The 56,766-nt window shown below is 69.1% G+C and carries 53 protein-coding genes and 1 tRNA gene (2 of these 54 only partly in view); 40 read left to right on the top strand and 14 right to left on the bottom strand.

Annotated elements, in window-relative coordinates; translation table 11 throughout:
- From HDC37_RS04470 to pyk, 21 genes are all read left to right on the top strand, one after another.
- Nucleotides 1–105, top strand: the end of a protein-coding gene (locus HDC37_RS04470) for a CoA-binding protein (RefSeq protein WP_179559219.1). The gene continues 498 nt to the left of window position 1, outside the view; 105 of the gene's 603 nt are visible here — the last part of the coding sequence; its start codon lies beyond the left edge, outside the window; the stop codon is at nt 103–105.
- 83 nt (nt 106–188) lie between these two features.
- Nucleotides 189–443 (top strand): DNA-directed RNA polymerase subunit omega, encoded by a 255-nt coding sequence (gene rpoZ, locus HDC37_RS04465; protein ID WP_124293224.1) that lies wholly within the window; start codon nt 189–191, stop codon nt 441–443.
- Between the two features lie 82 nt (nt 444–525).
- Nucleotides 526–1,719 (top strand): methionine adenosyltransferase, encoded by a 1,194-nt coding sequence (gene metK, locus HDC37_RS04460; protein ID WP_179559218.1) that lies wholly within the window; start codon nt 526–528, stop codon nt 1,717–1,719.
- 31 nt (nt 1,720–1,750) lie between these two features.
- Complete coding sequence (locus HDC37_RS04455) at nt 1,751–3,736, top strand: primosomal protein N' (RefSeq protein WP_179559217.1); 1,986 nt, start codon at nt 1,751–1,753, stop codon at nt 3,734–3,736.
- An 8-nt stretch (nt 3,737–3,744) separates the two neighbouring features.
- A complete protein-coding gene (gene fmt, locus HDC37_RS04450; RefSeq protein WP_179559216.1) occupies nt 3,745–4,668 on the top strand; it encodes a methionyl-tRNA formyltransferase in 924 nt (307 codons plus the stop codon).
- Complete coding sequence (locus HDC37_RS04445; RefSeq protein ID WP_179559215.1) at nt 4,665–6,029, top strand: RsmB/NOP family class I SAM-dependent RNA methyltransferase; 1,365 nt, start codon at nt 4,665–4,667, stop codon at nt 6,027–6,029. The genes fmt and HDC37_RS04445 overlap by 4 nt, the downstream gene beginning before the upstream one ends.
- Nucleotides 6,030–6,089: 60 nt before the next feature.
- Nucleotides 6,090–6,788, top strand: a complete 699-nt coding sequence (gene rpe, locus HDC37_RS04440) for a ribulose-phosphate 3-epimerase (protein ID WP_308472087.1) — start codon at nt 6,090–6,092, stop codon at nt 6,786–6,788.
- A 13-nt stretch (nt 6,789–6,801) separates the two neighbouring features.
- A complete protein-coding gene (locus HDC37_RS04435; protein ID WP_179559214.1) occupies nt 6,802–7,395 on the top strand; it encodes a hypothetical protein in 594 nt (197 codons plus the stop codon).
- Between the two features lie 46 nt (nt 7,396–7,441).
- The gene (locus HDC37_RS04430) at nt 7,442–7,705 is read left to right on the top strand and encodes a phosphoribosyl-ATP diphosphatase (protein WP_179559213.1); all 264 of its coding nucleotides are present in this window, start codon (nt 7,442–7,444) and stop codon (nt 7,703–7,705) included.
- 42 nt (nt 7,706–7,747) lie between these two features.
- Nucleotides 7,748–8,590, top strand: coding sequence for an ATP phosphoribosyltransferase (gene hisG / locus HDC37_RS04425; protein WP_179559212.1), 843 nt, complete (start codon nt 7,748–7,750; stop codon nt 8,588–8,590).
- A 1-nt stretch (nt 8,591) separates the two neighbouring features.
- Nucleotides 8,592–9,386, top strand: coding sequence for an imidazole glycerol phosphate synthase subunit HisF (gene hisF, locus HDC37_RS04420; protein ID WP_179559211.1), 795 nt, complete (start codon nt 8,592–8,594; stop codon nt 9,384–9,386).
- Nucleotides 9,383–9,772 (top strand): phosphoribosyl-AMP cyclohydrolase, encoded by a 390-nt coding sequence (hisI, locus tag HDC37_RS04415; RefSeq protein ID WP_179559210.1) that lies wholly within the window; start codon nt 9,383–9,385, stop codon nt 9,770–9,772. Before hisF ends, hisI begins: the two co-directional genes overlap by 4 nt.
- On the top strand, nt 9,769–10,392 hold the full coding sequence (locus HDC37_RS04410; RefSeq protein ID WP_308472086.1) for a Trp biosynthesis-associated membrane protein: 624 nt from the start codon (nt 9,769–9,771) through the stop codon (nt 10,390–10,392). The genes hisI and HDC37_RS04410 overlap by 4 nt, the downstream gene beginning before the upstream one ends.
- Before the next feature lie 45 nt (nt 10,393–10,437).
- Nucleotides 10,438–10,668, top strand: a complete 231-nt coding sequence (locus HDC37_RS04405) for a DUF6704 family protein (protein ID WP_179559209.1) — start codon at nt 10,438–10,440, stop codon at nt 10,666–10,668.
- A gap of 35 nt (nt 10,669–10,703) precedes the next feature.
- Nucleotides 10,704–11,513, top strand: a complete 810-nt coding sequence (gene trpC / locus HDC37_RS04400; protein WP_179559563.1) for an indole-3-glycerol phosphate synthase TrpC — start codon at nt 10,704–10,706, stop codon at nt 11,511–11,513.
- Nucleotides 11,510–12,775 (top strand): tryptophan synthase subunit beta, encoded by a 1,266-nt coding sequence (gene trpB / locus HDC37_RS04395; RefSeq protein ID WP_179559208.1) that lies wholly within the window; start codon nt 11,510–11,512, stop codon nt 12,773–12,775. The genes trpC and trpB overlap by 4 nt, the downstream gene beginning before the upstream one ends.
- Nucleotides 12,772–13,578 carry a tryptophan synthase subunit alpha gene (gene trpA / locus HDC37_RS04390; RefSeq protein ID WP_179559207.1) on the top strand — a complete coding sequence of 269 codons (807 nt, stop codon included), beginning with the start codon at nt 12,772–12,774 and terminating at the stop codon, nt 13,576–13,578. The genes trpB and trpA overlap by 4 nt, the downstream gene beginning before the upstream one ends.
- Before the next feature lie 10 nt (nt 13,579–13,588).
- The gene (gene lgt / locus HDC37_RS04385) at nt 13,589–14,590 is read left to right on the top strand and encodes a prolipoprotein diacylglyceryl transferase (RefSeq protein ID WP_179559206.1); all 1,002 of its coding nucleotides are present in this window, start codon (nt 13,589–13,591) and stop codon (nt 14,588–14,590) included.
- A 66-nt stretch (nt 14,591–14,656) separates the two neighbouring features.
- Nucleotides 14,657–19,243, top strand: coding sequence for a glutamate synthase large subunit (gltB, locus tag HDC37_RS04380; RefSeq protein WP_374939132.1), 4,587 nt, complete (start codon nt 14,657–14,659; stop codon nt 19,241–19,243).
- On the top strand, nt 19,236–20,702 hold the full coding sequence (locus tag HDC37_RS04375) for a glutamate synthase subunit beta (RefSeq protein WP_179559205.1): 1,467 nt from the start codon (nt 19,236–19,238) through the stop codon (nt 20,700–20,702). Before gltB ends, HDC37_RS04375 begins: the two co-directional genes overlap by 8 nt.
- Before the next feature lie 51 nt (nt 20,703–20,753).
- Entirely contained in the window at nt 20,754–22,202 is a 1,449-nt protein-coding gene (gene pyk / locus HDC37_RS04370) for a pyruvate kinase (protein ID WP_179559204.1), read from the top strand.
- Between the two features lie 24 nt (nt 22,203–22,226).
- Here pyk and HDC37_RS04365 read toward each other — a convergent pair whose 3' ends face one another.
- Nucleotides 22,227–23,843, bottom strand: a complete 1,617-nt coding sequence (locus HDC37_RS04365; protein ID WP_257021315.1) for a RecQ family ATP-dependent DNA helicase — start codon at nt 23,841–23,843, stop codon at nt 22,227–22,229.
- A 162-nt stretch (nt 23,844–24,005) separates the two neighbouring features.
- Between HDC37_RS04365 and HDC37_RS04360 the strand changes: the two genes are divergently transcribed.
- Entirely contained in the window at nt 24,006–24,398 is a 393-nt protein-coding gene (locus tag HDC37_RS04360; RefSeq protein WP_179559202.1) for an SHOCT domain-containing protein, read from the top strand.
- A 22-nt stretch (nt 24,399–24,420) separates the two neighbouring features.
- Here HDC37_RS04360 and HDC37_RS04355 read toward each other — a convergent pair.
- Nucleotides 24,421–24,503: transfer RNA gene (locus tag HDC37_RS04355), tRNA-Leu, on the bottom strand.
- A gap of 90 nt (nt 24,504–24,593) precedes the next feature.
- Here HDC37_RS04355 and HDC37_RS04350 point away from each other — a divergent pair.
- Nucleotides 24,594–25,232, top strand: coding sequence for an ANTAR domain-containing response regulator (locus tag HDC37_RS04350; protein WP_179559201.1), 639 nt, complete (start codon nt 24,594–24,596; stop codon nt 25,230–25,232).
- Nucleotides 25,233–25,276: 44 nt separating this feature from the next.
- Nucleotides 25,277–26,104, top strand: a complete 828-nt coding sequence (locus tag HDC37_RS04345; protein WP_308472085.1) for a class I SAM-dependent methyltransferase — start codon at nt 25,277–25,279, stop codon at nt 26,102–26,104.
- An 8-nt stretch (nt 26,105–26,112) separates the two neighbouring features.
- Here the strand turns inward: HDC37_RS04345 and HDC37_RS04340 are convergent, their stop codons facing one another.
- On the bottom strand, nt 26,113–26,547 hold the full coding sequence (locus tag HDC37_RS04340; protein ID WP_179559199.1) for a hotdog fold thioesterase: 435 nt from the start codon (nt 26,545–26,547) through the stop codon (nt 26,113–26,115).
- Nucleotides 26,548–26,597: 50 nt separating this feature from the next.
- Between HDC37_RS04340 and polA the strand changes: the two genes are divergently transcribed.
- The 5 genes from polA to HDC37_RS04315 all read left to right on the top strand — a co-directional run bounded on the left by polA (nt 26,598) and on the right by HDC37_RS04315 (nt 34,290).
- Complete coding sequence (gene polA, locus HDC37_RS04335) at nt 26,598–29,237, top strand: DNA polymerase I (RefSeq protein WP_179559198.1); 2,640 nt, start codon at nt 26,598–26,600, stop codon at nt 29,235–29,237.
- 74 nt (nt 29,238–29,311) lie between these two features.
- Nucleotides 29,312–30,985: a DUF885 domain-containing protein gene (locus HDC37_RS04330; protein WP_179559197.1), complete on the top strand. Its 1,674-nt coding sequence runs from the start codon at nt 29,312–29,314 to the stop codon at nt 30,983–30,985.
- A gap of 94 nt (nt 30,986–31,079) precedes the next feature.
- On the top strand, nt 31,080–32,150 hold the full coding sequence (locus HDC37_RS04325) for an LLM class flavin-dependent oxidoreductase (protein WP_179559196.1): 1,071 nt from the start codon (nt 31,080–31,082) through the stop codon (nt 32,148–32,150).
- Between the two features lie 9 nt (nt 32,151–32,159).
- Complete coding sequence (locus tag HDC37_RS04320; protein WP_308472084.1) at nt 32,160–33,509, top strand: MFS transporter; 1,350 nt, start codon at nt 32,160–32,162, stop codon at nt 33,507–33,509.
- Nucleotides 33,510–33,528: 19 nt separating this feature from the next.
- A complete protein-coding gene (locus HDC37_RS04315) occupies nt 33,529–34,290 on the top strand; it encodes an SGNH/GDSL hydrolase family protein (protein ID WP_179559195.1) in 762 nt (253 codons plus the stop codon).
- Between the two features lie 27 nt (nt 34,291–34,317).
- Here the strand turns inward: HDC37_RS04315 and HDC37_RS04310 are convergent, their stop codons facing one another.
- Nucleotides 34,318–34,881 carry a dihydrofolate reductase family protein gene (locus tag HDC37_RS04310; protein ID WP_179559194.1) on the bottom strand — a complete coding sequence of 188 codons (564 nt, stop codon included), beginning with the start codon at nt 34,879–34,881 and terminating at the stop codon, nt 34,318–34,320.
- Nucleotides 34,882–35,010: 129 nt separating this feature from the next.
- On the opposite strand from HDC37_RS04310, the gene HDC37_RS04305 reads away from it, so the two are divergent.
- The 3 genes from HDC37_RS04305 (at nt 35,011) to HDC37_RS17490 (ending at nt 36,830) form a co-directional block, all read left to right on the top strand.
- Nucleotides 35,011–35,274 (top strand): DUF6458 family protein, encoded by a 264-nt coding sequence (locus HDC37_RS04305; RefSeq protein ID WP_179559193.1) that lies wholly within the window; start codon nt 35,011–35,013, stop codon nt 35,272–35,274.
- A 30-nt stretch (nt 35,275–35,304) separates the two neighbouring features.
- A complete protein-coding gene (locus HDC37_RS04300; RefSeq protein WP_179559192.1) occupies nt 35,305–36,084 on the top strand; it encodes an SDR family oxidoreductase in 780 nt (259 codons plus the stop codon).
- Nucleotides 36,085–36,236: 152 nt separating this feature from the next.
- On the top strand, nt 36,237–36,830 hold the full coding sequence (locus HDC37_RS17490; protein ID WP_179559191.1) for an HAD-IA family hydrolase: 594 nt from the start codon (nt 36,237–36,239) through the stop codon (nt 36,828–36,830).
- Nucleotides 36,831–36,843: 13 nt separating this feature from the next.
- Here HDC37_RS17490 and HDC37_RS04290 read toward each other — a convergent pair whose 3' ends face one another.
- From HDC37_RS04290 to HDC37_RS04280, 3 genes are read right to left on the bottom strand one after another with little or no spacing between them, the layout of a single operon-like run.
- Nucleotides 36,844–37,686, bottom strand: a complete 843-nt coding sequence (locus HDC37_RS04290; RefSeq protein ID WP_218869369.1) for a carbohydrate kinase family protein — start codon at nt 37,684–37,686, stop codon at nt 36,844–36,846.
- Entirely contained in the window at nt 37,686–38,621 is a 936-nt protein-coding gene (locus tag HDC37_RS04285; RefSeq protein WP_179559189.1) for a pseudouridine-5'-phosphate glycosidase, read from the bottom strand. Before HDC37_RS04285 ends, HDC37_RS04290 begins: the two co-directional genes overlap by 1 nt.
- 53 nt (nt 38,622–38,674) lie before the next feature.
- Nucleotides 38,675–38,917: a hypothetical protein gene (locus tag HDC37_RS04280; RefSeq protein WP_179559188.1), complete on the bottom strand. Its 243-nt coding sequence runs from the start codon at nt 38,915–38,917 to the stop codon at nt 38,675–38,677.
- 190 nt (nt 38,918–39,107) lie between these two features.
- On the opposite strand from HDC37_RS04280, the gene HDC37_RS04275 reads away from it, so the two are divergent.
- From HDC37_RS04275 to HDC37_RS04265, 3 genes are read left to right on the top strand one after another with little or no spacing between them, the layout of a single operon-like run.
- The gene (locus HDC37_RS04275; protein WP_179559187.1) at nt 39,108–39,950 is read left to right on the top strand and encodes a DNA-formamidopyrimidine glycosylase family protein; all 843 of its coding nucleotides are present in this window, start codon (nt 39,108–39,110) and stop codon (nt 39,948–39,950) included.
- Nucleotides 39,951–39,971: 21 nt separating this feature from the next.
- Complete coding sequence (locus tag HDC37_RS04270; protein WP_179559186.1) at nt 39,972–41,870, top strand: alpha-amylase family protein; 1,899 nt, start codon at nt 39,972–39,974, stop codon at nt 41,868–41,870.
- Between the two features lie 26 nt (nt 41,871–41,896).
- The gene (locus tag HDC37_RS04265) at nt 41,897–42,817 is read left to right on the top strand and encodes an AEC family transporter (protein WP_179559185.1); all 921 of its coding nucleotides are present in this window, start codon (nt 41,897–41,899) and stop codon (nt 42,815–42,817) included.
- Between the two features lie 10 nt (nt 42,818–42,827).
- Here the strand turns inward: HDC37_RS04265 and HDC37_RS04260 are convergent, their stop codons facing one another.
- The 3 genes from HDC37_RS04260 to HDC37_RS04250 form a co-directional block, all read right to left on the bottom strand.
- On the bottom strand, nt 42,828–43,526 hold the full coding sequence (locus HDC37_RS04260) for a coenzyme F420-0:L-glutamate ligase (RefSeq protein ID WP_179559184.1): 699 nt from the start codon (nt 43,524–43,526) through the stop codon (nt 42,828–42,830).
- A gap of 12 nt (nt 43,527–43,538) precedes the next feature.
- The gene (locus HDC37_RS04255; protein WP_179559183.1) at nt 43,539–44,894 is read right to left on the bottom strand and encodes an RNA polymerase sigma factor; all 1,356 of its coding nucleotides are present in this window, start codon (nt 44,892–44,894) and stop codon (nt 43,539–43,541) included.
- A gap of 235 nt (nt 44,895–45,129) precedes the next feature.
- On the bottom strand, nt 45,130–46,050 hold the full coding sequence (locus HDC37_RS04250; RefSeq protein ID WP_179559182.1) for a proteasome assembly chaperone family protein: 921 nt from the start codon (nt 46,048–46,050) through the stop codon (nt 45,130–45,132).
- Nucleotides 46,051–46,132: 82 nt separating this feature from the next.
- Between HDC37_RS04250 and HDC37_RS04245 the strand changes: the two genes are divergently transcribed.
- The 3 genes from HDC37_RS04245 (at nt 46,133) to sucB (ending at nt 50,926) form a co-directional block, all read left to right on the top strand.
- Nucleotides 46,133–47,602 (top strand): leucyl aminopeptidase, encoded by a 1,470-nt coding sequence (locus tag HDC37_RS04245; protein ID WP_179559181.1) that lies wholly within the window; start codon nt 46,133–46,135, stop codon nt 47,600–47,602.
- Nucleotides 47,599–48,987, top strand: coding sequence for a dihydrolipoyl dehydrogenase (gene lpdA, locus HDC37_RS04240; RefSeq protein ID WP_179559180.1), 1,389 nt, complete (start codon nt 47,599–47,601; stop codon nt 48,985–48,987). The genes HDC37_RS04245 and lpdA overlap by 4 nt, the downstream gene beginning before the upstream one ends.
- 94 nt (nt 48,988–49,081) lie before the next feature.
- On the top strand, nt 49,082–50,926 hold the full coding sequence (gene sucB, locus HDC37_RS04235) for a 2-oxoglutarate dehydrogenase, E2 component, dihydrolipoamide succinyltransferase (RefSeq protein ID WP_179559179.1): 1,845 nt from the start codon (nt 49,082–49,084) through the stop codon (nt 50,924–50,926).
- Between the two features lie 39 nt (nt 50,927–50,965).
- Here the strand turns inward: sucB and HDC37_RS04230 are convergent, their stop codons facing one another.
- Nucleotides 50,966–52,327: a hypothetical protein gene (locus tag HDC37_RS04230; RefSeq protein ID WP_179559178.1), complete on the bottom strand. Its 1,362-nt coding sequence runs from the start codon at nt 52,325–52,327 to the stop codon at nt 50,966–50,968.
- A gap of 123 nt (nt 52,328–52,450) precedes the next feature.
- Here HDC37_RS04230 and HDC37_RS04225 point away from each other — a divergent pair, with 123 nt between their 5' ends.
- Nucleotides 52,451–53,161, top strand: coding sequence for a DUF4191 domain-containing protein (locus HDC37_RS04225; RefSeq protein WP_179559177.1), 711 nt, complete (start codon nt 52,451–52,453; stop codon nt 53,159–53,161).
- A gap of 4 nt (nt 53,162–53,165) precedes the next feature.
- Here the strand turns inward: HDC37_RS04225 and HDC37_RS04220 are convergent, their stop codons facing one another.
- Nucleotides 53,166–53,558 carry an RDD family protein gene (locus tag HDC37_RS04220; RefSeq protein ID WP_124293268.1) on the bottom strand — a complete coding sequence of 131 codons (393 nt, stop codon included), beginning with the start codon at nt 53,556–53,558 and terminating at the stop codon, nt 53,166–53,168.
- A 136-nt stretch (nt 53,559–53,694) separates the two neighbouring features.
- On the opposite strand from HDC37_RS04220, the gene glnA reads away from it, so the two are divergent.
- Nucleotides 53,695–55,119, top strand: coding sequence for a type I glutamate--ammonia ligase (glnA, locus tag HDC37_RS04215; RefSeq protein WP_179559176.1), 1,425 nt, complete (start codon nt 53,695–53,697; stop codon nt 55,117–55,119).
- A 542-nt stretch (nt 55,120–55,661) separates the two neighbouring features.
- On the opposite strand, the gene istB is transcribed toward glnA, so the two are convergent.
- The gene (gene istB / locus HDC37_RS04210; protein ID WP_179559175.1) at nt 55,662–56,453 is read right to left on the bottom strand and encodes an IS21-like element helper ATPase IstB; all 792 of its coding nucleotides are present in this window, start codon (nt 56,451–56,453) and stop codon (nt 55,662–55,664) included.
- On the bottom strand, nt 56,453–56,766 hold the 3' end of the coding sequence (gene istA, locus HDC37_RS04205) for an IS21 family transposase (protein ID WP_179559174.1). 892 nt of this gene lie beyond the right edge of the window; only the last 314 of its 1,206 coding nucleotides appear in the window; its start codon lies beyond the right edge, outside the window — the gene reads right to left on this strand; its stop codon occupies nt 56,453–56,455. Before istA ends, istB begins: the two co-directional genes overlap by 1 nt.

Genomic DNA, 56,766 nt, shown 5'->3' with positions numbered 1-56,766 from the left:
AAGATCGAGCACGCGCGGTTCCACGGGGGGCTCCACCTCGCCGGATTCGACACCGGCGTGATCAGCTCACGCCGGCAACTGCTCAGCCGGCGCGCGGACCTGTAGAATGGTCGGATGGCGCGGCTCGGCCGTCCGCCTGCGCCCGACGACTTCTCCGCCGACATCCTTTCGAACCAGGAGGTTCAGCCATGGCCGGAACCAACCAGGGCATCATCGAGCCCCCCATCGACAGCCTTCTCGAGAAGGTCGACTCGAAGTACCAGCTGGTCATCTACGCCGCCCGACGTGCGCGTCAGATCAACGACTACTACTCCGACCTGCACGAGGGGAACCTCTTCGACAACGTCGGTCCGCTCGTGGACTCCACGGTCGAGGACAAGCCGCTGACGATCGCCCTTCACGAGATCAACGAAGACAAGCTGCGCCTGCGGGCCGCCGAGTAATTCGTCCTCGAGTCCCTGCCCGGGGTGGCTGTCGGCCACCCCGGGCATACTTGTGCCCGTCCCCGCGAGATCTGGAGCACCGATGACCTCCCTGCGTCTGTTCACGTCCGAGTCCGTCACCGAGGGCCATCCCGACAAGATCTGCGACCAGATCTCCGACAGCATCCTCGACGCGATCCTCGCCGAAGATCCGCACGGTCGGGTCGCCGTCGAGACGCTCGTGACGACGGGCCTCGTCCACGTGGCCGGCGAGGTCTCCACGGCTGCGTATGTGGAGATCCCGGCGATCGTGCGCGCCGTGGTCAACCGCATCGGCTACACCTCCAGCGACACCGGGTTCGACGGCGACTCGTGCGGAGTGAGCGTCTCGATCGGCGCGCAGTCCTCCGACATCGCCGCCGGGGTCGACAAGGCCTTCGAGCGGCGCGAGGGCGGATCGGTCGACCCCAACGACGAGCAGGGCGCGGGCGATCAGGGCATCATGTTCGGCTACGCCACCACCGAGACCCCGCAGCTGATGCCGATGGCGGCGTGGACCGCGCACCGGATGGCAGAACGCCTCGCCACCGCTCGACGCGACGGAAGCCTTCCCTTCCTCCGTCCCGACGGCAAGACCCAGGTCACCCTCGGCTACGACGGCGCGGTGCCGCGCACCGTCGAGTCGGTGGTGCTGTCCACACAGCACCATCCCGACATCTCCCAGAAGGCCCTCCGCGGAGCGGTGCGCGAGGAGGTCATCGAGCCGGTGCTCGAGGCCACCGGGCTCGACGCTTCGGGCGTGAAGTTCTACATCAACCCCGCAGGCCCCTTCGTCGTCGGCGGTCCCAAGGGGGACGCCGGTCTCACGGGGCGCAAGATCATCATCGACACCTACGGCGGCGCCGCCCGCCATGGCGGGGGAGCCTTCAGCGGGAAGGACCCGTCGAAGGTCGACCGCTCGGCAGCGTACGCGATGCGGTGGGTGGCCAAGAACGCCGTCGCCGCCGGGCTCGCCGACCGCCTCGAAGTGCAGGTCGCCTACGCGATCGGCAAGGCCAAGCCGGTCGGTCTGTACGTGGAGACGTTCGGTACCGGTCACGTGCCGGACGAGGTGATCACCGCCGCCATCCGCGACGTGTTCGACCTGCGCCCGCGCGCGATCATCCAGCACCTCGACCTGCTCCGTCCCATCTACGCCCAGACGGCGGCGTACGGCCACTTCGGCCGTGAGCTCGCCGACTTCACGTGGGAGCGCACCGACCGGGTCGACGACCTGCGCGCCGCCGCAGGCCTGTGAGGCCGTCCCTCCCGGGAGGGGTTCTGCGGTCATGAGCGGCGTGCGGGTGGCGCGGGTCCTCATCGATTCTCCGCTGCCGCAGCTGGATCGCCTGTTCGACTACGCCGTGCCCGCGCCTTTCACGGGCGACGTGGTGCCCGGCGTCCGCGTCAAGGTGCCGCTGCGCACCGCCGGACGGGTCGTCGACGGCTACGTCGTCGAGGTCCGTGACGAGCCGGATGCCGGTGAGCGGCCGCTCTCCGACATCGACGCGGTCGTCTCACCCGTGCCCGTCCTTCCGCAGGGGCTCTACCGGCTCGCGCGACGCGCGGCCGACCGGGCTGCCGGGTCAGCCTCCGACATCCTGCGCCTGGTGATCCCCAAGCGCATGGTGCGCGCCGAGAAGGCGTGGCTCGCGGGTGAGACGGTGCCCGCGCCGTCGGTCTCAGAGAACGCCCAGGACTGGGCGCGAGCGACGCTCGACGGCTTCCCCGGGCTCTCGGCGGCCCTGCGCGCCGCCGAGCGTCTCGCCGTCGACGCCCCGCCGCACCCGGTCGTCAGCCCGGCGGGCGAGGTCGGCGCGTGGGCGGACCTCCTGGCGGCCGCGGCGGTCGACACCCTCGCAACGGGCAGAAGCGCCGTCGTCGTCGTCCCCGATCATCGTGACCAGGCGCAGATCGAGCGCGCCCTTGCCTCCCGCGTGGATGCGGCCGTCGTCATCCGCGACGACGCGCGTCAGACGGGACCGGCCCGGTACGCCGGCTTCCTGCGGATGCTCTCCGAGGCGCCCTGCATCGTCGTCGGCAACCGATCCGCCGTCTACGCCCCGGCGCACCGGGTCGGGCTCGTGGCGGTCTGGGATGACGGCGATCCGCTCCTGGCCGAACCGCTGTCGCCCGGCGTCCACGCGCGCGATGCCGCGCTCATCCGGCAGGAGCTCGACGGCTGCGCGCTGCTGTTCGCCGGCCACACCCGTACCACCGACGTGGAACGGCTGGTGCAGCTCGGCTTCGTCCGGGAGATCCCGGCCTCACGTCGCCGCTCACCCCGGGTCGTGCTGAGCGCCACGCAGGAGGGTGAGCGCCGCGGGGTGCGTGTTCCGTCGAGTGCTTTCCGGGCCGCTCGCGAGGCCCTCACCGACGGTCCCGTCCTCGTTCAGGTCGCACGGCCCGGATACGCCCCGGTGCTGGTGTGCGCCGATTGCCGCCGGCCGGCACGGTGTCGGCACTGCGAGGGGCCGCTCCACGCGCGGAGCGTGGGCGCCGTGCCCGAGTGCTCCTGGTGCGCGCGCGAGGCGCGAGCATGGACCTGCGTGCACTGCGGCTCCGAGAAGGTGCGGCTGGCGTCATCAGGCAGTGAGCGCACCGCAGAGGAGCTCGGTCGCGCCTTCCCGGGTGTGCGCGTCGTCATCTCCGACGGCCGCCACGTGGTGGAGGACGTCGCTGCGGCTCCCGCACTCGTGATCGCCACCCGAGGCGCCGAGCCCCCGGCGGAGGGCGGATACCGCGCCGTCGTGCTTCTCGACGGCGAACGCATGCTCCTCTCCGACGATCTGCGGGTCGGCGAGGCGGCTCTTCGCTGGTGGTCGAATGCGGCCGCTCTCGCCGCCCCCGACGCCCCGGTGCACCTGGTCGGCGTGACGGGCGCCGTCGCCCGGGCGCTGGCGACCTGGTCGCACGCGGCCTACGCCCGCTCCGAACTCGCTGCGCGCGCCCCCCTTCGCATGCCGCCCGCGGTGCGGGTGGCCGCGGTCGACGGCGATGCGCCGAGTGTCGAGGCGGCGCTGGCGGCGCTCCGCGAGGCCGTGCCCGCTCTCGACGACGACAGCGTCCTGGGCCCGGCCCCGCGGGACGAGGGCGGGGTGCGGGCACTCGTGCGCTTCGATTACCGGGTGGGCGGTGACGTCGCCGAGTCCCTCCGCTCCTCCGTCGTCGCGGCTGCGCTGCGCACCCGTCGTGCCCGTGGTCGCACCCCGGCGCCCGGCGGAGCGCCGCCTACACTCAGAGTGCGGGTGGATCTGCCCGACCTCGACCTGTGAGAACCCCTATGCGTCTCGTCTTCGCCGGAACCCCCGCGCCGGCCGTGCCGTCGCTGCGCGCCCTGCACGCGTCATCCCACGACATCGTGACCGTCGTGACCCGCGACGACGCCCCCCAGGGGCGAAAGCGCGTGCTGACCCCCTCTCCGGTCGCCGCCACCGCCCTGGAGCTCGGTCTGCCGCTTCTGAAGACCCGCCGGCTGGATGACGCGGCGACGACCGCGATCGCCGGCACCGCGCCCGACCTCGGCGTCATCGTCGCCTACGGCGGTCTCGTGCGAGAGCCGCTGCTCTCTACCCCTCGCCACGGCTGGATCAACCTTCACTTCTCGCAGCTGCCGCGGTGGCGGGGTGCGGCACCCGTGCAGCACGGGCTGATCGCCGGTGACACCGAGGTCGCCGCCAGCGTCTTCCGGCTCGTGGCCGAGCTCGACGCGGGCGACGTCTTCGACGAGGTGGTCCTTCCCACCCCGGAGCATGCGACCGCGGGTGAGGTCCTCGCCCTCCTCGCCGACCGCGGAGCGACCCTCCTGTGCACGGTCGTCGACGCGATCGCCGACGGTTCGGCGACGCTCCGGCCCCAGCAGGGCGCACCGACGTTCGCGCCCAAGCTCGGCGACGCCGATGGTCGCCTCGACTGGAACGGCACGCGCGATGAGGTGATCCAGCGGTTCCGGGGAGTGACGCCCGAGCCCGGCGCCCACACGACCATCGACGGCGCGCGCGTGAAGGTGCTGGCCGCCCGGGCGGCCGCTCCCGACGCGCCCCGCCTGTCTCCGGGACGTCTCGCAACCCAGGGTCGCGCGGTCATCGTGGGGACAGCCACCGAGCCGGTCCAGCTCGACAGCGTGCAGCCCGCCGGGCGCGGCCCGATGATCGCCGCAGACTGGTTCCGCGGACTGCGACAGGGCGAGCCGGTGCTGGGCTCATGAGGGCCGTGAATCCGGCACGACTCGTGGCCTTCGAGACGATCCGCTCCGTGCACGACTCCGATGCCTACGCCAACCTGCTCCTGCCTGCCGCGATCCGCCGTGCCGGGCTCGCCGCCGCCGACGCGGGGCTGGCGACCGAGCTCACGTACGGGACCCTGCGTCGGGAGAACACCTACGACGCCGTCATCTCCCTCGCCGCCGGCCGTGCCGTCGACCTCATCGATCCGCCCGTGCTCGACGCCATCCGACTGGGGGTCCACCAGCTGCTCTCGACGCGGGTGGCCTCGCACGCCGCGGTCAACGAGTCCGTCGAGCTCGCCCTTCGGGCTGCGGGACGCAGCGCCGGGGGGTTCGCCAACGCGGTGCTCCGGCGGATCTCGCGCGACACACCGGGCGAGTGGATGACGCAGATCTCCCAGAACGCGCGCTCCGACGACGAGCGGCTGGGCCTGCTCACCTCGCACCCCGTCTGGGTGGTCCGCGCCTTCCGACGGGCGCTGGCCGCCGAGGGACGCGCGGACGAGCTCGACGACCTCCTCCGGGCCGACAACGCCTCACCGCGGGTGACCTTCGCCGCCCTCCCGGGCCTCGCCGAGGTGCCGGAGGGCGAGCGGCGCACCGACTTCTCACCCCTCGGCTTCCGCTCGGCCGGCGGCGACCCGGAAGCCCAGGTGACCGCCTCGAGCGGTCGCATCCGGGTGCAGGACGAGGGATCGCAGATCGCCGCCCTCGCGCTCACCCGGGCGCGTCCTGCGCAACAGGGGGAGCGGTGGCTCGATCTGTGCGCGGGGCCGGGTGGGAAGACCGCGATCCTCGCGGCCGAGGCTCTCGCCGCGGGCGCGCGGGTCGAGGCCAACGAGATCAACCCCGCCCGTGCGGGGCTCGTGCGGCAATCCGTCGCCGGAGTGCCGATCGACGTCCCGGTCAGCGAGGAGGACGGCCGGAGCCGGGCACGTGTCGGCGGATACGACCGCATCCTCGTCGACGCTCCCTGCACGGGGCTCGGTGCGCTCCGGCGACGCCCGGAGGCCCGATGGCGCAAATCGCCGGCTGATGTCGCCGACCTCGTCGATCTGCAGCGCGGGCTTCTGGATGCTGCCATCGACGGGCTCGCGCCGGGGGGCGTGGTGGCCTACGTCACGTGTTCGCCGCATCTCGCCGAAACCGCGGGCGTCGTCGCCGACATCCTCCGAGCGCGCGGCGACGACGTCGAGGAGCTCGATGCCCGCGCCGTGATCACCGGGTTCAGCGCTACCGACCCCGGCCTCCTGCCCCAGGCCGATGGATCGGGTCGCGCGCAGCTGTGGCCGCATCGGCACAACACCGATGCGATGTCGATCTCGCTGCTGCAACGGCGCTGAGCGTCGCATATCGGACACCGTCGCCCGGTGGCGGCATGGGCGTGCCGACATAATGGTGCGGTGCACGCCGACCACGACTCCGCCGCAGCGGTTAGGATCAACCCCAGCATCCTGGCCGCGGACTTCGTCCACATGGCCGACGATCTCGCCCGCATCGCCGCCGCCGATTTCGTGCACGTGGACGTCATGGACAACCATTTCGTGCCGAACCTGACCTTCGGTCCGCAGATGGTCCAGCGCATCCAGGAGACCAGCCCGGTTCCGCTCGACGTGCACCTCATGATCGACGATCCCGAACGGTGGGCGCCGGGGTACGCCGAGATCGGCGCCGCATCGGTGACCTTCCACCTCGAGGCGGCATCCGAACCCGTCGCGATCGCGCGACGCCTGCGCGCGATCGGCGCCCGCGCCGGAGTCGCCGTCAAGCCCGCCACCGGGGTCGAGTTGCTCTACGACGTGCTCGACGAGTTCGACCAGATCCTCGTGATGACGGTCGAACCCGGTTTCGGCGGGCAGTCCTTCATGCCTGAGACGATGCCCAAGCTCAGCGCCCTCGCGGCCGAGGCGAGGCGTCGCGGGTCGGAGGTGTGGCTGCAAGTCGACGGCGGGATCGGCGAATCCACGATCGTCCAGGCCGCCGAGGCCGGGGCCGACACCTTCGTCGCGGGGTCTGCGGTCTTCGGCGCCGACGACCCCGAGAAGGCGATCGTCGCGCTGCGGAACCAGGCTCGCCACCACCATCGACACCCCCGTCGCTGATCGGAGAACGCCCATGACCGACCGCTCCGAGGACCCCCCGGCCCGCCCTGAGCCCGAACCCGCGGTGGGCGGCACCGGGGCTGCGACACCCTCGAGCACCGAGGCGCTGCGTGTGGCAGGGGCCCGCGGGGCGAAGAGGCTGCTGTCGGCCTACAGCGGGGAGCACGGGATCTACGGCGTGGTCCTCGTCACCGCCCTCATCGGCGCCGAGATCGACGCACCCACCGACCTCGACGTCATCTGGTTCGTCGCAGGAACGGTCGGGGTCTTCTGGCTGGCCCACATCTACGCCGCCGTCGTCGCCAGTCGGTCCCACCGGCCCGTTCCCCCGCTGCACGTGGGCATCCGTGATGGTGTGCGCCACTCCGGCGGCATGGCACTGGCGATGCTCATCCCGGTCTTCCTCCTCGCCACGGGAACGTGGGGTGTCCTGGACGAATGGACGGCCTATTTCCTGGCGCTCGGCAGCGGTGTGGTCATTCTGGGGCTGATCGGCTACCTCAACGCCCGGCGCAACGGTGCGACGTGGCCCTGGCGGGTGCTCGGCGTGCTCGCGACGACGCTGCTGGGGCTGCTCGTCATCGGCCTCAGCATCCTGGTGCACTGACCTCCGACCGCGCCGGTCGGCCCCGCCCGTTCGCTACCCTGGCAGGGTGAAGACTTTCGACGCGCTGTTCGCCGAGCTCACGGCGAAGGCCGCCGAGCGACCCGAGGGATCGGGGACCGTCGCCGAGCTCGACGCCGGTGTCCACGCCATCGGCAAGAAGATCGTCGAAGAGGCCGCCGAGGTGTGGATGGCCGCCGAGTACGAATCCGACGAGCGCACCGCCGAGGAGATCTCTCAGCTGCTGTACCACCTGCAGGTGATGCTCGTCGCGAAGGGACTCACGCTCGAGGACGTGTACCGACATCTCTGAGCGGTCCTCCGTCCGTCCTCTTCTCCCCGAAAGCCACTCCACATGCTTAGAATCGCCGTGCCCAACAAGGGCTCCCTCGCAGACACCGCCTCCGCGATGCTCCAGGAGGCCGGATACACCGGCCGACGTGATCCGAAGGATCTGCACGTCATCGACCCCGAGAACGAGGTCGAGTTCTTCTACCTGCGTCCGAAGGACATCGCCACCTACGTCGGATCCGGCGCATTGGATGTCGGGATCACCGGCCGCGACCTCCTCCTGGATGCCCGCATGCCGGGCGCCCGCGAGATCGAAGCGCTCGGTTTCGGTGATTCGACCTTCCGCTTCGCAGGTCCCCCCGGACGTTTCGCCGATATCGACGACCTCGAGGGTGTGCGCGTGGCGACCGCCTACCCGGGACTCGTCGACGGCTTCCTCGACGAGCGTGGTGTGGCAGTCGACCTCGTCCCGCTGGACGGTGCGGTCGAGTCGGCCGTGCGTCTCGGGGTGGCCGACGCGGTCGCCGACGTGGTCTCGACCGGGACGACACTGCGCCAGGCGGGGCTGGAGATCTTCGGGCCCGCGATCCTGCAGTCCGAGGCGGTCCTCATCGGGGCACCGGTCGAAGCGGGGGGGACCGAGACTCTGCTGCGGCGCCTGCGCGGCGTCATGGTGGCCCGCCGATACGTGCTCATCGACTACGACCTGCCCGCTCGCCTGATCGACGACGCCGTCGCGGTCGCACCGGGCATCGAGTCGCCGACCATCTCGCCGCTGCGCGATCCCGAGTGGGTCGCGGTGCGGGTGATGAGCCCGCGCAAGGGCGTGAACCAGGTCATGGACGCCCTCTACGCCATCGGCGCGCGGGCGATCCTGGTCACCGAGATCCACGCGGCGAGGCTCTGAGATGACGCTGGCCACTCGCGTCATCCCGTGTCTCGACGTCGCCGGCGGCCGCGTGGTGAAGGGCGTGAACTTCGTCGATCTGCGCGACATGGGTGACCCGGTCGAGCTCGCGAAGGCGTACTTCGACCAGGGCGCGGATGAGATCACCTTCCTCGACGTCACCGCGACGGTCGATGAGCGCGCCACGACCTACGACGTCGTGCAGCGCACGGCGGAACAGGTCTTCATCCCGCTGACGGTCGGGGGCGGGGTGCGATCGACCGACGACGTCGCGCGATTGCTGTCGGTGGGTGCAGACAAGATCGGGGTGAACTCCGCGGCGATCGCGCGTCCCGATCTGCTCGACGAGATCGCCGACCGGTTCGGAGCCCAGGTCCTGGTCCTCTCGCTCGATGTCAAGCGGGTCTCACCCGATCGGCGGGGAGGCTCGGCCTCGGGCTTCGTGGTGACCACCCACGGCGGACGCACCGAGACCACCCTGGATGCCCTCACCTGGGCCCGGGAAGCTGCCGAGCGGGGGGCGGGGGAGCTGCTGGTCAATTCGATCGACGCCGATGGGACCAAGCACGGTTTCGACCTCGAGCTCATCGCGGCGATGCGAGAGGTGGCGCGCGTTCCCGTCATCGCCTCCGGCGGCGCGGGAGCGCTCGAGCACTTCGCCCCCGCCATCATTGCCGGAGCCGACGCCGTGCTCGCCGCCTCGGTGTTCCACACCGGTCAGCTGCGGGTCGGCGAGGTCAAGGAGGCGATGGCGCGGGAGGGCATCTCCGTGCGTCGGACGGGGAGGAACGGATGACTCGGCCCGAGCCTACCGGCGACGTCGAGGACCGCATCGCGCGCGTCCGCTACACCGACGACGGCCTCGTCGCGGCGATCATCCAGCAGTGGGACACCCGCGAGGTGCTCATGCTCGGATGGATGGATGCCGAAGCCCTCCGTCGTACCCTCACCGAGGGGCGTGTGACGTTCTGGTCGCGGTCCCGGCAGGAGTACTGGCGCAAAGGCGACACCTCCGGCCACGCGCAGTACGTCCGCGGCGCGCGCCTGGACTGCGATGGCGACGCGATCCTGGTCGAGGTCGAGCAGGTGGGTGCGGCCTGCCACACCGGAACGCGCACCTGCTTCGACGCCGACGATCTGGAACCGGCGGTCGGTGCGCAGCCGATCGGCGATCCATCGTGAACCCCCCCGCCGCGGTGCACGCGATCGCGGCCGCACGAGCCCGCACGCTGGCGGTGCTCCTCATCCTGGCCTCCGGCGCGATCGGGGTCATCGCCTCGACGCAGACCTGGCTGACCGTGACCATTGAAGACGGGGCGCGTGATCCGCTCCCGGTCAGTGGCGCAGCGGCGCTTCCCGTGCTGGCACCTCTCAGTCTCACCGCACTGGCCCTCGGCGCGGCCCTGGCCATCGCCGGAAGCGTACTGCGGTACGTCTTCGGAGCCCTCACCGTCGTCATCGCCGTCGTCCTCGGGGTGGCCACCGGCATGATCGCTTTCACGGCGCCCGTGTCCGCGGTCGTCTCGGCCGTCACGGAGGCCACGGGCATCGCGGGTCTCGATGCTGTCGCCGACCTCGTCACGGCGATATCCACGACACCGTGGCCGCCCATCGCTCTCGCGGCATGCGTCTCCCTGCTGGGCGCGGGGGTGCTGATCCTCGCCACGGCCCACCGGTGGCCCGGTGCCGGGCGGAAGTACCGCACCGCGGCGGAAGCCTCACCGCAGGGTGAGACGTCGCGGCGCACCGACGCGATCGACTCGTGGGATGAGCTGTCGCGCGGACAGGATCCGACGGTCTGACCGATAGACTGGCGATGGTGTGTCCCGGCGTCCTGGAGGATATTCATGAGCAACCACATCGGTGATCCCGGCCACGGCAACTCGCCGGCAGCATGGACGGCTGTCGTCATCATGCTCGTCGGCTTTACCGTCGGCACCGTCGCCTTCTTCTTCGACGTGCCGTGGGTGGTGTGGGCCTCCGCTGGTCTGGTCGTCGTGGGTCTGCTCGTGGGATGGGGCATGTCGAAAGCCGGATACGGCGTCGGCGGTGCCAAGACAACGGCGAAAGAGCATTGAGCGCGGGCGCTAAAAGCACATCGGCGGGGATCGACCTGCTCGCCGAGCTGACGTTCGGCGCCGTCGCAGACGCCGAGCGTCGCGCGATCGAGTCCCCCCTCGTCGAGGTCGAACGCGCGGCGCTGGCGCGCCCCGCGGCCAAGGACGCGCTCGCGGCGCTCGCGCCCGCCGACCGCGTGAAGATCATCGCCGAGGTCAAGCGTGCCAGCCCCTCGCGAGGCTCGCTCGCCGAGATCCCCGACCCGGCCGCCCAGGCGAGGCGGTATCAGCAGGGTGGCGCTGCGGCCATCTCCGTCCTGACCGAGGAGCGCAGATTCTCCGGCAGCCTCGCCGATCTGGCCGAGGCCGTCGCCGCGGTCGAGGTTCCCGTGCTGCGCAAGGACTTCATCGCGACCGAATACCAGGTGCTCGAGGCCCGTGCGGCCGGGGCCGACCTGGTGCTCCTCATCGTCGCCGCTCTCGAGCAGGATGTCCTCGTCCGGCTGCATCATCTCATCGGCGAACTCGGCATGACCGCCCTCGTCGAGACCCACAGCGCCGAGGAGGTGTCGAGAGCGATCGATCTCGGCGCCTCGGTGATCGGCGTCAACGCGCGCGACCTGTCGACGTTCCAGCTGGACCGCGACCTGTTCGGGCGTCTGGAACCCCTCATCCCCGAAGGAACCGTCCGCATCGCGGAATCCGCGGTGTCGTCTCCCGACGACGTCGCGCATTATCGCGATCACGGCGCCGACGTCGTCCTCATCGGCGAAGCCCTCGTGACGGGCGATCCGGTGGCCACCCTCGGTCGGTTCCTCGCGGCGGGAGACCATCCCGCCGGCCGAAACCGGAAGGAGCGGACATGAGTCTGCGTGACGCCGCAGGGCCATTCTTCGGCGAGTTCGGTGGACGGTTCATGCCCGAATCGCTCATCGCCGCCATCGACGAACTGAGCGCGGAGTACGACCGCGCCAAGAACGACCCGGCTTTCCAGGAGGAGTTCCTCCAGCTGCTGCGCAGCTACGCCGGTCGACCCTCCATCATCACCGAGGTGCCGCGCTTCGCCGCGCACGCCGGCGGCGGTCGGGTGTTCCTCAAGCGCGAGGACCTCAACCACACCGGCTCGCACAAGATCAACAACGTCCTGGGCCAGGCACTGCTCACCCGTCGTCTCGGCAAGAAGCGCGTCATCGCCGAGACCGGCGCCGGCCAGCACGGCGTGGCCACGGCGACCGCGGCGGCGCTGTTCGGCCTGGAGTGCACCATCTACATGGGCGAGGTCGACACCGAACGCCAGGCGCTGAACGTCGCGCGGATGCGCCTGCTCGGGGCAGAGGTCGTCCCGGTGACCACCGGATCGCGCACCCTGAAGGACGCGATCAACGAGGCGTATCGCGACTGGGTGTCCAGCGTGGAGACGACCAACTACATCTTCGGCACAGCCGCCGGTCCGCACCCGTTCCCCGCCATGGTGCGCGACTTCCAGAAGGTCATCGGCGAAGAAGCCCGCCAGCAGCTCCTCGACGAGGTGGGGCGCCTCCCCGACGCGGTCTTCGCATGCGTGGGTGGTGGCTCCAACGCGATCGGCATGTTCGACGCCTTCCTCGATGACGCCGACGTGCGCCTCTACGGGGTCGAAGCAGCCGGCGACGGCGTGGACACGGTCCGCCACGCGGCGTCGATCGAGCGGGGGCGCCCGGGCGTCCTCCACGGCGCGAAGACCTTCGTCCTGCAGGACGAGGACGGGCAGACGGTGGAGTCCCATTCGATCTCGGCGGGTCTGGACTATCCGGGCGTCGGGCCCGAGCACGCGTGGCTCGCCTCGATCGGCCGGGCCGAGTACATCCCCGCCACCGACGCCGAATCGATGGCGGCACTCCGGCTGCTGTCCGAGACCGAAGGCATCATCCCCGCCATCGAGTCCGCGCACGCGCTGGCCGGCGCGATGCGGATCGGGGAGCAGCTCGGCCCCGATGCGGTGATCGCGATCTGCCTCTCCGGCCGTGGGGATAAGGACATGGACACCGCGGCGCGCTACTTCGAGCTCTACGACGCAGGGATCGATCTCGCCGCGGCCGCGGCCGAACCCGTCGTCGACGCCGCCAAGGGCGAGGGCGTGAAGCTGTGACCTCAACCGTGGCGGCGGCGATCGACGCTGCCAGGGCCGACGGTCGCGGCGCCCTCGTCGGGTACCTCCCCCTCGGATTCCCCGACCTGGCCACGAGCATCGACGCCGCCGTCGCCCTCGCGGACGCCGGAGCCGACGTGCTCGAGCTCGGCCCGCCGTACTCGGATCCGGTCATGGACGGCACGGTGATCCAGGAGGCGACGCAGACGGCGCTGGCGGCGGGATTCCGGCTCCGCGACACGTTCACCGCCGTCGCCGAGATCACGCGGCAGACCGACACCCCGGTGCTGGTGATGACCTATTGGAACCCGGTGATGCAGTACGGGGTCGACCGCTTCGCGGACGACCTGCGCGCGGCCGGGGGAGCGGGCCTCATCACGCCCGATGTCACTCCCGATGCCGCGGGGGACTGGATCGCGGCGTCGCGCCGCACCGACCTCGACCGCGTCTTCCTCGCCGCCCCCACCTCGACCGACGAGCGTCTCGACCTCATCGCGTCGAACTCGACGGGATTCGTGTACACGGTCTCCACGATGGGGATCACCGGGGTCCGCGAGGACCTCGACGCCGCCGCCCGAGGTCTCGTCGCGCGGCTGCGCGCCCACGGAGCCGAGCGCGCATGCGTCGGCATCGGCATCTCGAACGCCACCCACGTGGCGGGCGTCCTGGAGTACGCCGACGGCGCCATCGTCGGAACGGCCCTCGTCCGAGCCCTGCGGGACGGCGGCATTCCCGCCCTGCGCGACCTCGCCGCCGAGCTGCACGAGGGGACCATGTCGGCGGGCGCCGGGCGCCCGGCTTAGACTCGAACCCATGTCGTTCGCCCTCTCGAGCGCGGGAACATCCGTGCTCGCCAGCATCCCGAGCCCGGAGATCAGCTTCATCCAGCTGGGTCCGCTCCGCGTCTACTTCTACGCGCTGTGCATCATCGCCGGCATCATCGTGGCGGTTCTCCTCACGAACCATCGCCTGACCAAGCGCGGCGCCGAGCCCTGGGTCGTCATCGACATCGCCCTGCTCGCGGTGCCGCTTGCGATCGTCGGTGCCCGCATCTTCCACGTGCTCACCCACCTGAGCTTCTATTTCGCCGAGGGCTCCAACCCGTGGAACCCCCTCCAGCCCGGCTCGGTCTGGGCCATCTGGGAGGGCGGGATCGCGATCTACGGTGCGCTGATCGGGGGTGCGGTCGGTGCCTGGCTCGGCTGTCGCTGGACGGGCATCCGCTTCTGGTCCTTCGCCGACGCGCTGGCCCCCGGCATCCTGCTGGCGCAGGCCATCGGACGCTTCGGCAACTGGTTCAACCAGGAACTGTTCGGTCTTCCCACCGACCTGCCGTGGGGCCTGGAGATCGACTCCGACAACGCCGCGTTCCCTCCGGGGCTTCCCGCCGACACGCTGTTCCACCCGACGTTCCTCTACGAGGTCATCTGGAACACCGCGGGCGTCCTCGTGCTGCTGTGGGCGGGGAGGAGTCTTCGGATGCAGTGGGGACGGCTGTTCGGTCTCTACCTCGTCTGGTACAGCGCCGGCCGCATCGTCTGGGAGTCGATCCGCATCGATCCCAGCGACATCTACCTGGGTCTTCGCACCAATGTCTGGGCGGCGATCTTCGGCGTCATCGTGGGTCTGGCCATCATCATCGTTCAGCGTCGGCGCCATCCCGGCACCGAGCCGTCGCCGTATGTGCCCGGTCGGGAGTGGAAGGGTCGGGGCACGGTACAATCGCAGGACACCAACGACTTCGTCGACCTCAGCGAACCACCGGCGAACGAGGTCGCCGAGAGCGATGCCACAAGCACAGCCGCCGAGAAGTAGGGGTGTTCATCAGCTGATTCGGGCCGACGTCGTCCCATCTTGAGCATCAATGTGAGGACGGTACGCATGGCCGTGAGTTCCGGCAGCACCTCCACGTCGGTCGTGGGCGGTGGCTTCCCCGCCCGCCAGGGCATGTACAACCCGGCATTTGAAAAGGATGCCTGCGGGTTGGCGATGGTCGCGACGCTGAGAGGCGAACCGGGCCACGACATCATCGACCTGGCCCTGACCGCGCTGCGGAATCTCGAACATCGCGGCGCGATCGGTTCGGATGCGGGCACCGGCGACGGAGCGGGCATCCTGACGCAGATGCCCGACGCCTTCTTCCGCGCCGTCGTCGGCTTCGACCTCCCCCCGATGGGGGAGTACGCGGCCGGCATGGTCTTCCTCCCGCGCGACGACGAAGCCCGGGCCGCGCAGAAGGCCGGGATCGAGCGCATCGCCGCGGGCGAGAACCTCGTCGTGCTCGGCTGGCGCGAGGTACCGGTCGCGGAGGAGCACCTCGGCAAGCTCGCCTTCGAGGCGCGGCCGGCCTTCGAGCAGATCTTCGTCGCCCGTCCCGGCGAGGGCGGTGCACCGGCACTGTCGGGCATCGATCTCGACCGGCGCACCTACCGGCTGCGCAAGCGGGCCCGGCACGAGCTCGACGCCTATTTCGTCTCGCTGTCCGCCCGCACCATCGGCTACAAGGGCATGGTCACGACGCTCCAGCTCGAGCCCTTCTATCCCGACCTCCAGGACGAGCGCTTCGCCTCCGAGCTCGCCGTGGTGCATTCCCGGTACTCCACCAACACCTTCCCCTCGTGGCCCCTTGCACAGCCGCTCCGCATGCTCGCGCACAACGGCGAGATCAACACCGTCAACGGCAACCGCAACTGGATGCGGGCGCGGCAGTCGCAGCTGGAGTCGGAGCTCCTCGGCGACATCCGTCCCCTGCTGCCGATCTGCACCGTCGGCTCCAGCGACTCCGCCTCCTTCGACGAGGTTCTCGAGCTTCTGACGCTGACCGGTCGGAGCCTTCCGCACGCCGTGATGATGATGGTGCCCGAGGCCTATGAGAAACAGGCCGACATTGCTCCTGACCTGCGGGCGTTCTACGACTACCACGCGAATCAGATGGAGCCCTGGGACGGCCCCGCGGCGCTGATCTTCACCGACGGGACGCTCGTCGGCGCGACGCTCGATCGCAACGGCCTTCGCCCCGGTCGGTGGACGGAGACGACCGACGGCCTCGTCGTGATCGGCAGTGAGACCGGGGTGCTCGACATCGCTCCGGAGCGGATCAAGCGTCGCGGCCGGTTGCGCCCCGGCCGGATGTTCTTGGTCGACACCGCCGCCGGCCGCATCGTCGAGGACGATGAGATCAAGCGCGACCTCGCGTCGCTGCATCCCTGGCAGGAGTGGCTGGATGCCGGGCGCGTGCGCCTGGCGGACCTGCCCGAGCGCGAGCACATCGTCCACCCGATCGCCTCGATCACCCGGCGTCAGCGCACCTTCGGATACACCGAGGAGGAGGTGCGGATCCTCCTGACCCCGATGGGGCAGAACGGTGCCGAGCCGCTCGGCGCGATGGGCAGCGACACGCCGGTCGCCGTCCTCAGCGACCGGCCGCGCCTGCTCTTCGACTACTTCGTCCAGCAGTTCGCGCAGGTCACCAACCCGCCGCTGGACTCCATCCGCGAAGAGGTCGTCACCTCCCTGTCCCTGGGACTGGGTCCGGAGCGGAACCTGCTGTCCTGGGGACCCGACCACGCCCGCACCGTGATGCTCGACTTCCCGGTCATCGACAACGACGAGCTCGCGAAGATCCAGCACATCGACACGGCGCTGCCGGATCGTTCGTCGGTGACGATCCGGGGCCTCTACCGGGTCGAGGCCGGCCATAAGGGCATGCGCAAGCGGCTCGAGCAGATGTGCACCGAGGTCGACCAGGCGATCGAGGACGGCGCAGAGCTCATCGTCCTGAGCGACCGCGACTCCAACAAGGACCTCGCGCCGATCCCGTCGCTGCTCATGCTGGCCGCCGTGCATCACCACCTCATCCGCCGTGAGACCCGCATGAAGGTCGGTCTCGTGGTCGAAGCCGGTGACGTGCGCGAAGTCCACCACATCGCCACGCTCATCGGGTACGGCGCGTCGGCGGTGAACCCGTATCTGGCGATGGAGACGGTCGAATACCTCGTTCGCGCGGGGTACATCACCGGTGTCACCCCCGAGAAGGCGGTGAAGAACCTCATCTACGCGCTCGGCAAGGGCGTGCTGAAGATCATGTCGAAGATGGGCATCTCCACGGTGTCGTCCTACGCCGGTGCACAGGTCTTCGAGGCCGTCGGCCTGTCGCAGGAGCTCGTGGACACCTACTTCACGGGGACCGAGACCAAGCTCGGAGGCGTCGGACTCGACGTCATCGCCGCCGAGAACGCCGCCCGACACGCCTACGCCTACCCCGAGGACGCCGCGGTGCGCGCGCACGAGCGGCTGTGGACCGGGGGCGAGTACCAGTGGCGGCGCGACGGATCGCCGCACCTGTTCAACCCCGACACCGTGTTCCGCCTGCAGCACGCGACACGGACGCGGCGTTACGACATCTTCCGCGAGTACACGAAGCTGGTGGACGATCAGGCGGCCGAGCTGAAGACCCTGCGTGGTCTGTTCCAGCTGCGGACGGGAGTGCGTCCCCCGGTGCCGATCGACGAGGTCGAGCCCGTGTCGGCGATCGTGAAGCGTTTCCAGACGGGCGCGATGAGCTACGGCTCCATCTCCCAGGAGGCTCACGAGACCCTCGCGATCGCGATGAATCGGATCGGAGGCCGGTCGAACACCGGCGAGGGCGGCGAAGACGTCGAGCGGCTGCTCGACCCGGTGCGTCGGAGCTCGATCAAGCAGGTCGCATCCGGTCGGTTCGGGGTCACCAGCCTCTACCTGACCGAGGCCGACGACATCCAGATCAAGCTGGCGCAGGGCGCGAAGCCCGGCGAGGGCGGGCAGCTTCCTCCCGCGAAGGTGTACCCGTGGGTGGCGCGAACGCGCCACGCGACCGCGGGCGTGGGGCTCATCTCCCCACCGCCCCACCACGACATCTACTCGATCGAAGACCTCAAGCAGCTCATCTTCGACCTCAAGCGCGCCAACCCCGGCGCCCGGATCCACGTGAAGCTCGTGAGCCAGTCGGGCATCGGCGCGGTCGCGGCCGGCACCGCCAAGGCGCTGGCCGACGTCATCCTCATCTCGGGACATGACGGCGGCACGGGTGCGAGCCCGCTCAACTCGCTCAAGCATGCGGGCACCCCGTGGGAGCTGGGACTGGCCGAGACCCAGCAGACGCTCATGCTCAACGGCATGCGCGACCGGGTGGTGGTCCAGGTCGACGGTCAGCTCAAGACCGGACGCGACGTGATCATCGGCGCGCTCCTGGGCGCGGAGGAGTTCGGCTTCGCCACCGCACCGCTCGTGGTCTCGGGGTGCATCATGATGCGCGTGTGCCACCTCGACACCTGCCCGGTCGGCGTCGCGACGCAGAACCCGACGCTGCGTGCCCGCTTCAACGGCAAGCCGGAGTTCGTGGTGAACTTCATGGAGTTCGTCGCCCAGGAAGTGCGCGAGTACCTCGCGGAGCTGGGGTTCCGCTCCCTCGAGGAGGCCATCGGCCACGCCGAGATGCTCGACGTGAACGGCGCCATCGAGCACTGGAAGGCCAGCGGCCTCAACCTCGCACCCGTGCTGCACGGTCCGAACTTCGCCGAGGATGAGCCGCGGCGGCACCGGCGCGCCCAGCTGCACGAGCTGGAGGAGCACTTCGACACGGTCCTCCTCGAGCGGGCCCGCGACGTGATCGAACGCGGCGGCTCGGTGACGATCGATCTGCCGATCCGCAACACCGAGCGCGCGGTCGGCACCCTTCTGGGGCATCACGTCACCCGCGCCCGGGGAGAGAACGGTCTGCCCTCGGGCTCGATCACCGTGAACCTGACCGGATCGGCGGGGCAGTCCTTCGGCGCATTCATGCCGGCGGGGATCACACTGCGGCTCGAGGGCGACTCGAACGACTACGTCGGCAAGGGTCTGTCGGGCGGTCAGATCGTCGTCCGTCCGCCGCGCGGTGCGTCCTTCGACGCGTCGAAGAACGTCATCGCCGGAAACGTGATCGGCTACGGCGCGACCCAGGGCACCATGTTCCTCCGGGGCGTCGTGGGGGAGCGGTTCCTCGTCCGCAACTCCGGGGCGACCGCGGTCGTCGAGGGTGTCGGCGATCACGCCCTGGAGTACATGACCGGAGGCCTCGCCGTCATCCTGGGAGAGACCGGGCGCAATCTCGGTGCCGGGATGTCGGGGGGCACGGCATACGTCTACCGACTCGACCGGAAGCTCGTCAACCGGGAGGCGATCGCGTCGGGCGAGCTCGTGCTCGGCGAGCTCGGCGCCGGTGACGTCGAGATGCTCCGCGATCTGCTCGAACAGCATGTCAAGGAGACCGGATCCGAACTGGCAGAGCGCCTGCTCGACGACTTCGAGCGCGAAGCGCAGAACTTCGTCCGTGTCGTCCCGCGCGATTACGCCGCCGTCCTGCAGACACGGCAGGAGGCGCTGGATCAAGGACTCGATCCCGATGGCGACGTCGTATGGAGCCGCATCCTGGAGGTGACGGGTGGCTGACCCCAAAGGCTTTCTGAAGGTGACCGAGCGAGAGCTGCCGCCTCGGCGGCCTATCCCCGTGCGGATCATGGACTGGAAGGAGGTCTACGAGCCGGGGGACTCGGCGGTCCTCCGGCGCCAGGCCGGTCGTTGCATGGACTGCGGTGTGCCGTTCTGCCACAAGGGATGTCCCCTGGGGAACCTCATACCGGAGTGGAACGACCTGGTGTGGCGGGGCGAGGGACGCGCGGCGATCGAGCGCCTGCACGCGACGAACAACTTCCCCGAGTTCACCGGTAGGCTCTGCCCCGCGCCGTGCGAGAGCTCGTGTGTGCTGGGCATCAACCAGCCTCCGGTGACCATCAAGCAGGTCGAGGTCTCGATCATCGACGAGGCCTTCTCACAGGGCTGGGTCGAGCCCGAGCCCCCCGCGCGCCTCACCGGCAAGACGGTCGCCGTCGTCGGTTCGGGTCCGGCGGGCCTCGCCGCGGCACAGCAGCTGACCCGGGCAGGCCACACCGTGGCCGTCTATGAGCGTGACGACCGCATCGGCGGGCTGCTTCGCTACGGCATCCCCGACTTCAAGATGGAGAAGCGTCATCTTGAGGCGCGTCTTCGTCAGATGCGCGACGAGGGCACCAGGTTCCGCGCGGGCGTGGAGATCGGCGTGGACATCTCGTGGAGCGACCTGCGCGCGCGGTACGACGCTGTCGTCATCGCCACCGGGGCGACCGTGCCGCGTGACCTCGCGATCCCCGGTCGCGACCACGCCGGCGTCCACTTCGCGATGGAGTATCTCGTCGAGTCGAACAAGGCCGTGGCCGGCGACGCGGTGCCCAACCAGATCACCGCGGAGGGAAAGCACGTCGTGGTCATCGGTGGCGGCGACACCGGAGCCGACTGCATCGGCACCGCCCACCGGCAGGGAGCCCTGAGCGTGACCAACCTCGCGATCGGCAAGCAGCCGCCTGAGGAGCGCCCCGAGGATCAGCCCTGGCCGACGATGCCGAATCTGTTCGAGATCGCCTCTGCGCACGAAGAGGGTGGGGAGCGTCAGTACCTCGCGTCGACCGTCGAGTTCCTCGCGAACGCCGTCGGCGAGGTCCGCGCGCTGCGCGTGGCTGAGACCGAGTACCGCGATGGGCGACGCGTGCCGAAGTCGGGCACGGAGCGCGAGATCCCCGCCGATCTCGTGCTGATCGCCATGGGCTTCACCGGCCCCGAGCGCACGCACCTGGCCGATCAGCTCGGTACGCAGTTCGGGTCGCGAGGGAGCGTCGAGCGCGACGCCGTCTACCAGACATCCGCTCCCGGGGTGTTCGTCGCCGGCGACGCCGGGCGCGGCCAATCGCTCATCGTCTGGGCGATCGCCGAGGGGCGCGCGGCGGCTGCGGCTGTCGACGAATACCTCATGGGCAGCACCGACCTGCCGGCGCCCGTTCACCCGAACGATGTCGCCATCGGGCTGCAGCCCGCGTAGGCTTGCCCCGGCCCTTCGCCACTTCCCCCATCACTCGGAGTTCACACACGGATGAGACGCGCCAAGATCGTCGCCACTTTGGGTCCTGCTACTTCCTCCTATGACATGGTCCGCGCGATCATCGACGCCGGGGTGGACATCGCACGGCTGAACCTCAGTCACGGTGACTACACCGTGCACGAGGCCAACTTCGCCAATGTCCGCAAGGCCGCCGACGACGCCGGTCGCCCGGTCGGGGTCCTCGTCGACCTCCAGGGTCCGAAGATCCGCCTCGGTCGCTTCGCCGACGGTCCTCACGAGCTCGCCGTGGGTGACATCTTCAAGATCACCACGGAGGATGTCGCAGGCACCAAGGAGCTCGTCTCGACGACCTTCAAGGGACTCCCCGGCGACGTCAAGCCGGGCGACTTTCTCCTGATCGACGACGGCAAGGTCCGCGTCGAGGTCGTCGACGTCGAGGGACCCGTCGTGACGACGCGTGTCGTCGTCGCCGGCGCGGTGTCGAACAACAAGGGCATCAACCTGCCGGGCGTGGCCGTGAACGTCCCCGCGCTGTCGGAGAAGGACGAAGCCGACCTCCGCTGGGGCCTGCGGATCGGCGCGGACTTCATCGCCCTCTCCTTCGTGCGCAACGCCAAGGACATCCAGCGCGTGCACGTCATCATGGCCGAGGAGGGGCGCCGCGTCCCCGTGATCGCCAAGATCGAGAAGCCGCAGGCGGTGGACAACCTCGAGGAGATCATCGACGCCTTCGACGGCATCATGGTCGCCCGCGGAGACCTCGGCGTGGAGCTTCCGCTGGAGGCGGTGCCGATCGTGCAGAAGCGCGCTGTCGAACTCTGCCGCCGGATGGCCAAGCCCGTCATCGTCGCCACCCAGATGCTCGAATCGATGATCAACAACCCGGTGCCGACGCGCGCCGAGACCAGCGACGTCGCCAACGCCGTCCTCGACGGCGCTGACGCTGTCATGCTCTCGGGTGAGACCAGCGTCGGGGACTACCCGGTGAAGGTCGTCGAGACGATGGCGCGCATCGTCGAGTCGACCGAGGACCACGGGCTCGAGCGCATCGCGCCGCTGACCACCAAGCCGCGGACCCAGGGCGGTGCGATCACGCTCGCCGCGATGGAGGTCGCGGACTTCGTCGAGGCGAAGTACCTCTGCATCTTCACCGAGTCCGGTGACACCGCTCGTCGCATGTCGCGCCTGCGTCCGAAGATCCCCATGATCGGATTCACGCCCGAACCGGCGATCCGTCGTCGCATGGCGATCACGTGGGGGATCCGCTCGACACTCGTCGAGCACGTTCCGCACACCGACCGCATGTTCATCCAGGTGGACGATTACCTGCTCGCGAACGACCTGGCGAAGGTCGGCGACAAGGTCGTCGTGATCTCCGGGTCGCCCCCCGGGATTGTGGGGTCGACCAACGACATCCGCATCCACAAGGTCGGCGACGCCGTGCATGGCGCGGCCCCGATCTATCAGACGAGGGACTGAGCTTCAGTCTCCCAGCGAGCCTCCTCACGCAACACGCGTGAGGAGGCTTCGTTCTTCCACCACGGCCAGCTGGAGGACCTTGTACCCCTGCTCGCCGAAGAAGACGGTCAGACGGTCGTCCTCGACATCCACGACGCTCCCGCGTCCCCACTCGACGTGGTCGACCTCGGCGCCCGCGGGAAACGGCGCGTCGGCGGCGTCCGGGCCGGCCTCCTCGGCGGTGCCGCCACGGCACGTGTCGCAGTTGCCGCAGGACTCGGGTCTGTCGTCTCCGAAGTAACTCAGCAGGACCCGTCGACGGCAGTCCCTCGTTTCGGCGTACCGACGCATGACGTCCAGGCGCGACCGTTCGATGCGCTCCCGCCGCTCGGCGGCTTCCCGCACGAGGGCAGCGGCCTCCTTCGGTCGACGGACCGCGATGATCGTCGCGCCCTTCTGATCCACCGCGACCACTCCTGCCTCGACGAGGAGGTTGACCAGGCCGGTGACGCGACGCGTCGGGAGCCCGACCTTCTCGGCGAGTGCGCGCACCCGCAGCGGTGTGCCGGCCTTCACGAGGGCGCGGTACACCCGGCTGACGGCCTCGATGTCGACGGTACGGGTGGTGAAGTACTTCCGGATCCCGAGATCCTCGGATCGGTAGAAGAGCACCGCCTGCGCCGGTTCGCCGTCTCTGCCTGCGCGTCCGGTCTCCTGGGTGTAGGCATCCAGCGATTCGGGCACAGCGGCGTGGACGACGAAGCGCACGTCGGGTTTGTCGATGCCCATGCCGAACGCGTTCGTGGCGACCACGACGTCGACCTCGTCGTCGAGGAACTGCTCGTGCGTCCGCCGCCGCTCCTTCGCGGAGAGGCCGGCGTGATAGGTCTCGGCACGAACCCCACGCTCGCGAAGACTCTGCGTGAGTCTCTCGGCGTCCCGACGGGTCGAGGTGTAGACGAGGCCGGGGCGGGGAAGCGTCGGAACGAACTCCCGCAGCTGACGCTCCTTCTCGGCTTCCTCGGAGAACCTTCGCACATCGAGGTCGATGTTCGGTCTGTCGACCCCCCGCACGACAAGGAGCGGATCGTCCATGCGGAGGCGTTCGACGATCTCCTCGCGCACGGGTGCGGCAGCGGTGGCCGTCAGCGCCACGACGGGCGGGTGGCCCAGACGTTCGCGAACGTCGCCGAGCCCGAGGTAATCGGGGCGGAAATCATGTCCCCAGCTCGCGACGCAGTGCGCCTCGTCGACGACGAACAGACCGATCGCCACCTCCGACAGTCGATCGAGCACGTCATCCTTCGCGAGCTGTTCGGGAGCCAGGAAGAGGAACTCCACCTCGTCGGCCGCGATCTCCTGCCACAGCTTCTCGGTTGCGCGATCTCCGATCGTGGAGTTGAGCATCGCGCCGCGCGGAGCGTGAGGAGTCTCGGCGAGACCGGCGAGTTGATCGGCCTGCAGGGCGATCAGGGGAGAGACGACGATCGTCATGCCCTCCCGGAGTGCTCCCGCGAGCTGATAGACGGCGGACTTGCCTGCACCCGTGGGCAGCACTGCCACCACGTCGCGGCCGCCCAGAAGTGCGCTGACGGCCTCCTCCTGCCCATCTCGAAGTTCTTCCCAACCGTAGAGCTCGCGCGCAGCGCGAGCGATCGACATCCTCGACATCCTGTCCTTCCCCCGGGGCCGGATCATCGTGGCACTCGCCGTGCGGCATCTTCGGGGGATTGACAATCGATGACGGACCACTCCGGCGACGCCTCTCCCGACGGGACATCGTCATCGCTACGCTGAGACCACACCTCGAGGCGAGGAGCGACGATGCCCTACATCACCGATCTCATCTGGCTCATGCTGTGGGCGTTCTATCTCGTCGCCTACCTCTACGTCGTCATCGTCATCATCACCGATCTATTCCGCGACCATCGGCTGAACGGCTGGTTCAAGGCGCTGTGGATCGTCGCGCTGGTCTTCGTGCCGCTTCTGACCGCTTTGGTCTACATCGTCGCCAGGGGCCGGGGGATGGCGGAGCGATCCCAGGCGGCGGCACCTCGATCGGTGTCCGAGGACGACGACTATCGGCCAGCGCCGTCAGTCAGCCCCGCGGACGACATCGCAAAGGCCGCGGAGCTGCGCGATGCGGGGGCCATCACCCCGGGCGAGTTCGAAGCGCTGAAGAGCAAGGCCCTCGGCCACCAGTTCTACGGCGCGTGAGCCGGTGGCGCGCCGAATACAGTGCCGGTGGTGGGAGTCGAACCCACACGCCCTTTCGGGCAACCGAGTTTGAGTCGGTCGCGTCTGCCATTCCGCCACACCGGCTCGCGGCGAGCCGCCGCGTCCGCCCTCGACCTTATCGCAGCGCGCGGCCCCGATTGCGGGGCCGCCCGCGGGAAGCCGTAGGATTGCGGGGTGACTGAGTCAGAGCAGGCCGGGCAAGACCAGACCGGGCAAGAGCAGGCCGCCGCATCCGCCCCCCGCCGGGTCGTCGTCGCCGAGGATGAGTCGCTCATCCGCCTCGACATCGTCGAGATCCTCCGCGACAACGGCTTCGACGTCGTCGGAGAGGCCGGCGATGGTGAGACCGCCGTCCAGCTGGCCACCGAGCTGCGCCCCGACCTCGTGATCATGGACGTCAAGATGCCGCAGCTGGACGGCATCAGCGCCGCCGAGAAACTCAGCAAGAATCACATCGCCCCCGTGGTGCTCCTGACCGCCTTCAGCCAGAAAGAGCTCGTCGAGCGCGCGAGCGAGGCCGGAGCGCTCGCCTACGTCGTCAAGCCCTTCACCCCGAACGATCTGCTCCCCGCCATCGAGATCGCGCTGGCTCGCCACGAGCAGATCATCACACTCGAGGCCGAGGTCGCCGACATGGTGGAGCGTTTCGAGACGCGCAAGCTCGTCGACCGCGCGAAGGGGCTGCTGAACGAGAAGATGGGCCTCACCGAGCCCGAAGCGTTCCGCTGGATCCAGAAGGCGTCGATGGATCGCCGCCTCACGATGCAGGATGTCGCGAAGGCGATCATCGAACAGCTCGCCCCGAAGAAGTGAGCGATCACCCTCCCGCGGAAAGCCCCGTCTCACACGCAGACCGAGTGCAGATCGCCTGGGAGGATGCGCGAGCGATCAACCTCGCGAACTGGCAGGACCGGGCCGCTCTTCATGAGGAGGCTTACGGCCTCGAGGCCTTCGACGATCCGCGCCACCTGTCGGACGTGGTCACCGATGATCTGACGGTGCTGCTGCCCTACGTGAGCACGCTGGACGGTAAGGACCTCTGTCACCTGCAGTGCCATATCGGTACGGACACCGTCTCACTCGCCCGAGTCGGTGCGCGGGTGACGGCGGTGGATTTCAGCGACCGTGCCCTCGAGGTCGCGGCGCGGCTGGCGGAACGCGCCGGTGTCGATGTGACCTGGGTCCTCGGCGACGTGCTCGAAGCCCGAGCGCACGTGAGCGGCGATTTCGACATCGTCTACACCAGCGTGGGAACGATCGGCTGGCTTCGCGACCTCGATCGCTGGGCCATGCAGATCGCGGCCCTGCTGCGTCCAGGGGGACTGTTCTACATCCGCGACGGGCATCCGATGCTCTACACGATCGACGAGGATGCCGACGACGATCTTGTGCGGCACCGCTACTTCGCAGACGGCACGGCGCAGATGTGGGACGACGATTCCACCTACGCCGGTGACGGCAAGGTCGCACACTCGCGAACGTACGAGTGGCCGCATCCGCTCTCCGAGACGATCAACGCCCTCATCTCCGCTGGGCTTCGTATCGAGAAGCTCGATGAGGGACGGGTGCTCCCCTGGCGGTTCAGCGGGCGAATGGTCCCCGTGGACCACGGATGGATGTGGCCCGAGGGTGTCCGCGATCGCATTCCCGCGACCTTCACGATCATCGCGCGCAAACCCGCCTGACAGAGCGTTCAGCCGCGGGTGGCCACGTCCTTGATGTGGTTGGTGATCCGCACCGTCGAGCAACGCCGTCCTTCATCGTCGGTCACGACGATCTCGTGCACGGCGACGCTTCGCCCGAGGTGCAGCGGTGTGCAGACGCCCGTGACGAAGCCGGAGGTCGCGGATCGGGTGTGCGTGGCGTTGATGTCGACGCCGACCGCGAGCCGCCCGGGCCCGGCGTGGAAGTTGGCGTGCATCGAGCCGAGCGACTCGCCGAGCACGACGTACGCGCCACCGTGGAAGAGCCCCACCGGCTGTGTGTTGCCCGCGACCGGCATCCGTGCCACGCACCGCTCGGCGGTGAACTCCAGCCACTCGAAGCCCATCTTCTCGGCGAGTGCTCCGATGCCCCGGGCCTCGGCCCAGCCGAGCTGATCAGAGGCGCTGTCGACGGTGTCGGTCATCGGCTGTTCCTGGCTCGGGGGGTGTCTCACCCCGCGTCTAGGCTGTCAGGGTGACGGACTCCGCAAAGCCTACCCTCCTCGTCGTGGACGGCCACTCCCTGGCCTATCGGGCGTTCTACGCCCTCCCGGTCGACAACTTCTCGACCAAGGACGGGCAGCACACCAACGGGATCTACGGGTTCCTGGCGATGCTCATCAACCTCATCAAGGCCGAGAAGCCCACGCATCTGGCCGTCGCTTTCGACACCTCGCGCCAGTCGTTCCGGACGCGCCAGTACGCCGAGTACAAGGCCAACCGCTCCGAGACTCCCAAGGAGTTCCAGGGCCAGATCCCGCTGCTCAAGGAGTGCCTGGCGGCGATGAGCATCCCCGTGCTCGAGCAGGAGGACATCGAAGCCGATGACATCCTCGCCACGCTCGCCACGCGGGGAGCGGCCGAGGGCTTCCACGTCCTCGTCTGCTCGGGAGACCGGGACACGATTCAGCTGGTCACCGACGACATCACGCTGCTGTACCCCAACGTGCAGGGCGTGTCGCAGCTCAAGCGCTACGACACCGAGGCGGTGCGCGAGCGTTACGGCGTCGAACCGGCGATGTACCCCGACGTCGCGGCCCTCGTCGGCGAGACCAGCGACAACCTTCCCGGAGTGCCGAAGGTAGGCGAGAAGACGGCGGTGAAGTGGCTCAACCAGTTCGGCTCGCTCGATGACCTCCTCGCACAGGCCGACAAGGTGACCGGCGTGGTGGGGAACAATCTCCGCGCGCACCTCGACGACGTGCGTCGCAATCGACAGTTGAACGCGCTCCTCACCGACGTCGATCTCCCCGTGGGTCCCGCCGACCTCGCGGTGCAGCCGATCGATGCCCAGGCCGTCCGAGAGATCTTCGCGCAGCTGGAGTTCCGCACGCTTCTGCCGCGCGTCTTCGAGGCCGCGGGCGTCGATCAGGCCATGTCGGCGCAGGCCGCCGTCCCCACAGCCACGGCACCCACGCCCTCCGAGCCGGATTCGTCGGCCCTGGCGGCCTGGGTCGACGAGGCGTCGGGCGACGTCGCCCTGACCCTCGTCGCCGAAAACGGGCGACCGCACCGCATCGGGCTCGCCACCGCCGATGCCGCGGTCGAAGCGACCTGGTCCGAAGAGATCGCCGCCGCCCTCACGCCGTGGCTGCTCTCGGAGTCACCGAAGGTGCTCACCGACGCCAAGTCGCAGGTCAAGGCGCTGCGTCGCGAGGGCATCCGTCTCGGGGGACTCGTCTTCGACACGATCCTGGCGGGCTGGCTGCTGCGACCCAGCTTCCCCGACAAGTCCCTCGCCGACCTCACCGATCGCTTCCTCGGCGAGAAGCTCCCCGAGGCCGACCCCGCCCAGCTCGTCCCCGAGACCGAGGGTGCGACCCCGGGACAGCTGTCATGGTTCACGCTGCGCGTCGCCGAGGCGCAGCGGTCGCAACTCGCGGCATCCGTCCTCTCCGTCCTGACCGATATCGAGCTGCCCACCCTGCAGACCCTCGCCGACATGGAGCTCGCCGGCGTGGCGGTCTCGCACGCGAAGCTGTCGGAGTTCTCGGGTGAGCTGGGCGACCGGGCCGACCGGATCGCCCAGGAGGCCTACGCGGCCATCGGACGAGAGGTGAACCTCGGGTCGCCCAAGCAGCTCCAGCAGGTGCTCTTCGACGAGCTCCAACTGCCGAAGACCCGGAAGACCAAGACCGGATACTCCACGGATGCCGCGGTGCTCGCCGATCTGCAGGAATCCCACCCGCATCCGTTCCTGAGCCTGCTGCTCCAGCATCGAGAGGCGACGAAACTCCGCCAGATCATCGAATCGCTCGACGTGGCGATCGGCGACGACGGCCGGATCCGCACCACCTACCTCCAGACGGGATCGCAGACCGGCCGGCTCTCGAGCACCGACCCCAACCTCCAGAACATCCCGATCCGCACGGAGGAGAGCCGCCGCATCCGCTCGGCGTTCGAGGTGGGCGAAGGCTACGAGGCGCTGCTGACCGCCGACTACTCTCAGATCGAGATGCGCATCATGGCGCATCTGTCCGAGGACCCCGGCCTCATCGAGGCATTCAACTCGGGTGAGGACACCCACCGGTTCGTGGGCGCACGCGTCTTCGGTGTGGCCCCCGAAGACGTCACCCCGGCGATGCGGACGAAGGTTAAGGCGATGTCGTACGGTCTGGTGTACGGGCTCTCGGCGTTCGGGCTCTCCAAGCAGCTGCGGATCGAGCAGTCCGAAGCGCGAGAACTGATGCTCGAGTACTTCGCACGGTTCGGCGCGGTGCGCGACTATCTGCGCACCTCCGTCGAGAAGGCCCGCATCGATGGCTACACCGAGACGATCTTCGGTCGCCGGCGGCCCTTCCCCGACCTCAACAGCCCCAACCGGGTGCTGCGCGAGAACGCCGAGCGGGCGGCTCTGAACGCGCCGATCCAGGGCAGCGCCGCCGACATCATGAAGGTGGCCCTGTTCCGCATCCACGACGATCTGACCTCGCAGGGACTCGGTTCGCGTGTGCTCCTGCAGATCCACGACGAACTCGTCGTCGAGGTGGCCCCGGGGGAGTGGGATGCGGCGGAGCGGATCGTTCGGGAGCGGATGGCGGATGCGGCGGAGCTGACCGTTCCGCTCGACGTGCAGATCGGTCGCGGCGCCGACTGGAACGCCGCGGGCCACTGACCGACCCCGACCGCGGTCAGACGCACCGCCGCGGCGTTGGCGCTCGGCCGAGCGGCGTGCATAGGCTCAGGGGTATGACAGACGCATCCCGCACCCCCACGCCGATCGACACGATCGCCGAGGCGTGGGTCGACACTCTGGCCGAACTCGATCCGTCGCTGGCGACGTACATCGGTCGATCCGAGCACAACCATCGCTACGGCGACTACTCGCTTGAGGGTCAGGCCCGCGTGATCGAGGAGGCGAAGAAGGTGCGCGCGGCTCTGGCGAGCGCGACCCCCGCCGACGACATCGACGCCGTGACCAAGGAGGATCTCACCCGCGAGCTCGACCTCCAGATCGAGCTCGACGAGGCGCGGTGGCACCTCCGCGACCTCAACGTCATCGCCTCTCCCGCGCAGGACATCCGAGCCGTGTTCGACCTCATGCCGACAGACAGCGCCGAGGACTGGTCGGTCATCAGCACGCGGATGTCGGCCCTGCCCGATGCGGTGCACGGATACATCTCCACCCTCCGTGAGGGGATCGCGCAGGGGGTGGTTCCCGCCCGCCGTCAGGTGGTCGAAGTCGCGACCCAGATCGCCCGCTACACCGCCGACGGGGGCTTCTTCACGACATTCGTCGGCAACGCCGCTCCGGCCGAGGGCCAGCTCCCGGCGTCCCTGGCCCGTGAATTGTCCGACCGCGCCGGTGCCGCCCGGGTCGCCTACGACGAGCTGGCGTCCTTCCTCACCGGTGAGCTCGCCCCGGCGGCGACCGAGAAGGACGCTGTCGGTCGAGAGGTCTACGCGCTGATGTCGCGCCGATTCCTCGGTGCCACGATCGACCTCGATGAGACCTACGAATGGGGCGTGGAAGAGCTCGCCCGCATGGTCGCCGAGCAGGAGCAGATCGCCGACGAGATCAAGCCGGGCGCGTCGGTGGAAGAAGCGGTGGCGTTCTTGGAGGAGGATCCGTCGCGGAAGCTCCACGGCACCGAGGCGCTGCAGAAGTGGATGCAGGAGACCAGCGACCGCGCCGTCGCGGAACTCGGCAAGACCCACTTCGACATCGCCGAGCCGATCCGCCGCCTGGAATGCATGATCGCCCCGACGAACGAGGGCGGCATCTACTACACCGGTCCCACCGACGACTTCTCCCGTCCCGGGCGCATGTGGTGGTCGGTGCCGGAGGGTGTCACGGAGTTCGACACCTGGCGCGAACTCACCACCGTGTACCACGAGGGTGTCCCGGGTCATCACCTCCAGATCGCGCAGGCGGTCTACAACCGGGCGCAGCTGAACTCGTGGCGTCGCCTGCTGGCCGGCCCGTCGGGCCACGCCGAGGGGTGGGCGCTCTACGCCGAACGCCTCATGGAGCAGCTGGGGTACCTCGATGACCCCGCCGATCGGCTCGGGATGCTCGACGGTCAGCGCATGCGCGCCGCGCGCGTCGTGCTCGACATCGGCGTGCACCTCGAGAAGCAGCGCCCCGACGGCGAGGGCGCGTGGGACGCCCCGTTCGCGCTGGAGTTCATGCGCCGCAACGTCAACATGTCCGACGAGTTCGTGCAGTTCGAGGTCAACCGCTATCTCGGCTGGCCGGGCCAGGCGCCATCGTACAAAGTCGGGCAGCGCATCTGGGAGCAGCTGCGCGATGACTATCGTGAGGCGAACGGCGCGGATGCCGACCTCAAGGCGTTCCACAAGAAGGCGCTCGACATCGGCGGTGTGGGCCTGGACACCCTTCGCACGGCGCTCTCACGCTGAGGTGTGCGGTGGCGTCCCCGGAGGAATAGTCTGGTAGCCGCAGTGTTGTATTCGTCTGAATAGGCCCCCCGGGGGCCATCGAGAAAGGGCGATCATGATCCAGTTCGGACTCCATACGTTCGGGGACGTCACCGTCGATGCGGACGGCCAAGAGCTGTCGCAGGCGCAGACCCTGCGCAACCTCGTCGACCAGGCAGTGCTCGCCGACGAGGTGGGCATCTCGTTCTTCGGCGTGGGGGAGCACCACCGCCGCGAGTACGCCGTCTCGAGCCCCGAGGTCGTTCTCGCCGCGATCGCGTCGCGAACGCGCGACATCCGTCTCGGCACCGCGGTGACCGTCCTGTCCTCGGACGAGCCGGTCCGCGTCTACCAGCGCTTCGCGACCCTCGACGCCCTCTCGAACGGCCGTGCCGAGCCGATCCTCGGGCGTGGATCGTTCACGGAGTCGTTCCCGCTGTTCGGCTACGAGCTCAAGGACTACGAGGTTCTGTTCGAGGAGAAGCTCGACCTGTTCGCTCAGCTGCTCACCGAGCAGCCGGTGACCTGGGAGGGGACGACCCGCCGGGGCCTGTCGAACGTCGATGTGTTCCCCAAGACCGAGAGCGGAATGCCGGCCTGGGTCGGGGTGGGTGGCTCGCCCGAGTCGGTCGTCCGGACGGCGCGCTACGGCTTCGGCCTCATGCTCGCCATCATCGGCGGGCCCGCTGCTCGCTTCGCGCCGTACGCCGAGCTGTTCCGCCGATCGCTGGCATCCTTCGGCCACGACTCGCGCCCGATCGGGGTGCACTCGCCCGGCCACATCGCCGACACCGATGAGCAGGCGTGGGAGGAGGCCTATCCTGCCTTCGACGTCATGTTCTCGACGATCGGACGCGAGCGGGGCTGGCCCCCCTACAACCGTCTCCGCTTCCAGCAGGATGTCGGAGAGGGCGCCATCTATGCCGGCTCGCCCGAACGCGTCGCCCGCAAGATCGCCGACACCGTCCTCACCCTCGGGCTCGATCGCTTCGACCTGAAATACTCCAACGGCACGCTCGGGCACGAGAAGCTCATGCACTCGATCGAGCTGTTCGGCACCCAGGTGATTCCGCGCGTGCGCGAGCTGGTGGCCGAGGCGCAGGCCGCGGATGCGACGTCACTGCCGGCAGCGACGGCAGCGTCCTAACATGACTGCGTGAGCATTCGCACGGCCCCCGAGTCGGTCAGTGACCGCCTCGACGGCCTCCCCTTCACCCGCAGACACCTCCGGGTCCTGACCGGCTCGGGAGTGGGGTGGGCGCTGGACGCGATGGACGTGGGGCTCATCTCCTTCGTCATCGCCGTCCTCGCTCAGCAGTGGAGCCTCACGGGCACCGAGACCTCCCTCATCGCCTCGGCGGGCTTCCTCGGCATGGCCGTCGGGGCCAGCCTCGGCGGTCTGCTGGCCGACCGCATCGGACGTCGCTCGGTCTTCGCGGTCACGCTGCTCGTCTACGGCCTCGCGACCGGGGCGAGTGCGCTGGTCGGGGGAGTGGCTGCGCTGCTGGTGCTCCGCTTCATCGTCGGACTCGGTCTCGGCGCCGAACTGCCCGTCGCGTCCACCTACGTCAGCGAGTTCGCTCCCGCGCGCATCCGCGGCCGCGTGATCGTCGTCCTCGAGGCCTTCTGGGCGGTGGGCTGGACTGCCGCCGCGCTGATCGGATACTTCGTGATCCCGGCATCGGAGAACGGGTGGCGGTGGGCGTTCGCCCTCGGGGCGATCCCTGCGGTGTACGCGCTCGTGGTGCGGTGGGGTTTGCCCGAGTCTGCCCGCTGGCTCGAGCGACGCGGCCGCACCGCGCATGCCGCGGACGTGGCGGACTCCTTCGCGGCCTCGCCCGCTCTCTTCCGCGCAGGCGGGGCCGCAGATCCGGCTCCGGTCGAACCGGCGGGCGCCTCGACGGTTCGCAGCGGGGTCGCGGCCCTGTGGAGCGTGGAGTTCCGGTTGCGCACCCTCAGTCTCTGGCTGGTGTGGTTCTGCGTGAACTTCAGCTACTACGGCGCTTTCATCTGGATCCCCTCGATCCTCGTGTCGCAGGGGTACGACCTGGTGCGCTCGTTCGGGTTCACCTTGATCATCACGCTCGCCCAGCTGCCGGGGTATGCGGCGGCGGCCTGGTTGATCGAGGTGTGGGGTCGTCGGGTGACCCTGTCGGTGTTCCTCGTCGGGTCCGCGGTCGCCGCGGTGCTGTTCGGCACCGCCACCAGCGAGGCAGCAGTGATCGGCACCGGGATGGCGCTGTCGTTCTTCAACCTCGGGGCCTGGGGCGCCCTCTACGCGATCACCCCGGAGACCTATCCGACCTCGGTGCGCGCCACCGGCGCCGGATGGGCCGCCGGGATCGGGCGGATCGCCTCCATCCTCGCGCCGCTGGCGGTGCCACCCCTCCTGGTCCTCGGCGGTGCGCCGGTGCTCTTCATCGTGTTCGCGGCCTTCTTCGCCGTCGCCGCCGCCGGCGCGTGGGGATTGGTCGATCGGAGGGGCCGCGCGCTGGATGACCGCTGACCGTGCGTAGGGTGGTCTGATGGCTGCAGTGCGCTACGTCGCGATCGGCGACTCGTTCACAGAGGGTGTCGGAGACGAGCTCCCCGACGGCCGGACGCGCGGATGGGCGGACCTTGCCGCTCAGGGGTGGGCGGATGCGAGCGGGCAGCCGGTCGAGTACGCCAACCTCGCGATCCGCGGCAAGCTCGTCTGGCCGATCGTCGAAGAGCAGCTCGAGCCCGCACTGGCGCTGAAGCCCACGCACCTGTCGTTCAACGGCGGCGGCAACGACATGCTCCGACCGCGCACCTCCATCCGGCGTATCGCCGACGCGTTCAGTCAGGTCCTGCGCCGCTGCGACGAGGAGGGCGTGCAGCTGATCCTGCTGTCGGGAGCGAACCCCTCGCCCCAGCTTCCGCTCAGCCGCGTCATCCAGCGCCGCGGCGACCTCCTCTCGATCGCGGTGGTCGGACGGGTGGACGATCGTCCGGATGTCATCCGCGCCCTCAACTGGCCCGATCGCGAACTGTCCGCCCCGCCGTTCTGGTCTCCCGACCGACTGCACATGAACAGCCGCGGTCACCATCGGGTCGCAGCGCGCGTGCTGACGGCGCTCGGCTTCACCCCGCCGGCCGACTGGTGGTCGCTCCCCGAACTCGACCTCGGGCAGCTCGGGCGCCGGGACTACTACCGGGAGCACCTCGGCCCGTGGATGCGTCGGCGACTGACGGGGACTTCATCGGGCGACGGTCGTGCGCCGAAGTACGCCGATTGGGTGACCCTCACCCCGTCGTCGGTCTGACGCCTGGGACACACCACCGAGCGCGGATCACGCCGGACGCACCGAGTACCGCAGCTCGGCGAACTGGCCGGCCCGCGTCATCCCCTCCAGCCGCAACCGATCGGGGCCGATGCGGCGGGGGAGTAGGGGACGGCCGGAGGGCAGGGTGGCCGGGGCGATCGACACCCGGATCTCCGTCAGCAGATCCGCGTCGGCGAACTGGCCCGCGAGGTCGCCCCCGCCCACGATCCAGACCGCGCGGTCGCCCGCCGCGTCGCGAATCCCAGCCCAGTGCGGTGCCACCTCGCCCTGGACGAACCGCACATCTGCTCCCTCGATGCGGGGGAGATCGCGGGAAGTGAACACCCACGTCGGGCGGTCGCCGTAGATGTCCGTCCACCGGTCGGGGTGTGAGAGGAGGTCCTCGTGCTCCACGACCCAGTTGTATGTCGTCGACCCCATGACGAGAACACCGACCGTCTCGAGGAAGGTGGAGAAGTCGCTCTCCGCCTCATCAGCACCGGGGGTGGCGAAGAGCCAATCGAGTGAATCGGCGTCGTCGGCCAGGAATCCGTTCAGCGTCGTCGCTGTGTGGAAGATCACCGGAGTCATGCCCGAAGCCTAGGCCGCCCCTCCGACCTGCCGCATCAGACTGCCGTGTGTCAAGAGGGTGCGCGGTGATGCCGATCCGCGCCACAGTGAAGGGCGTATGACCCTCGCAAACCCGGAAAGGGAAGACCCATGAGCATTGGTGCTGGTATCGCGCTGTTCGCCATCGGGGCCATCCTGGCCTTCGCCGTCAACGTGCAGGTCGAGTGGATCAACCTCGACATGATCGGCTACATCCTGATGGGTGCCGGCGCGCTCGTCTTCCTGCTCGGCATCGTTCTGCTCGCTCGTCGCCGCAGCACGGAGTCGGTGAGCCGCACAACCGTCGATCCCGCGACCAACGAGCGGGTCACCCGTCAGTCGACCAGCCGCCCCGACGACGCCGCGGGGCTCTGACTCGAACCCGGCCGACCGTAGGCTCGAGGGATGAGCCCTTCGTCGTCGCCGGGTACCGCCCTCATCACCGGCGTCGGACGTCGCCGATCGATCGGCGCCGCGCTCGCCCTGGGTCTCGCTCGTGACGGGTGGAACCTCGTCCTGAACCACTGGGACGAATACGACGAGCGCGTCGGCCTCGAGCGCAGCGTGTCGGATCCCGACGACATCGCGGACGAGTGCCGGGCGCAGGGCGTGGCGGTGGCCGTGGTCCGCTCGGATCTGTCGGATCCTGACGTGCCGGAGCGGCTTGTTGCCTCAGCCTCGGCGGACGGTCCGCTGCGTGCGCTCGTGATGTCTCACTGCGAGTCGGTGGACAGCTCCATCCTCACGACCGACATCGCAAGTTTCGACCGCCACTTCGCCGTCAACGCGCGGGCGACGTGGCTTCTCATCAAGGCGTTCGCCGAACGCTTGCCGCCGCACGCCGCGGAGGGAGAAGTCGCGGGATCGATCATCGCGCTGACGAGTGATCACACCGCGCACAACCTTCCCTACGGTGCGAGCAAAGGCGCACTGGACCGGATCGTCATCGCGGCGGCCGTCGAACTCGGGGAGCGGGGCGTGCGGGCGAACGTCATCAACCCCGGCCCGATCGACACGGGCTGGATGGATGACGACATCCGGCGTTGGGCCCGCGATGCCACTCCGGCGGGGCGCCTCGGAACCCCCGACGACATCGCGAACACCGTCCGGTTCCTGCTGTCGCCGGAGGGTTCGTGGGTCAACGGGCAGCTGCTCAAGGTGAACGGCGGCTTCGCCACGGGCTAGGTGAGTACAGCTCGGCGATCGCGACCCGCGAGGCACGGTTCGTCGAGACACCGCATTCGCGTCGAGACACCCGCAGTATCGCGTCGGGTCAACGCGAACGCGGTGTCTCGATGAGAAGGGGGATGGCGACGGTCCCCGATTAGACTTCGGGCGTGCCGGGACCGCTCGTGATCGACCTCGACGGCGTGCTCCGCATCTGGGACGCCTCGATCATCGTGGACGCCGAGGCGGCGCATGGTCTTCCCCCGGGCCGGCTCCGCGAGGCGGTGTTCGACGACATCTCCCTCCTGCACCGAGCGATCACCGGTGAGATCACCGACGAGGAGTGGCGCGAGCAGATCGCGGCGGGGCTCGAGGCGTCGTTCGGACCCGGAGGGCGGCGCGCCGTCTTGGAGTGGTCACGACCCGCAGGTCGTGTCGATCACGAGGTGCTGCGCGTTCTCCGGCGAGAACGAGGATGCCGCACCGTCGCCCTCTTCAGCAATGCCACGTCGCGGCTGGACGCCGACCTTGACCGTCTGAACCTGGCGGGCGAGTTCGACATCGTGTTCAACTCCAGCACCCTGGGCATGGCCAAACCCGCGGGTGAGGCTTTCCTCGCCGTCGCGGAATCACTGAACACCGACCCCACCCAGTGCTTCTTCGTCGACGATTCGGAAGCCAACGTCCATGCCGCCGCGGGCGTGGGGTTCCGGACGCATCACTACGTCGATCCCACGGCCCTTGAGCGCGCGCTCACCCTGTGACGCGCGCGCCCCGCTACAGGGCACCCGGTCGGAGGAGCGCTTCCCGCGCTGATGCGCACCCGGCGCCGGCACACGCGGCGGGATCCTCGCCGCGAAGCGCGGCGACGATGTAACCGGCGGCGAAGGCGTCCCCGGCGCCGGTCGTGTCGACGACGTCCTCGACCCGCTCCACCGGGACCTCGGTGAGGCCGCTCGGGTCACGGACCTGGACCGGAGCGTTGCCGCGCTTGATGACGAACACCGTGCCCGGGGGCGCGGGGGGCGAAAACTCGTCCAGGAGCGCTGCTTCATCGGCGTTCGCGAAGACGACAGTGGGGGAGAGGTGCCCGAACAGCCCGTGCAGCATCTCCCTCCCGAGCGCCCGCATCGTCGCCACGCTCGACAGATCGAGGCTGACGGACAGGTTGCGCTCGCGCGTCCAGGACGCGGCTGAGCGCAATACTTCCCGCGACGGGGCGTCGGCGAACCCGTAGAGCGGCAGATGCAGCCACCGGGTGCCCTCGAGCCATGCGGGATCGACCGGTCTGAGCTCGGCGGCGGCACCACGATCGGTCAGCATCGTCCGTTCGGCGGCGTCGTCCACGAGGATCACGATCGAACCGGTACGCCCGGCTCGTTGGACGCGGACCTCGACCCCCGACCGCTCGAGTTCGTGGACGAGCGCCTCGCCCTCGGCATCCGCTCCCACTCTGCCGATGAATCGGACGGATGCCGCGGGCGCGGCGGCCGCGGCGACATTGGCGGCGCTGCCGCCCCGGGTGTGGGTGATCGTCACGGGGTTGTCGGTGCCCCGCTCGAGCGAGGAAGCGCCGAGAACGACGATGTCGGCGAGGAGGTCGCCGATGACCGTGAGCATCACTCGGCGCCGGCGAGGGCGGCGGCGATCTCCGCCCCGAGCGCCACATTGCCGCGGTACACCGCGACGTTGACGTCGAGGCTGCGGCCCCCGGTCTCGCGCTGCATGTAGTCCAGCAGGAACGGCGTGGTGTCGTGGCCGGAGATCCCGGCTGCGGAGGCGGCGTCGAGTGCGCGGGCGAGTACCTCGTCGTGCAGCTGCGGCGGAAGCTGATGGTCGGCGTCGACGGGTCGTGCGACGAGAAGGGTCGACACGATTCCGAGGGTGTCGCGAGCACGGGCGATGTCGGCGATCTCTGTCGCGGAGTCGGCGGAGTAATCGATGTCGAGCCCCGAGTCGGCGATGTAGAAGCCGGGATAGTCGATGGTGCGATAGCCGACGACGGTGAGACCCAGCGTTTCCATGCGCTCCAGGGTGAGCGGGATGTCGAGGATCGACTTGACGCCCGCGCTCACGACGACGAGGGGGAGTGCGGCGAGCGTCGGCAGGTCGGCGGACTCATCGAAGGTGTGCTGCGCGTCGCGGTGCACTCCGCCGAGACCGCCGGTGGAGAAGACCCGGATGCCGGCGCGGCTGGCGAGGAATGCGGTTGCCGCGACAGTGGTGCCACCGCTCAGACCTTTGGCGGCGGCGATGGGGAGATCGCGCAGGCTCAGTTTCACCACGTCGTCATTCGTCGAGAGGATCTCGATCTCGGCGGGGGAGAGGCCGACAGTAAGCCGCCCGTCGACGACGCCGATCGTGGCCGGCACGACGCCGCCCTCGCGCAGCCGAGCTTCCGCCTCCCGAGCCACCTCGAGGTTGCGCGGCCGAGGGAGGCCGTGCGTGAAGATCGTCGATTCGAGGGCGAGGACGGGTTCGCCGCGATCGAGGGCGGCTCGCACATGCGGCGCGACGACGAGCTGGCCGGGCGGGTGACGACGGGACGAGGTCATGACAACTCCTGCTGGATTCGCCAACAGTCAATCAGCTCGAGCCGGTCTTCCTGTCAACTGGTGCTTCCACGGAACTCGCCGGCGGAGATCGCGTCGGCGTACCTGCGGATGTCAGGACCCGGCTGGTAGTCGATGAAGCGATCCTTGAGAAGGTGATTGAGCTGCGCGAACGCGTCGTCGGACGAGACCTCGTCCTGTTCGGCGACCTTGAGTACAGCCTCGCGGAGGACGTGGTCGGCATCGTCGAGGATCTTCGCGCGGGCGGGCTCGTTCCAGGCAACTTCGGAGATATCCATGACGCGACAGTACGACCGACCGTCGCACGACCGAGGGGGCTTGCGCGCGACCGACTTCCTGTGTCGTCGCGATCGCTCCGCTCTTCAGTCGCGCAGGGGAGCCCGCACAGCGCGGCGGCTCCGCTCAAAATGACATAATGTGCATTATCGGCGTAACCGCAGTGTCGGATGTCCCGCCTAGAGTGGCGCGATGCCGGAAGGTGACAGCGTCTACCGACTCGCCCGCCGCCTGGAGGGCGCGTCGGTCGGCCGGACGATCGTGTCGGGCGAGCTGCGTTCCGGCGCGCACGCCGGCGCCAAGCTCGACGGACGACGGATCCTTTCGTACGACACGCACGGCAAGCACCTCTTCACGCGGTTCGACGACGGGTGGTCGCTGCACACCCATCTGAAGATGCAGGGATCCTGGTCGGTGACCAGACGTCCGCTTCCGCGCGCCGAGCTGCACCGCGTGCGCTGCCGATTCGCCCTTGATGACGGCGTCACCCTATGGGGCGTCGATGTGCCGGTCATGGAGTACGCCCCGACCGCCGACGAGGATCGGGTGCGGGAGCGGCTCGGTCCTGATCCGCTCCGAGAAGACTGGGATGCCGCCGAGGCGGTCCGACGGCTGACGAGACGGCCTGACCGACCGACCGTCGCTGCGCTTCTCGACCAGGCCAACCTCGCCGGGCTCGGGAATCTCTGGGTGAACGAGCTCGCGTTTCTGCGTGGCATCCATCCCTTCGCTCCCATCGGCGTCACCGATCTCGCAGCGCTCGTCGCCCTGGCCGCACGGTGCTTGCGCATCTCGGCCACGGTTCCCGGCATGTACCAGGTCACCACCGGCGATCGTGGCCGCGGGTCGACTCACTGGGTGGTGGGTCGTGCCGGCCGGCCGTGCCTGCGCTGCGGCACCACGGTCGAGGTCGCCGCTGAGGTGCCCAACGATCCAGAGCGCCGGCGTACCTGGTGGTGCCCGCGGTGCCAACCGGGCGCACCGCTGCTCACCGGCCCCGACCCCACGGCGGGCGATACCATTCGATCCACGTGATCCCCGTCGATGTGGAGCGCCATGTCCCGCCTCAGTCCTGATTCCGCACTCGACTTCGACGCGACCGTGGCGGCCGCCCGGACTGCGCTCGGCCTCCCCGACCCCGGCTTCCATGAGCGCCTGACCGCTGTCCTCCCCGAGCTGCACAGGCTCTTCCTGCAGCTCTACGGCGACCGCGAGGACGGGCGTGAGGCCCTTGCCGAGGTGGTCGCCGCGGCAGCGGCCGGGTGGCGGGATCGACCGGCCGGGCTGAAGATCCTCGACGCGCAGCGCACCGCCCACCCCGACTGGTTCCTGTCGGAGCGGATGCTGGGCGGGGTCTGCTACGTCGACCGCTACGCGGGAACCCTCGCCGGCATCCGGGCGCAGATCCCCTACTTCCAGGAGCTGGGGCTCACCTACCTGCACCTGATGCCGCTGTTCGACTCCCCCGAGGGCAACAACGACGGCGGGTACGCGGTCTCGAGCTACCGCCGAGTCGATCCACCGCTCGGCACCATGGCCGACCTGGCTGCGCTGTCGGCCGACCTCCGCGAGGCGGGCATCTCGCTCGTGCTCGACTTCATCTTCAACCACACCAGCAACGAGCACGAGTGGGCGCGCAAAGCCGTCGCCGGCGACCCCGACTACGAGGACTTCTACCTGATCTTCCCCGACCGCACGATGCCCGACCGGTACGAGGAGACGGTGCGCGAGATCTTCCCCGACGACCACCCGGGCGCCTTCGTGCAGCTGCCCGACGGACGCTGGATCTGGGCGACGTTCTACCACTTCCAGTGGGACCTGAACTATGCCAACCCCCGGGTGTTCCGGGCGATGGCACAGGAGATGATGTTCCTCGCCAATCAGGGGGTCGAGGTGCTCCGCATGGATGCGGTGGCCTTCATCTGGAAACGCCTGGGCACCCCGTGCGAATCGCTTCCCGAAGCGCACCTCCTGCTCCGCGCCTTCAACCTCGTGCTCCGACTGGCCGCCCCCTCGGTGCTGTTCAAGTCCGAAGCGATCGTCCACCCCGACGAGGTCATCAGCTACATCTCACCCGACGAGTGCCAGCTGTCGTACAACCCGCTGCAGATGGCGCTCGGCTGGGAGGCCCTCGCCACCCGCGATGCCCGTCTGCTCCAGAAGGCGCTCGATGAGCGCCACGCGCTGCCTCCGGGCACCTCATGGGTGAACTACGTGCGCAGCCACGACGATATCGGGTGGACCTTCGCCGACGAGGATGCCGCGGAGCTCGGCATCGACGGCTACCCGCACCGCCGGTTCCTGAACGACTTCTACGTCGGCCGGTTCGAGGGCACCTTCTCGCGGGGTGAGCCGTTCCAGGAGAACCCCAAGACCGGCGATGCCCGCGTCGCCGGTACGACCGCCTCGCTCGCGGGCGTCGAGGCGGGAGACCCGGGAGGAGAAGACCGGGTCGTCCTCGCCCATGCGCTCGCCCTCTCCACCGGCGGGATCCCGCTGATCTACCTCGGCGACGAGGTCGGCCAGCTCAACGACTACGGCTACCGGGACGACCCCGCGCACGCTGCCGACAGCCGGTGGGTGCACCGCCCCCACCGCGATGAGCGCGCCTACGCCTCCCGCGATGACCCGTCGACCGCCGCCGGGCGCATCAGCACGCGGCTTCACGCCCTCATCCGGGCTCGCAAGAACTCCCCCGAGTTCGCCGCGGGCAATCCGCTGGTGCCGTTCCACACCTCCTTCCGGCAGGTCGTCGGATTCCAGCGTGTGGGCGCGGATTCGACGATCCTGGTGCTCGGCAACGTCGGCGACTCCGAGGTCCTCATCGAACCGCTCACCTTCTCAGGGTTCGAAGCGGATGCCACGGAGATCGTCTCGGGCTCCTCCGTCGCTCTCGCGATCGGCCTGATGCTGCCCCCGCACGGCGTCGTCTGGCTCCGCGTGCGGCCGGCCTGAGAGGTCTGCCGCACTAGCATCGAGGGATGCTCTCGGCTCTCACCGGCTTCGTCGTGGTGGGCGTCTCGATCCTCATCGGCTACATCCTCGGACGCATCAACCTGCTGGGGGAACACGCCCGACCTGTCCTGGCGCGGCTGACCTTCTTCGTCCTGTCGCCGTTCCTGCTGTTCGTCGTGCTCGCCGAAGCCGACGTGCGGACCCTCTTCTCCTCGTTGCTGCCGGTATCGGCGATCGCGGCGGTCGCGGTCATCGCGGTCTACGCCGCCATCGCCCGCTTCGCGTGGCGCCGGTCGGTCGCCGAGACGACGATCGGGAGTCTCAGCGCGGGACAGGTGAACTCCAACAACATCGGCATCCCCCTCTCGCTGTACCTGCTCGGGAACGCCGCGTTCCCGGCTCCCGTCATCCTCCTGCAGCTCCTCGTCTTCACCCCGATCGCCATGGCGATCCTCGACGCGGCGACCTCGGGCCGCTCGTCGCTGTGGAAGACGATCGGCCGCGTCGTCATCAACCCCATCGTGATCGGTTCCGCCCTCGGCGCGGCCGTGTCGATCAGCGGCCTTGCTCTTCCCGAGGTCGTCATGGCGCCCGCCCAGTTGGTGGCGAACGCCTGCGTGCCGGTGCTGCTCATCAGCTACGGTCTGTCCCTGTTCGGCCAGCGCGTGCTCGGCGCGCACGGGCGTCGTCGCGACGTCATCCTCGCCACGACGCTGAAGCTCCTGGTGATGCCGGCCATCGCCTGGGTGGTGGCCGCGCTGGTGTTCGCACTCCCCCGCGCTGACGTGCTCGTCATCGTCGTGTTGGCCGCCCTCCCGACCGCGCAGAACGTGTTCAACTATGCTCAACGCTTCGACGCCGGAGAGGCGATCGCCCGGGATACCGTATTCCTGACGACGGTCGGGTGCATCCCCGTTCTTCTTGCCGTGACGGCGATCCTCAGCTGAGACCCGAGGGTCAGGCCGCGCGGATGATGCCGAGCGGCGTCGACTGGTGACCCTGGCCGAGCGGGTTGTCCCTCAAGATCTTCACGAGCTGGTTCTCGCGGGCTCTGCTCACCGTGGACCCGAGGATGTTGCCTCCGAGGTCGTTGATGTCGACCACCGCCACTTCCGGAACGCCGTCGAGAAGATCCTTCAGCCGACGGGCGACGTCGCGGGGGCGGTGGGGACCGAGGACGACGGCCTTGTTGTACGGCGGGATCGTGCCGCTGGTGGGGCCGTCGATCGCGCGCGCCTTGTCACCGGCGATCCGGTAGAAATCGCCCGTGCGGCCGAACAGCTTCGTCACCGCTGAGACGGCGGCGGCGAGCAGAATGCGGGGGGTCCCGCACTCGCGCAGCGCCATCTCCATCGTCTCGGGCATGCCGAGTCCGATGCCGTAGGGCGTGCGGGTGACGTAGCGCGAGAGGAATCGAGCGAGGCGGCGCGGCTGGATCTCGTCCAGCGGGTACGACCGCCCCTGCGTGATCGCGACGATCTTCTCCGTCACGAAGAGGAGGTCGCCCGGGCGCACCAGGCTCGCCGCGTACTCCCGCACGAACTCGTCGAGATCATCGCCCGGCATCACGACCCGTGTGCGGATCGGGATGCGGGCGAAGGACTCGCTGTCGACGGTGACCGTAAGGGCCTTGCCGTCGTTCGCTGCACCGGTCATGCGTCGGACCGCTTACTCAAGGTAGTCCCGCAGCGACTGCGACCGGCTCGGGTGGCGGAGCTTCGCCATCGTCTTCGACTCGATCTGGCGGATGCGCTCCCGGGTCACCCCGAACGTGTCGCCGATCTGGTCGAGGGTCTTCGGCTGACCGTCGCCGAGTCCGAAGCGCATGCGGATGACGCCCGCCTCGCGCTCGGACAGCGAATCCAGGAGCGATTCGAGCTGACGCTGCAGCATCGTGAAGCCGACGGCGTCGGCGGGCACGACAGCCTCGGTGTCCTCGATGAGGTCACCGAACTCGCTGTCGCCGTCCTCGCCGAGGGGCGTGTGCAGCGAGATCGGCTCGCGGCCGTACTTCTGCACCTCGATGACCTTCTCGGGGGTCATGTCGAGTTCGCGGCTGAGCTCTTCGGGCGTGGGTTCGCGACCGAGGTCCTGCAGCATCTGGCGCTGCACCCGGGCGAGCTTGTTGATGACCTCGACCATGTGCACCGGGATGCGGATGGTGCGGGCCTGATCGGCCATCGCGCGCGTGATCGCCTGACGGATCCACCAGGTGGCATAGGTCGAGAACTTGAAGCCCTTGGTGTAGTCGAACTTCTCCACGGCGCGGATGAGGCCGAGGTTGCCTTCCTGGATCAGGTCGAGGAACTGCATGCCGCGTCCGGTGTAGCGCTTGGCGAGCGAGACGACGAGGCGCAGGTTCGCACCCAGCAGGTGGCTCTTGGCGCGCTGACCGTCACGGGCGACCCACTGCAGGTCCAGCCCGAGCTGCGACGCCTTCTCGGCTGCCGACATGTGCGACAGCTTCTCCTCGGCGAACAGGCCCGCCTCGATGCGCATGGCGAGCTCGACCTCTTCGGCTGCATTCAGCAGCGGAACCTTGCCGATCTGCTTCAGGTAGTCCTTCACCGGGTCGGCGGTGGCGCCGGTGATCTGCGTCGAGTAGACGGGGATGTCGTCCTCGTCATTGGAGATGACGATGGCGCCGGTGGGAAGCGGCTCGGCGAAGACCGGCTTGACGGTCTCCTCCTCCTCGTCCTCCGACTCTCCCTCGGTCGTCGCTGCGGCGGCAGCCTTGGGCGCTGCGGAGTCGGCGTCGCCCTCGGTGTCATCGACATCGTCGCCGGAGATCTCGTCGTCGGCGTCGAGCTCGACGTCGTCGATCTCTTCGTCGACCTCGTCGGCGTCGGCCTTCGTCTTGCCGCCCTTGGGCGCCGTCTTCGCGGCGGGCTTCTTGGCAGGGGCCTTCTTCGCAGCGGGCCGCTTCTTCGCGGGCGCAACGGGGGCGGTCTCGACCTCCTCGACCGTGTCGGCGGTGTCGGTGTCCTTCGTGGTGCGGTTCGTCGTCTTCGTGCCTGCGGTCACGGTTCGCCTTTCACCGTCACGAACGCGGAGCGCCGCGGCGGTATCTTTCGGACACTAGTAAGACCCTTGTCAAGTCCCGTTCCCGTACGCAGGGCAGCGGACGGGGGACGACAATGGGTCAGAAGGTCCATTGTCTCACATCTGTCCGGGCGGTTCGCATCCGCCCTCCCCGCGAATCCCCGAACGCACCCTCGGGGAACAACGCCGCCCAGGCCAGGGGAATTCCCCTCGGCCGTCAGGGGCGCTTGTCTTCGTCGCTGCTCGGCCGCGAGGCGAGGAAGCGCTCCAGTTCCGCTGCGAGCTCATCGGCGCTCGGCAGATCGCCGGTGTGAAGGATGGGCGTGGCATTGGTCGCACCGGCCATGTACGCGTCGTAGCGCTCTTCGAGGCCGTGCAGCATCCGGGACAGTTCATCACTGCCGGCGACCTGCTCCTCGACCTTCGTCAGGTACTCGCGGTTCTCCTCACGCAGGCCGTCTCCGTCGAAGACGAGCCCCGTGGCGACCGTGACACTGTCGAGGCCCGCGAGCGCGGCGGCCGGGTACTCGGTGTCGGCGAGATAGTGGGGCACGAGCAGAACGAAGCCGGCCACGGCGGCGCCCCTCTCCGCGAAGCGGTATTCCAGGAGGTGGGCCACGGTCGCGGGAACCTGCGTGTGAGGCTGCCACACCGAGTGCGCCTCGGTCAGCTCGGTTCGGGTGCCGCTGACCGTCGTGCCGATCGGGCGTGTGTGCGGGACGGGCATGGGGATGGCGTGCACCCACGTGACCGAGGAGACCTGGAAGCTCGAGGCGAGTTCGAGGACGGCCTTTGACACGGCGTCCCAGGCGAAGTCGGGCTCGTAGCCGGCGAGAACCAGGAACGGCGTTCCGAGGGCGTCGTGGGCGAGGGAGAGTTCCAGGCGCGGCGGGCGGTAGTCGGTGAGGTGGTCGGCTTCGAAGGTCACGATCGGACGCCGCGCTCGGTAGTCGAGCAGGATGTCGTTGGAGAAGACCGCCAGAGGGATGGGGTCGAGATCGTCGCGGATGTACTCGATGAGACGAGCCACCGCTCCCCCGGCGTCGGTGAAGCCGGTGAGAGCGATGACGAGAGGAAGGCCCGCCGGCACAGCCGGAGCGGAGACCGAGCGCTCGTAGAGAGGACCGGCGTAAGGCATGGGTCCATGCTACGAGTCGCTGCGACACCACGAGCCGGGCCGCTGCCGCTGACAGCGAACACCGCTCAATAGGATGGAACCCATGTCGTTCCCCGACCTCGAATATCGTTCCTCCCCCCTTGCCGAGATCGACGCCGACGCCGTCGTCGTGGCCCTGCCCCCCGTCGACGGCGACGGCGCGCCCTCCCTGGAGGACTGGCCCGGCCTGAAAGACGCGCTGGTGGCGACAGGATTCAACGGATCGCCGGGCTCTTTTCAGCGGGTGTACGCGCCCGACGTCACCACTTCACCGCTCGCCGTCGTCGGGACCGGCGCTGAACCGGATGCCGCTGCCGTGCGCGACGCGGTCGGCGCGGCCCTGCGCACACTGACGGGTTTCGAGACCGTCGTCGTCGCCGTGCCCTTCGCCTCGGAGCACCTGCTCACCGCTGCGGAGGGGGCGGCCCTGGGCGGCTACCGGTTCGACGGATACAAGGCCGACGGTCCCAAGCGCCGCGCAACCCGCGTGATCCTGCAGGGACCGGATGACCTCTACGATGCCTCCCTTCACGCCGTGCGCGCGACGGCGTCAGCGGTTGCGCTCGTGAAGGATCTGGTCTCGATTCCCGCCGAGTGGCTCGGTCCTGCAGACCTTGCCGATCGTGCACGGGAGGAGGTCGACGGCCTGCCCGTCGAGGTGACGGTGTGGGACGAGAAGGCACTGCGCGACGACGGCTTCGGCGGCATCCTCGGCGTCGGCCAGGGATCGGATCGGCCGCCCCGACTGGTGCGCCTGGACTACGCCCCCGAAGGTGCGACGCGCCATGTCGCCCTCGTGGGCAAGGGCATCACCTTCGACACCGGAGGGCTCTCACTCAAGCCCGCGGCGTCGATGGTGGGGATGAAGTACGACATGTGCGGCGCCGCCACCGTTCTGGCAGTGGTCCGCGCTGCGGCCGCGCAGCAGCTCGCGGTGCGGGTGACCGGATGGCTCGCCGTCGCCGACAACATGCCCTCCGGGCGCGCGACGCGCCCAGGTGACGTGGTGCGCATCGCAGACGGCACCACGGTGGAGGTGCTCAACACCGATGCCGAGGGACGCCTCGTTCTCGCCGACGGACTCGTGGCCGCCAGCCGGGAGAACCCCGACCTGTTGGTCGACGTGGCGACCCTGACCGGGGCGATCACCATCGCCCTCGGCACGCGTCACACCGGCGTCATGGGCGACGACGACGCCGTCGCGCGGTACCTCGCGGCTGCCGGCGATGTCGCCGAGCTCGCCTGGCAGCTGCCGCTTCCGGCGCACATGGTCGAAGAGCTCGACTCACCGATCGCCGACCTGCAGAACGCCAAGATCGGCGACCCCGCCGGCGGGTCGCTCTTCGCGGGGTTGTTCCTGCGTCACTTCGTCGGCACCGCAGCGGGCGGCGATGAGCGCATCCCGTGGATCCACCTCGACATCGCCGGCGTGGGCATGAACAAGGGCGGTGGGTTCGGATTCACCGACAAGGGCCCGACCGGGGCGACTGTGCGCAGTCTCCTTCGACTGCTGCAGACCGAGGCCGCCCGATGAGCGGTGGGGAGTCGCCCGAGACCACGGCCGATCTCGTCATCCTCGGCGGCGGAAGCGGAGGCTACGCGGCCGCGCTCCGCGCCGCTGAGCTCGGCGCGTCGGTCATCATGATCGAGAAGGACCGGGTCGGCGGCACATGCCTTCACCGGGGGTGCATTCCCACCAAGGCCCTTCTTCACGCCGGTGAAGTCGCGGACGCTGTCCGCGATGCCGCCGCGATCGGGGTCGATGCGGAATTCCGAGGCATCGACCCGGCCCGAGTGCGCTCCTACCGGGAGGGCATCGTCGAGAAGAAGTATCGCGGCCTGCAGAGCCTGCTGAAGACCCGGGGAATCCGAGTCGTCGAGGGCGAGGGACGTCTCGAGGCAGGCCCAGCGGTGCGGGTCGGCGACACCGTCTATCGAGGTACCGACGTGGTCCTCGCCACCGGGTCGTACAGCCGGACCCTGCCGGGCCTGGAGATCGGCGGCCGGATCCTCACGAGCGATCAGGCACTGCAGCTGGAGGAGATCCCCGAACGTGTCGTCATCCTCGGCGGCGGCGTCATCGGGGTCGAGTTCGCCAGCGTCTGGCGCTCGTTCGGCGTCGATGTGACCATCGTCGAAGGGCTCGACCACCTCGTTCCGGCCGAGGACGTCGCGATGAGCAAGGCCCTCGAGCGTGCGTTCCGGCGCCGGGGAATCGGCTTCACGCTCGGTGTCAGGTTCGCCCGCGCCACGCAGACCGCCGATGCGGTCACCGTCTCACTCGAGGACGGCTCGGAGCTTCAGGCCGACTACCTGCTGGTCGCCGTCGGCCGCGGACCCGCGACGGCGGGCCTCGGTCTGGAGGACGCCGGAGTGGCCGTGGATCGGGGATTCGTCGTCACCGATGAGCGGCTCCAGACCGCTGTCCCCCATGTCTTCGCCGTCGGAGACATCGTGGCCGGACTGCAGCTGGCCCACCGCAGCTTCCAGCAGGGCATCTTCGTCGCCGAGACGATCGCCGGGCAGAAGCCCGTCGTCGTTCCCGAGCACCTCATCCCCCGGGTCGCGTACTCGCATCCGGAAGTGGCGTCGGTCGGTGTGACCGAAGCCCGGGCGGCCGAGGTGCACGGCGCAGACGCGGTGCAGTCCTTCGAGTACAACCTGGCCGGCAACGCCAAGAGCGAGATCATCGGCACCGGCGGCCTGGCCAAGGTCGTGCGACTCAAGGACGGGCCGATCATCGGTATGCATCTGGTCGGCGATCGCGTCGGAGAACTCATCACCGAAGGTCAGCTGGCCGTCGGATGGGAAGCGCACCCCGAGGACATCGCGCCGTTCATCCACGCCCACCCCACGCAGAGCGAAGCGCTCGGTGAGGCCTTCCTCGCCCTGGCCGGCAAGCCGCTGCACGCCCTGTAACCCCAGACACGTCGCGCCGGTGCCCCCTGACACGGGCCCGCGGGCGCATCACTAAGCTAGACAAGACATCGGCAACCCCGAAGGAGACAAGCCCATGAGCACATCCGTGGTCCTCCCCGCGCTCGGCGAGAGCGTCACAGAGGGAACGGTCACCCGCTGGCTCAAAAAGGTCGGTGACACCGTGCAGGCCGACGAGGGGCTCCTCGAGATCTCCACGGACAAGGTCGACACGGAGATCCCCTCTCCGATCAGCGGTGTGATCGAGGAGATCCTGGTCGACGAGGACGAGACGGTCGAGGTCGGCGCCGTGCTCGCCAAGATCGGCGACGGCTCGGGCGGCGGCGAGACCCCTGCCCCGGCCGACGCGCAGGAAGAGGCTGCGGCGGCGGAACCCGCACAGGCCGAGGCGCCCGCCGCGGAGGCAGCTGAGCCCGCCGATGGTCCGTCAGAGGATGGTCCGGCCGCTCCCGCCCAGGCAGCGCCCTCGGATGCGACCACCAGCGAGGGGACCGAAGTCGTCCTGCCCGAGCTCGGCGAGAGCGTCACCGAAGGGACGGTCACGCGCTGGCTGAAGCAGGTCGGTGACGCGGTGGAGGTCGATGAGCCGCTCCTGGAGATCTCGACCGACAAGGTCGACACCGAGATCCCCTCCCCCGTCAAGGGTGTGCTGCAGGAGATCCTCGTCCAGGAGGACGAGACGATCGCCGTCGGTTCGGCTCTCGCCCGCATCGGCGACGGTGCTGCGGCCTCCGCGCCTGCGCCGGCCCAGGAGGCTCCCGCCACCGAGAAGCCCGCCGAACCGGCTCCTGCCGTCGACGAAAAGCCCGCCGAACCAGCTCCTGCCGCCGACGAGAAGCCCGCCGACGAGAAGCCGGCCGAGGAGAAGCCCGCCGAAGAGGTGGCGCCTGTTCCCGAAAAGGTCGTCGCGCACGCGCCGGTCTCGACGGGGGTCGCCACCGAGCAGGAGCCGTCGCCCTCGAGCGCTCCGTCGTCGACTGCGCCGGCGACATCCTCCGGCGACGAGGTGGCCTACGTCACTCCGCTCGTTCGACGGCTCGCCCAGCAGCAGGGCGTCGATCTGGCTACGGTCACGGGCACCGGCGTGGGCGGTCGCATCCGCAAGGAAGACGTGCTGAAGGCTGCGGAGGAGGCCAAGGCCCCGGCCCCGGCCCCCGCAGCGTCGGCGCCCACCGCTCCGGCTCGCACTCCGCTGGAGGTCTCGCCGCTGCGGGGGACGACCCAGCCGATGTCCCGGCTGCGCAAGGTGCTCGCTGAGCGGGCAGTGGCGTCGATGCAGGCGACCGCGCAGCTCACCACCGTCGTCGAGGTGGATGTCACCAAGCTCTCCGGTTTCCGCGACCGCGTGAAGGGTGATTTCCAGTCGAAGACCGGCGACAAGCTCTCCTTCCTGCCGTTCTTCGCCCTGGCTGCGGCGGAGGCCCTCCAGGCCTTCCCCGTCATCAACAGCACGGTCGACGGGACGAACATCGTCTACCCGGCGACCGAGAACCTCTCGATCGCCGTCGACACCGAGCGCGGCCTTCTCACGCCCGTGCTGCGGGACGCGGCATCGAAGAACCTCGCTCAGATCGCCCATGAGATCGCCGACCTCGCCGCGCGCACGCGGGACAACAAGCTGAAGCCCGACGAGCTGGCCGGTGGCACCTTCACCCTCACCAACACCGGGTCGCGCGGAGCGCTGTTCGACACTCCGGTCGTCTTCCTCCCGCAGTCGGCGATTCTCGGAACGGGCATCGTCGTCAAGCGTCCGGGTGTGGTGACCGTCGACGGTCGCGATGCGATCTCGGTCCGGTCGTACGTCTACCTCGCGCTGTCCTACGACCACCGGGTGATCGACGGGGCCGACGCCGCGCGCTTCCTCGGCGCGGTCAAGGCCCGTCTCGAAGAGGCGGACTTCGAGGGCGACCTCGGCATCTGATCCACGGCAGCGCTGTACTGCGCGGGGGCGACATCGTGATCACGATGTCGCCCCCGCGTCGTAGATGTCGCGAATGACCCAGTGCTCCCCGATCCGGACGATGACGACCAGCTGAGACGCCGGTGAATCGCCCGTCGGGGCGGCGGCATCCACGCGCAGCACCGCCGCGCCGCCCAGATCGTCGAGGAACGTCACCGTCCTGGCCTCGGCCGGCAGGTCGGATGCCCCGGGGGGCAGCGCGCGAGTCGGGTCGGCCACGGCCTCGGCGAGACAGGTGGCGTCGGCATCGCACGCCGCACGAGCGTCCAGCAGACCGGCGGTGACGGCGGCGAAGTCGTCAGGGGTGGAGGCGGGTGGGGCGGGCTCACCGACCGTCGCCCCGGTGCTCGAGGCCTCGGCGTCCGGACCGAGCGTCGGGGAGGGCGACGACCCCGAGGCCGGTTCCGACGCGATCGTCACGGGGTCGGCCGCCGCCGGCGGCTCGGCGTCGTTCGGCCACGTCAGTCCTACGGCGAGGACGACCGCTGCGGCGCCCCCTGCGACGATGAGTCCGCGGCGTCGGGGTTGTGGCTTCCGGGTGCTGACGGCCCGCCAGACGCCGGTGGTCGCCCGGGAGACGGTCTCGCCGAGGTCCCGGTCCATCAGTGTCGAGACCCGGGTCAGCAGCCTCTGACCGCCGGGGTCAGCGGCCGCCGCTTTCGCCGCGGCCCGTGACCCCGCACGGGTGGCCGCGGGTCTGCCGGTGATGCCCGCCACCCCGCCCTGCATCGCCGACGAGATACGCTTCGCGCCGAGGCGCAGCGGTTGCGGCGTGGCCAGGGCGAACAGTCGCGCCTCGAGCGCGTGGGCCTCGCGTTCGTGCAGGTGCGCCTGAGCCACTGCCGCGAGAGCGTCGCGCAGCACGTCGCTCCATGCCGGGAACAGGGCGAGGAGGAGACGGATGACCTCCGCGGACTCAGACGTCGGCCCTGCCTGCAGCGCGAGGACCGGGCGACCCTCGTCGGTGAGCCACCATGTCCCGGCAGTCGTTCCGGTCGCCGCTCCGGCGTCGAGGTGGCCGCGCAGCACGCTGACGGCGAGGGTGAGGGCCTCGCCCGCCGAGAGCGGGTCATCGTCTTCGGAACGACGCCTGACGACGTCGACGACCCGTTCGCTGCAGAGCGGGAGCAGCGCGGCGTGCCCCGTCGCCGTTCGCACGACGTCGGAGGGGGTGAGGAGATGCTCCGACGGCGCTGCCCGCCATCCCGCCCAGTCCTCGCCGAGCGCACCCGCTTCCACGAGAAGCCACGCAGCGCCCTCGCTGTCACGCACCACTTCCCCGGACCACGGCGCGCTGGCGGCATCCAGCCGTCGCACCGGCCGGTAGGCCCGAAGCAGGGCGTGCTCGGAATCGATCGCCATGACAACAGGGTCGCGCCCGCGACTGCTGTCTCGTCCGTGGTTCATCAGAACTGTGGACAGCAGGGGTCATCCCCGCGCTTGTGCAGGAGAGGTCGCGAGGGCCTGAAAAGGTAGGCTGGAATCATGGCCGCACGCAGTACCGCCCCCGAGAAGCGTCCCGGGTTCTTCTCGCAGATCCGCACCCTCTACACCTTCACTGTCCAGGCCTATCGCTGGCTGCCCTGGGCCCTTGTCGGCATCCTCATCGGCGGCACGCTTCTGGGCGTCGCACTCGGTGCGTTGATCCCACCCGGAGCGATCTGGAGCATCATCCTGTGGGGTATCACCGGATTCATGTTCGGCATCCTCGCGGCGCTGATGACCATGACACGACTGTCGACGAAGGCGATGTATCGCAAGATCGACGGCATGCCCGGCGCCACCGGCTATGTGCTGTCCAGCGCCCTTGGTCGCCGCTGGCGCGCATCGGAGATGCCGGTGGGCATCAACCCCAAAACCCAGGAAGCCGTCTACCGTGCGATCGGCCGCGGCGGGATCGTGATCGTCGGCGAAGGGGCGCGGGGGCGCCTCACCCGCCTGGTGAACGAAGAGCGCGGAAAGGCGCAACGCGTGGCATCCGGTGTCCCTGTCACCGTGCTGTACGTGGGTCACGGCGACGACGAGGTGCCGATCGGCAAGCTCGCCCCGGCCATCAAGTCCCTGCCGAAGAAGATCGACCGTGCAACGATGGCTGCTGTCGTCAAGCGAATGGACTCGGTGTCGCAGTCGGTTGCGTCGCTTCCCATTCCGAAGGGCATCGACCCGCAGCGCGTGCGCGCCCCTCGTCCTCGCTGAGAACTCAGTCCCGGATCAGGACCGTGCCCGCCGCCTTGTCGTGCAGGCCCCGCTGATCCGCGTCCCAGATCACCGCGGGGATGACGAGGATCAGCAGGATGGTGCGCAGCACCGGCCTCCACAGACCGACCCACCCGCCGTCGAGGCGTACCAGTCGCATCCCGAAAATCCTGTGTCCCGGGCTCCCCTGGAGCGTCGGGAGAAAGACGATCTGGATGGCGCCGAAGATCAGCAGGATCGCCAGTGCGTCCCACCCGAAGAACCCGGAGATCAGGTACGCGGCGCCGTAGTCGATGAACAGGGCACCCACGCGCCGACCGAGCCGGCCGATCGATCCGGCGCCCTCGCGGGGGCGCCCCAGCCGCTCTCCGGGATAGTCCTGTGCGCTGGCGACCACGATTCCACCCTACCGTCGGTGGGCGCGTAACATGCCGGAAACAAAGGTGTCACGGTCGGGCAATCCCCTGCCGATACGGTGCCTCAAGGCCCGCTCGACGGGCGGCAGTTCCCGATGCCCTACCTCTGGAGTCTCCATGTTCAGTGATTCATCCGAGGTGCTGCGGTTCATCAAGGACGAGGACGTCAAATTCCTCGACATCCGGTTCACGGATCTCCCTGGTGTCCAGCAGCACTTCAACATTCCGGCCGCCACCGTCGACGAGGAGTTCTTCACCGTCGGGCAGCTGTTCGACGGCTCCTCGATCCGTGGGTTCGCGAACATCCACGAATCCGACATGCAGCTCATCCCCGACGTGTCGACCGCCTACCTCGACCCGTTCCGCGAGGCCAAGACGCTCGTCATGGTCTTCGACATCTACAACCCGCGCAACGGCGAGATCTACGCGAAGGACCCTCGTCAGGTCGCCAAGAAGGCGGAGAAGTACCTCGCCTCGACCGGCATCGCCGACACCGCGTTCTTCGCTCCCGAGGCGGAGTTCTACATCTTCGACGACGTCCGCTACGACGTGAAGCAGAACTCCAGCTTCTACTCCGTGGACTCCGAAGAGGGCGCCTGGAACACCGGCCGGGCCGAGGAGGGCGGCAACCTCGCCAACAAGACTCCGTACAAGGGCGGCTACTTCCCCGTCTCCCCCGTCGACAAGACGGCGGACCTCCGCGACGACATCAGCCTGAAGCTCATCGAGTCGGGCCTGCAGCTCGAGCGCGCGCACCACGAGGTGGGCACCGGCGGTCAGCAGGAGATCAACTACCGCTTCGACACCATGGTTCACGCCGCCGACGACATCCTGAAGTTCAAGTACATCGTCAAGAACACCGCCGAGCAGTGGGGCAAGGTCGCCACCTTCATGCCCAAGCCCCTCTTCGGTGACAACGGCTCGGGCATGCACACCCACCAGTCGCTGTGGAACGACGGCAAGCCGCTCTTCTACGACGAGAAGGGCTATGGCGGGCTGTCCGACATCGCGCGCTGGTACATCGGCGGCATCCTCGCCCACGCTCCCGCGGTGCTCGCCTTCACCAACCCGACGCTGAACAGCTACCACCGTCTCGTGAAGGGCTTCGAGGCCCCGGTGAACCTGGTGTACTCGGCGGGCAACCGCTCCGCGGCGATCCGCATCCCGATCACGGGCTCCAACCCCAAGGCCAAGCGCATCGAGTTCCGCGCGCCCGACGCCTCGGGCAACCCCTACCTCGCCTTCGCCGCGCAGCTCATGGCCGGGATCGACGGCATCAAGAACCGCATCGAGCCGCACGAGCCGGTCGACAAGGACCTCTACGAGCTCCCGCCCGAGGAGGCCAAGGGCATCCCCCAGGTGCCGAACTCGCTGCAGGACTCGCTCGACGCCCTCGCGGCCGACCACCAGTTCCTCCTCGAGGGTGGCGTGTTCACGCCGGAGCTCATCGAGACCTGGATCGAGTACAAGATCGAGAACGAGATCCGGCCGATGGCGCAGCGTCCGCACCCGTTCGAGTTCGAGCTGTACTTCGGGGTCTAATGCGTAGTAATGCGTAGGAACGCGTAGTCACTGCGTAGCAGCTGCGGCGCAACGAGTACGTTGGAAAGCCTCGGATCGCCCTGGTTTCGGCGTCGTATCGTTAGATATCGACGCCGAAACCGGGGCGCCTGTCATTTTGAGTACGCGAGCGGCTCAACCTCGAGCGCGGCACTGCGTGCAGCCGAGCTCTATTGCGTAGCAATTGCCGGTCATAGCGTTCAACAGGGGGTTGCTCGGCGGGGTAGGAAGATGCGCTGTTGAACTAGGCAAGAGACTCTTGTCCTCTTGTGGGAGGTGCGCGTCGGTGGGCAGAGTGACGTCAATCTTCTCCACGCCGCTTTCGCCCACCTATCAGGCGTTGAGCATCCTCGTCCTTCTCCGGTGATCTATCGAGCCGGAGGAAGCACGTAAGTGGCAGGACGGCCGCGTTGAGCCGTTGTAAATCGCTGGCTAGTGCGCGCCGCGACTCCTCAATTGTCGACGACGGTCCAACCTGAGGCCAAAGCGACGGGCGAAAACGAGGCCACCTGGTTGTCGTTTGCTCAGTCTGCCGGATCCTGGGTTCGGATGCTCGGGAGGCTGTCGATGCCTCGTCCGCGGAGCCGGTAGCTGGCGCCCTTCAGCGTGAGGACATCGGCGTGGTGGACGATGCGGTCGATCATCGCGGCGGCGACGGCCTGGTCGCCGAAGACGCCGCCCCAGCCGGAGAATGGCAGGTTGCTGGTGAGGATCAGCGAGGCGTGTTCGTAGCGTGATGAGACGAGCTGGAAGAAGAGGTTGGCGGCGTCCTGTTCGAACGGCAGGTAGCCGACCTCGTCGACGATGATCAGCCCGTAGCGGCGCAACCTGGCGAGCTCGCGGGGCAGGTTCCCTTGCCGGTGCGCATCGGTGAGCCGCGTGACCCAGTCGGTCGCGGTGGCGAACAGCACCCGGTGTCCGTGCCGGGCGGCGACGATCCCGAGCGCGGTGGCCAGGTGCGCTTTTCCGGTGCCGGGAGGGCCGAGGAGCACGACGTTCTGCGCTTCGAGGAGGAACCCGCCGGAGGCGAGAGCGGCGACCTGCTGGCGGGCGGTGGGCTGCGCGTCCCAGTCGAAGTCCTCGAGCGTCTTGCGCGCTGGGAACCCGGCGGCTTTGATCCTCAGCTCGGCGCCGGAGGCGTTGCGGGCGGAGACCTCGCGTTCGAGGACGGCGGCGAGGTAGTCCTCGAACGACCAGCCCGCATCCCGTGCGTGGTCGGCGAGCCGAGTCGCAGCTTCGGTGATCCGAGGTGCTTTCAGTGCGCCGGCGAGGTAGGTGATTTGCTTCGCCGTGTCTGTAATCTTCACGGAGGCCATCACGCGACTCCTTCGATCCCGAACGCCCGGTCATAGTGGGCCAGATCTCGAGTGAGATCGGTATCGACCACAGCTGGTCGTGGCTGTTGGAACTGTTGCCGCAGCAGCTTCGCGGTCTCTCGATGCGTCGAGGCGGTGACGACCGCGCCGCGCGCCCAGATTCTCGGGTGGTCCGCGACGATCCGCCCGTCGAGCCGCACCCGGACCCGGTCGAGGTCCGCGGTCACGTCGACCATTCGCCCCATCGCCGTCGGGTCGACGGAGTAATCGCTGGCATCCAGACGCACGTAGTAATCCCGTCCGAGACGCACTC

The organism is Microbacterium sp. AK009, assembly GCF_013410955.1.
Classification (GTDB): domain Bacteria; phylum Actinomycetota; class Actinomycetes; order Actinomycetales; family Microbacteriaceae; genus Microbacterium.
Note: the sequence above shows the minus strand (reverse complement) of the source record. Positions and strands in the feature narration are given on the sequence as shown.

Coding starts and splice junctions, on each gene's coding strand:
- lpdA (WP_179559180.1), top strand. CDS start 47,599: ATGAGCGGTGGGGAGTCGCCCGAGACCACGGCCGATCTCGTCATCCTC.
- lgt (WP_179559206.1), top strand. CDS start 13,589: ATGTCGTTCGCCCTCTCGAGCGCGGGAACATCCGTGCTCGCCAGCATC.
- HDC37_RS04365 (WP_257021315.1), bottom strand. CDS start 23,843: ATGTCGATCGCTCGCGCTGCGCGCGAGCTCTACGGTTGGGAAGAACTT.
- HDC37_RS04280 (WP_179559188.1), bottom strand. CDS start 38,917: ATGGATATCTCCGAAGTTGCCTGGAACGAGCCCGCCCGCGCGAAGATC.
- HDC37_RS04265 (WP_179559185.1), top strand. CDS start 41,897: ATGCTCTCGGCTCTCACCGGCTTCGTCGTGGTGGGCGTCTCGATCCTC.
- HDC37_RS04435 (WP_179559214.1), top strand. CDS start 6,802: ATGACCGACCGCTCCGAGGACCCCCCGGCCCGCCCTGAGCCCGAACCC.
- HDC37_RS04260 (WP_179559184.1), bottom strand. CDS start 43,526: ATGACCGGTGCAGCGAACGACGGCAAGGCCCTTACGGTCACCGTCGAC.
- HDC37_RS04275 (WP_179559187.1), top strand. CDS start 39,108: ATGCCGGAAGGTGACAGCGTCTACCGACTCGCCCGCCGCCTGGAGGGC.
- HDC37_RS04445 (WP_179559215.1), top strand. CDS start 4,665: ATGAGGGCCGTGAATCCGGCACGACTCGTGGCCTTCGAGACGATCCGC.
- gltB (WP_374939132.1), top strand. CDS start 14,657: ATGGCCGTGAGTTCCGGCAGCACCTCCACGTCGGTCGTGGGCGGTGGC.
- fmt (WP_179559216.1), top strand. CDS start 3,745: ATGCGTCTCGTCTTCGCCGGAACCCCCGCGCCGGCCGTGCCGTCGCTG.
- HDC37_RS04340 (WP_179559199.1), bottom strand. CDS start 26,547: ATGACCGACACCGTCGACAGCGCCTCTGATCAGCTCGGCTGGGCCGAG.
- glnA (WP_179559176.1), top strand. CDS start 53,695: ATGTTCAGTGATTCATCCGAGGTGCTGCGGTTCATCAAGGACGAGGAC.
- HDC37_RS04245 (WP_179559181.1), top strand. CDS start 46,133: ATGTCGTTCCCCGACCTCGAATATCGTTCCTCCCCCCTTGCCGAGATC.
- istB (WP_179559175.1), bottom strand. CDS start 56,453: ATGGCCTCCGTGAAGATTACAGACACGGCGAAGCAAATCACCTACCTC.
- HDC37_RS04225 (WP_179559177.1), top strand. CDS start 52,451: ATGGCCGCACGCAGTACCGCCCCCGAGAAGCGTCCCGGGTTCTTCTCG.
- HDC37_RS04330 (WP_179559197.1), top strand. CDS start 29,312: ATGACAGACGCATCCCGCACCCCCACGCCGATCGACACGATCGCCGAG.
- HDC37_RS04285 (WP_179559189.1), bottom strand. CDS start 38,621: ATGACCTCGTCCCGTCGTCACCCGCCCGGCCAGCTCGTCGTCGCGCCG.
- HDC37_RS04250 (WP_179559182.1), bottom strand. CDS start 46,050: ATGCCTTACGCCGGTCCTCTCTACGAGCGCTCGGTCTCCGCTCCGGCT.
- hisI (WP_179559210.1), top strand. CDS start 9,383: ATGACTCGGCCCGAGCCTACCGGCGACGTCGAGGACCGCATCGCGCGC.
- HDC37_RS04305 (WP_179559193.1), top strand. CDS start 35,011: ATGAGCATTGGTGCTGGTATCGCGCTGTTCGCCATCGGGGCCATCCTG.
- sucB (WP_179559179.1), top strand. CDS start 49,082: ATGAGCACATCCGTGGTCCTCCCCGCGCTCGGCGAGAGCGTCACAGAG.
- HDC37_RS04315 (WP_179559195.1), top strand. CDS start 33,529: ATGGCTGCAGTGCGCTACGTCGCGATCGGCGACTCGTTCACAGAGGGT.
- hisG (WP_179559212.1), top strand. CDS start 7,748: ATGCTTAGAATCGCCGTGCCCAACAAGGGCTCCCTCGCAGACACCGCC.
- HDC37_RS04360 (WP_179559202.1), top strand. CDS start 24,006: ATGCCCTACATCACCGATCTCATCTGGCTCATGCTGTGGGCGTTCTAT.
- rpoZ (WP_124293224.1), top strand. CDS start 189: ATGGCCGGAACCAACCAGGGCATCATCGAGCCCCCCATCGACAGCCTT.
- HDC37_RS04230 (WP_179559178.1), bottom strand. CDS start 52,327: ATGGCGATCGATTCCGAGCACGCCCTGCTTCGGGCCTACCGGCCGGTG.
- metK (WP_179559218.1), top strand. CDS start 526: ATGACCTCCCTGCGTCTGTTCACGTCCGAGTCCGTCACCGAGGGCCAT.
- HDC37_RS04270 (WP_179559186.1), top strand. CDS start 39,972: ATGTCCCGCCTCAGTCCTGATTCCGCACTCGACTTCGACGCGACCGTG.
- pyk (WP_179559204.1), top strand. CDS start 20,754: ATGAGACGCGCCAAGATCGTCGCCACTTTGGGTCCTGCTACTTCCTCC.
- trpB (WP_179559208.1), top strand. CDS start 11,510: ATGAGTCTGCGTGACGCCGCAGGGCCATTCTTCGGCGAGTTCGGTGGA.
- HDC37_RS04325 (WP_179559196.1), top strand. CDS start 31,080: ATGATCCAGTTCGGACTCCATACGTTCGGGGACGTCACCGTCGATGCG.
- hisF (WP_179559211.1), top strand. CDS start 8,592: ATGACGCTGGCCACTCGCGTCATCCCGTGTCTCGACGTCGCCGGCGGC.
- HDC37_RS04310 (WP_179559194.1), bottom strand. CDS start 34,881: ATGACTCCGGTGATCTTCCACACAGCGACGACGCTGAACGGATTCCTG.
- HDC37_RS04300 (WP_179559192.1), top strand. CDS start 35,305: ATGAGCCCTTCGTCGTCGCCGGGTACCGCCCTCATCACCGGCGTCGGA.
- HDC37_RS04290 (WP_218869369.1), bottom strand. CDS start 37,686: ATGCTCACGGTCATCGGCGACCTCCTCGCCGACATCGTCGTTCTCGGC.
- HDC37_RS04405 (WP_179559209.1), top strand. CDS start 10,438: ATGAGCAACCACATCGGTGATCCCGGCCACGGCAACTCGCCGGCAGCA.
- HDC37_RS04455 (WP_179559217.1), top strand. CDS start 1,751: ATGAGCGGCGTGCGGGTGGCGCGGGTCCTCATCGATTCTCCGCTGCCG.